We start from the raw sequence: 57,671 nt of genomic DNA on the forward strand, positions 1-57,671 counted from the left end.
TCTTCAAACTGCTCCCTGCCCCCCTGCCTCTTCAAACTGCCTCTGTTTCAAGTTTCCCCCCCAACTACCACATCCCGAATCCGCAGACTGGGGCCACCACAACCCACAGCTAAACCGTTCTGTCCACCTTTACCGCAACCACCAGACTCATCCCAATAAAAATCATCACCAACGGCTTCAATATCGGCCAGGGTTTGGAAAACATTGCCCGAAAGTGTGACATCTCTGACAGGTTCGGCTATTTCACCGTTTCTAATCATCCACGCTTCCCCAGCACTAAAGGTGAACATTTCCCCGTTTGTCATGCCACCTAGCCAGTTACGGGCATATACTCCTGATTTTATATCTGTGAATAAGTCGGCAACTGGTGTTTCACCTCGTTGAATCCAAGTATTTGTCATCCGGACAATGGGGTTAAAGTGATAATTTAGACAACGTGCATTACCAGTAGGGGCTTCGTTTAATTTGCCTGCGGTTTCGCGGGAATGTAAACGTCCTACTAAAATGCCATCTTGAATTAATTGGGTAGTACTACTGGGTGTGCCTTCGTCATCGTACAAATAGCTACCGCGATGACCTTCAGGGGCAGCCCCATCAAAAATTTGTAGTTCTTTTGACCCAAACCGCCGGCCAATGGTCATCACTTCCAAGAGATCGGGGTTTTCGTAAGCCATATCAGCTTCGGAAAGATGTCCAAAGGCTTCGTGAACAAATAAACCAGTAAGGATGGGGTCAATGACTACTGTGTAGGTATTGCCTTTGACAGATGGTAGAGTTAAGGCAGCGATCGCTCTTTCGGCTGCACTTTGAACTTGTTGATCCAAAGCGGTTAAATCTTCATAGCCTTTGCGAGAACCAGTGGTTTCCCTGCCTGTTTGCACAGTTTCACCATTTCTGGCGGTGGCGGCAAAACGCATTTCCATATCTACCCAAGATTGCTCGATGAAAGTTCCTTCTGAGGTAGCAATAATTACTTTTTGGGCGCTGTCACCGTAGCGGACTGAAGTGGTGGTGATGCGATGATCAAGACTTTTCAATATATCAGTATAGCGATCGCACAATTCTTTTTTCTGCTTCACCGGAATTTTGCGGGGATCAGTTCCTGTGAGGGGTAGTTGGCAAATTGCTTGTACTGGATCAATGGGGGCGAGGATAGTTTTTTCATCACCTACCATCCTAGCTGCGGCGATCGCTTCTTCAATGCGTTCTTTAATTGTCGCTAGTTGGTTAAAACTACTGAATCCCCAGCCACCTTTATAACAAGCGCGAATATGTCCCCCAATGGAAATGCCTTCACTGAGGGTTTCTAACTTGTCGCCACGTAATATAATATCTGTTCCTTCTGCTTGTTCTAGGCGGATGACTAGGTAATCTACACGGGGTGAGTAGCGGCGGATGAGGTCGGAGAGGATGTTTTGGGTGTCGGTGAGGGTGGTTAGCATTTGGGGGATTAAGAGGCAGGGGAGCAGGGAGCAGGGAGCAGGGGGGATTTAGTTAAAGAGGTGTTTTTCGGCTATTTTCCAATAACGGGAGAATCTTTTGAGGTCGATGTGACCGTCGTATTCCAGGAATGGTTCTGTTTCCCAGGTTTCTAGGGTTAAGGTTTTTTCTATTTGGTCGCAAATCTGATTAAATCTGGGACTGGGACTGGTGGATGTTACGACTAAATCAGCATGGTTTTCTTGGGCAAATGCTAAAACTTCTTGTGCCACATTACCACGGCGAATGATCACGGGTAATTCTAATAAGCATTCATAAATAAATGTGATGCGTTTGAGGCTGAGTTGCCATTCTGCAATTAAGGCTTCATCCCATACCCAGATGGCTGGGGCTTCGGGGTATTCTTGTAATGCGGGGTTGTAGGGACTCAGGGAGTCTCCATGTACCCAAACGATTGGTTTACTCATTTTTTACTTTTTTTGCCTCTTTGCCAGCTTTGACTATTGGGTTTCTTGGTAAATTCTCCTTGGGGAAATAGTCGTTGTTCTAATTCTTCGTAGCTACCTTCAAAATCACAATGACCGTAAAGGGGACATTGGCGACAATAAACTCCTTGGGTATAGCGTTCTAGGTTCTCACGATTGAAAAAATAAGGTTTATGGCTAAAAGTGCTGGCGACCCACTGCCATGACATATTATTACTTGCTGGGTCACCATCTAGCAGGTGTTCTAGAAACCATTTGGCTCCGGCTTGCCAACGAATGCGCCGCCAGTGGACAATGTAAGCGGCTAGCCACATCCGGATATGGTTGTGTAAGTAGCCAGTTTGACCTAATTCATGGCTAAAACTATCAATGCAAACCATTCCTGTAGTCCCGGCGGTGATATCTGCTGGTAGTTTGTCAGCGTAATCTGTTGGGGTGTACCCAGTTTTATATTCTTCTTGATCTTCCCAGATGCGATCGCCTAGTTTGACATATAATCTTTGCCAATAGTCACGCCAGCCCAATTCATTAATCAGTTTAGTAGCATCATTGGGGTGTTCTACTTTTTCCAGGACATGATCCCGTATTTCTCGCAAGCTTAAAACCCCATAACGAATATAGGGCGAAAGTCTCGTTACAGCGCCAGTTAAAGAATTACGTGTTTTTGCGTAATCCACAGGATTAACTTTTTGTAGTGCTTTCTCAGCCGCCTTACGTCCTCCCACAGTTTCACTAATATGATCATCCCTTTCTACCGCATTGGGGAATTGTTCCCGCAGGTAAGCTATCAATTCATCGCGGTTAGTAAAATCACGTCGCATATTTTTTAATTCATAATTCCTGATTGATGAAAATGCGCCTCATTAATTAGCCCACGTAGGTGGGCTTTGTGTGTATAGCCCCAGAATTCTATTCTGAGGGTAAAATATAGCGCAGCCTCACATAGAATTGGGATAAAACTATAGTTTTTCTGGATGGATATAGTCTACAAAGTAGAACTTAGGAATTAGCCGGAATTTCAGCCAAGAGTAAGCAGCCATACTTAAAGCAGCCGTAATTACCAAAGGTAAACCCAACTTAATTCTCAGTGCATCAGGAAGTAAAGCCACACCAGCAATAATACTTGTGCTGTAGATTAAAAGTCCCACCTGTAAGCGCTGTATAACCTTTAGCGCATTGCGACAACTACTACAATGCTGGGTATGTTGTGAATAACGATCCAGCAACACAGAACGGTTATCATTAATTTGCGGGCTGGGTGGAACAATAATTCCCACTTCTCTCCACGGTAGCTGACCGAAACAATGCTGATCAAACCAATTACGAAACTCAATTACCAAACGGTCTGCACTTGTCGGTAACTTGTAGATAGTTTTCCAGCTTTCAACTGCTTGTCTTTGTTGTAGAAACTTTTCTTGCTGATGTAAAACAATCATATCTCCATCCAGCACCAGATTACGGGTATTGATATGACTCCACCACCGGGGTGTCAACCTATGCAGTTTTTTAGCAAAGTTACGGGGAAATTGGGCAACAATTCTTGATTTACCTGGAGACACCGGAATGCAGTAAGTCACCAGTCCCATTTTTTTATCTCCAGAGTCGCCAAAGTTGATAGCATACTCTAACCGACAAGGAGGTTCAAAAGTGATAGTAGTTTTGAAGCGTCCAGCAGTCATGACCTCAATTAACTTTGGTGTTGATTGCACAACCTCCATAAGTATGGGTGTAGCATATTCTCTCTTACCCTGTACCCCGTGATGGGTAAAAGGTACATGACTAGGGTCTGCGACATTTTCTACTAAAGTTTGCCAGTCATATTCCAAATCGCGGACATAAGAAGACCAAACATATCCCTTATCAGCATCTACTTGAGGTGAAAGTGGTAACGGCGTATTGGCGGCTGCTTCTGCCGATTTAGCATCAGGCCAAACCCAAAGTAAATCATTAGCTTGGCGAACTGGTAGTGAAATTACACAGAATTTATCTTGATTTTTAGTAACAATTTCTGGATTCTCTCCTTGGGGAATGTGAGTACAAATCCCTTGAGAATCAAATTGCCAACCATGATAACTACACATTAAATTACCAGTTTTTTCGTCAACACGTCCTTCACTCAGAGGAGCGAGACGGTGGGGACATTGGTCTAAAAATACCTGGTAAGTCTCAGACGATTTAGGCTTCCAGATAACTAAACGAATTCCTAAAAGAGTGACTGAAGTTGGTCGTGTGGGGTCAATATCTTCTACAGGTGAGAGAGGATACCACTGTTGGAAAAAGTTAAATTCAGATGACATTTTAATCATGGCGAGGCTTAAATTTGGATGAAAATCTCACGCATTCGCCGTTAGGCGTTCTCGCAGAGTAGGCGCAAAGACGCAAAGTCAAGATATAAAAGTCAAGATATAAATAGTTTGACATGAGATCAAAAGATACGTCTCTTTCTCTGCGTACTCTGCGCCTTTGCGGTATGCGCTGCGCGAACGTTAAAAAAAATCTAGTCATCACAAGGTAAAATTTTGATGCCATCCCCATCTAACACCAATCATGAGTAACATTCCCGAAGCTGGACAAACCGCCCCTAATTTCCCCACACCAGACCAAAATAATCAGCCCATTAGCCTCAGTGATTTTAGCGGTCAGTGGGTTGTACTTTACTTTTATCCCAAAGATGACACCCCAGGCTGTACCACCGAAGCCAAAGACTTTACAGACTTGTCTCCCGACTTCAGCGCCCTGGGAGCAAAAATATTAGGTGTGAGTCCAGATTCCGAAAAAACCCATTGTAAATTTATTAACAAACATAATTTATCCATCACCCTGTTAAGTGACCCTGAACATCATCTCATAGAAGCCTATGGTGCTTGGCGCTTGAAAAAATTCATGGGTAAAGAATATATGGGTGTAGCCCGGTCAACATTTCTGATCTCACCTGATGGGATAATTGCTTACACTTGGCCAAATGTCAAAACTAAAGGTCATGCACAAGCAGTATTAATTAAATTACAAGAATTAGCAGCCACTTCAAATCCCCAGTGAGCCTAACAGCGCTATCATCGAATTAGGGTATAACACTTTTCGCCAGTTGCAATAAACATGGTTCAAGTTATTCCAGCACAAAATATCACCCTCGCTTACTTAAAAGAAAATTTTGCTTTAGAGAAATCTGAAGTTCAGCAATTTTTTACAGAGTGGTTTGACTCTTTACCTGAAATCTCCGAATTAGAAAAGCAATACTTAGATAGAGTTAAAAGTCACTATCTCAGCTTATTTGAAACTACTCCTCTTCTAGAAGAAGCAGTAAAAATGGTAGTCCTGTCTCCCTTACTAGATTTAGCTGGGTTTTATCGTTATCCTTTTCACATCGCCACAGAAGAATCTATAGAGATTAGTGAAACCATTATTATTAAGCTTGAAGAAGCAGTAGAAACATCTAAGGAAATTATTAAGGGTAAAATTGATGTATTAGTTATCCAAAATAAGTTATGGATATTGATTATAGAATCTAAACGCTCTAGTTTTTCTTTAGCGAAAGCAATACCTCAAGCACTTACTTACATGATAGCTGCGCCTACTTCTAATTATCCTGTATATTCGTTAATCATGAATGGGGAAGATTTCCAATTTATCAAAATAATTAAACAAAATAAAGCCGTAATATATGCCTTATCTGATAGATTTACTTTATATAGACGTGAAAATGAATTATATAAAGTTTTACAAATTTTAATGAAACTAGGTAAAATCTTTAGCTGATTGTTTGTTCTAATTAAGCCAATTATATAGTGTGAGAAAACTATGGTTCAATTTATTCAAGCGCAAAATGTTGGACTCGCCTATTTAGAAGAAAAATTTGGTCTGCAACAGGCTAAAAATGAGTCATTTTTTCCCGAATGGTTGGAAAATTTACCAGGAATTACAGATTTAGAAAAACAAGAGTTAGACAAAATAAAATCTCATTTTCTGCGTTTAGCAAAATATCCTCCTTTATCCGAAGAAACAGTAAAATTAGTTGTTTTATCACCTTTGCTGAATCTGGCTGGGTTTTATGACGAACCTTTTTTTATGAGAAGTGAACAATCAATTGAAATTTCGGCGGAGGATAAGGGAGAAATTATTCGAGGTAGAATTGATGTTCTGGTAATTCAAGAACAATTCTGGTTACTGGTAATTGAGTCTAAACGCTCTAGTTTTTCTCTTTTAGAAGCTATACCCCAAGCACTGACTTATATGTTAGCTAATCCTCATCCAGAAAAACCTGTGTTTGGATGTGTGACTAATGGTAGTGAGTTTATTTTTCTAAAGTTTATTCAAGAAAATATTCTCCAATATGCTCTGTCTGACCAATTTACCTTATTAAAAAGAAAAAATGAATTGTACGAAGTCCTAAGTATTTTAAAAAACTTCAGCAAAATTTTGAGTTAATTTATGTCTATTCGTCCTATATATCTCGATTGTCACGCTACTACGCCTGTAGATGAACGGGTATTAGCAGCAATGATTCCCTATTTTACAGAACACTTTGGTAATCCGTCTAGTATTGGTCATGTTTACGGTTGGGAAGCAGAAGCGGCTGTGAAACAATCACGGGAAATTTTAGCCGCAGCTATTAACGCGACACCTGAAGAAGTTGTATTTACAAGTGGTGCAACTGAGGCGAATAATTTAGCTATTAAAGGTGTAGCTGAAGCTTATTTTTCCAAAGGTCAGCATATTATTACTGTGGCGACAGAACATAGTGCAGTTCTTGACCCTTGTACTTATTTAAAATCTCTGGGATTTGAGATTACTGTTCTCCCAGTTCAGCCAGATGGAATTATTGATTTAACTGAGTTAAAAAAAGCTTTTCGTCCAGAAACCATTTTGGTTTCGGTGATGGCTGCAAATAATGAAATTGGTGTATTGCAACCGTTGGCAGAAATTGGGGAAATGTGTCGGGAAAACAATATAATTTTTCATACAGATGCAGCCCAAGCTATTGGTAAAATTCCCTTAGATGTACAGGCGATGAAAATCGACTTGATGTCGCTAACTGCACATAAAGTATATGGTCCCAAGGGTATCGGGGCTTTATACGTGCGTCGGCGTAACCCCAGAGTCCAAATTGCACCCCAGCAGCATGGCGGTGGACATGAACGAGGAATGCGTTCTGGGACTTTGTACACACCCCAAATTGTTGGTTTTGGAAAAGCTGTCGAAATCGCTTTGGTAGAACAAGAAACCGAAAATCAACGCCTCACTGAACTCAGACAAAGATTATGGGAACAACTTTCGCAGTTGTCAGGGGTTCACCTGAATGGACATCCTACCCAGCGACTAGCAGGAAACTTAAATATCAGTGTTGAGGGGGTAGATGGTGCTGCGTTATTATTAGGTTTGCAGCCAGTTATGGCAGTTTCTTCTGGTTCTGCTTGTTCTTCCACAACCACAGCACCGTCTCATGTGCTGACAGCCTTGGGACACTCGGAAAAACTCGCTTATGCTGCGGTGCGTTTTGGAATTGGGCGGTTTAATACTGCTGAAGAAATAGACACGGTAGCAAAGCAGTTAATTTCTACTGTTCAAAGTTTACAGTCCATCTTAAAAATCTAATGTAAATCCAAAAGCGGGCAAGATGCCCGCACCACAAAAGTGTAGAATAGTGTTTTCCAGTTCCTAATTAACAACAAGATTTCCGACTAAATCGGCATGATAACTGTTAACTGTTAACTGATTTAATAGGGGTCTGAATCGAATCGCCCCCGTTTGACGCTTCTGAGATAATAACCTCTGGTGGGTAAATCCTTTAAGTTGAAGGTATCACCACGGGGAACGCGCCAAATTTTGTAGTCGGAAAATGTCAGCGGAGTTTGGGGTTTGCATTCTTCTGGTGGATGGTCTCCTAAGACAAAATATGCTGCGCCTCTTCCCATGACTTTCGCCATACCGTATTTATCAACAACAACTGATGTTTCTTCGCTAATGGCTATCCCTAAAGCGCTTTTCGATACGCCATCCTGAATTTGACGGGCAATAAAAACCATAATTCGACCCATTCTTTTGCGTCTGTCACAATGGGTATCAATGATGGTTCCCGTTAAATGATTCCAGGGAAAAAAGTTATAAGTGAAAGTAATGTCTCGATAAGGATCTTCGAGGGCTTCTCTGGTTTCAATACCTTGTTCGGAAGAAGCACAAGCATCGTAGATGTAATCACTTTGAATCATTGCACCAGCACTGGTGCCGCCAATGCCACCGCCTTTGGTATAAACTGATTTAATGGCGGTTTCTAATTTGGTGTTTTTCCAACTGCGGATATATTCACATTGGTCGCCGCCAGCAAAGAAAATCACGCCAGCATTTTTGACTTTTTCCAGAATCTCCGGTTTGTTGGCATCTTGTCGATTACTAATGATAAGTGTTTCTACATAATTCACGCCCTGCATATTATAGATTAACCGATTGTAATCATCACTACCATAAGTGCGGATGACGACAACATTAACTTTGGTCGAGTAGCTATTAGTTCCCCTAACTTGATTAATCATCCACTGAATAGCTTCCTCTACATCGGGGCCGCCCCCACCTAAAAGATGCACAGGGCCGGCTAAGGGGCTAGCTAATGGGGGTCGTAAATCTAAAGTTTTGTCTTGGTAGTCGGGTTTTAGGAATGCGGTGAGACGGGATATGATTGAGGCTCCCATCTTTTTCCACATGGTTCCTATAGTCTTTAACCACTTTGCTATGTTTGGGAATACCTTTGTCATACTAAGCTGCTGGTGCAAACCACAATTATTGCTAACTCTCGCACCAGAAAGGGTGAAATTTCCAGCGTATAGGGATTGTACTGTTTTTTAACGCCAAATAATCTAGAGTAAACTTTAATTTTCAGCGTTATTCTGGAACCATTACCGTGTATGGACTGTGTTTTAAAGCCAAATAATTTGCGATCGCTCTTCCACGACTCGCTGATAAACTGTTTCTGTTTGCTGGGCTAATTTTGTCCAGTTGAAGCGTTGCGCTAAATCTTTGTAAGCATTATCAATCAACCATTGTCGATAACCAGGATGTTGCAAAACTTCTAAAATTCCCCAAGCGAGAGAATGAGGATTGTTTGTCCCTGTAACTATACCTGTTTGAGTGTGCTGCACTACTTCGGGAAATCCCCCTGTGTCTGAGACTACAACGGGAACACGAGAGGCAAAACTTTCTAACGCCACAATTCCAAAGGGTTCGTAAAGACTGGGAAATACGGCACAGTCAGCAATGGTTTGGAATTTATCTAAATATGTATCCGAGAGAAAGCCGGTAAAGTAACACTTGTGCCAAATTCCCAAAGCCCAGGCTTGATGCTGGAGAGCGTCAGTATTTCCACCACCAATTATCACAAATTTTACATCACCTGCCATTGATTTCAGGACTTGAGGTGCAGCATTAAGTAATACAGATACACCTTTCTCATAAGTCATGCGACCGACATAATAAACAATTTTTTCATGGTCTGCGGCAAATTGGCGGCGAAACTCTTGAGCATGAAAGTCTTCGCGGTGCTGTTTCTTTTCTGGTCGAATTCCGTTATAAATAACATCTATTTTGTTACCAGGGCTGTGTAACGCTTGTTGTATCTCTCGCCGCATATATTCTGTACAAACGATAATTCGCCAAGCGTTATAAGCGAGTAAATTCTCTTTATGATGAATATAACTTTGTATTTCTGTGTGAATACCGTTGTGCCGTCCGTATTCAGTAGCGTGGATGGTAGCAATGAGGGGAATTTTAAAGTTATGCTTTAAGGCGATCGCTGCATCTCCTACTAACCAATCATGAGCATGAATTAAATCAAAGGGGCCTTCCTCCAGAATTAACTTCCCTCCGTGATGTCCCATACTCTGGTTAAGATTGACTACCCAGTGGAAAAAGTCGTTACTATGTGACACTGGAACCCGATGCACTTTTATGCCCTCAACTATCTCATACATCGATGCTTGACCAAACTCTGAGGTAATTAGGTGAATTTCATGTCCTAGTTTCACCAGTTCCGGGTATAACTCCGCCACATGACGGGAAATTCCGCCAACGATCCTCGGCGGAAACTCCCAACTCAGCACCAGTATCTTCATTTACTAAACTCTCCAGTACCCTATAAATATCTAAAAATACAAAGATAGTAATTGTAGTGAGTATATTCACGACAATTTTTGGACAGAGATAATCAATCAAAATAACACAACCACAGAAAGAGGAGAAAAGACTTTCTGGTTTTTAGCATGGTTTTAATTTCATCACAGCAATATTTTTTTCACCTTGACTTCAAAGCTAAACACAGCCAGGAATGCGGTTGATTGATGTCTTGATCATCCTACCCCTGAATACCTTGCGGACAAGGAGACTACAGCCTGGTTATCTCTACATAACTGGTGAAAATTGTGATTAAAGAGCCAAAAAAATGAAACTGCTAAGTGACAGCTTTTCTGCCGATAGCATGATTCCCCTGAAATTTTCTTGTGAAGGCGCTGGTATTTCCCCCTCATTAAAGTGGGAAGATGTTCCCATTGAAACTCGCAGCTTTGCTTTGATTGTAGATGACCCAGATGCCCCAAATCGTACATTTGTGCATTGGGTTCTCTATGATTTACCTCTCCAGACTAGGAATTTACCAGAAGGAGTTCCCACAGAACCGATGCTAGAGGGAAGTGGTATCCACGGACAAAATGATGCCGACCAGTTCGGCTATACTCCTCCTTGTCCGCCGACTGGTATCCATCGTTATTTTTTTAAACTTTACGCCTTAGATGCGCCTTTAGGGCTGGATTTTGGTGCTTCCAAGGAACAATTAGAAGCAGCTATGGAAAATCATATTTTGGCTAAAGCAGAACTCATTGGACGTTACAAAAAGCAACGTTAACTGAAAAATCTTTAATCACCTCACCCCTTGGTAAGGCTACGGTGTACACAGAAGTCGGGAAATTCTTTTTTGTGTCATAAGACCCCACCCCTAGCCCCTCCCCGCAAGCGAGGAGGGGAACCGGATTTACAGTTAAATTCTGTTTTTAGGACTGGAAACTCTTTTTGGCTCAGGATGTGTGTACACGGTAGCTTGGTAAGGAGAGGGGAGATTTTGAGAATATAGCAACCGCCAAGGAGATTAGGACATTGTTTATTCAGGGCGGGCAAGATTTATCATATTAAGATGTGTACTTCATTTACTTGCAAAGTAGACAAAACCCTCTCCTTACCTTCGCATAGCGTCTCCCTTTGGGAGAAGGAGAGGGACAGGTTTTGCACAGTAAAACCAGGGTGAGGTTTTTCGGTAAATTAACTTTGATCTAAACGCAGCACAGCCATAAAAGCTTCCTGGGGTACATCCACTGTTCCCACAGATTTCATCCGCTTTTTACCTTTGGCTTGTTTCTGCAAAAGTTTCTTTTTCCGGCTGATGTCGCCACCATAGCACTTAGCTAGTACGTCTTTCCGCAAAGCCGGGATGTGTTCACTGGCAATGACTTTACTGCCAATTGATGCCTGAATTGGCACTTTAAATTGATGGCGCGGAATTAGTTCTTTGAGTTTTTCGGCCATTGACCGTCCCATGTTATAGGCTTTATCTCGGTGAACAATCATCGCCAAGGAATCAACGGGATCGCCGTTAATCATAATATCCAGCTTCACCAAGGGATTTTCACGGTAGCCGATAATATGATATTCCATACTGGCATAACCGCGCGATCGCGACTTCATCTGATCAAAAAAGTCGGTGACAACTTCCGCCAAAGGTAAATCGTAGGTCAGTGTGGTACGTCCTTGGGCGAGATATTTCATATCTTTGAAAACGCCTCGCCGATTTTGCGACAATTCCATCAAACTACCAACGTAGGTTTCCGGCGTAATCATTTCTACTTGGACATAGGGTTCCTCAATTTTCTGCCGTTCATTGGGACCCGGTAAGCGGCTGGGATTGTCTATATACAGTTCTTCCCCGGCGATCGTCACTACCCGGTAAACTACTGAAGGCGCTGTAATAATTAAATCTAGGTTATACTCTCGCTCTAAGCGTTCCTGGACAATTTCCATGTGCAGTAATCCCAAGAACCCACAACGAAAGCCAAAGCCCATCGCGCTGGAAGTTTCTGGTTCGTATTTGAGAGCTGCATCGTTGAGTTCCAGCTTTCCTAACGCTTCCCGTAAATCTTCAAACTGGTCAGCATCAATGGGAAACATCCCACAGAATACCATTGGTTTCGCTTCTGTATAACCCGGTAAGGGGGCGGCGGCTTTCGCTTTCGTTAAAGTGATTGTGTCTCCCACTCGTGCATCGGCTACGGCTTTAATGGCGGCGGCAAAATAGCCTACTTCCCCAGCGTGGAGTTCTTCAACTTCCATTTCTGTGGGAGAAAGCACGCCTAACTCGTCAATGACGTATTCTTTTTCGGAAGCCATCAAATAAACGCGATCGCCTTTTTTGATTTTGCCATCCATCACCCGGAAATAAACAATCACTCCTCGGTAGGTGTCGTAATAGCTATCAAAAATCAACGCCCGTAAGGGTGCATCTAGGGTGTCTTTAGGTGGTGTGATCCGCTCTACAACTGCTTCTAAAATTTCATTAATGCCAATTCCCTCTTTGGCAGAAGCCAGAATCGCACCACTACAATCTAAACCAATAATTTCTTCAATTTCGCTAATTACCCGGTCTGGTTCAGCCCCAGGTAAATCAATTTTGTTTAAAACCGGAATAATTTCCAGGTCGTGTTCTAAAGCCAAATACAAATTGGCTAAAGTTTGCGCCTCTACACCTTGAGAAGCATCTACCACTAACAGCGCTCCTTCACAAGCCACAAGACTCCGAGACACCTCATAAGAGAAATCCACGTGTCCGGGAGTATCAATTAAATTTAAGACATACTCCTGACCATCCTTGGCTTTATAATTCATCCGGGCAGCTTGCAGCTTAATTGTAATGCCGCGCTCCCGTTCAAGATCCATGTTGTCAAGGAACTGTTCCTTCATTTTGCGCTCATCTACAGTGCCAGTGGCTTGCAATAAGCGATCAGCGAGGGTAGATTTCCCGTGGTCAATGTGAGCAATAATACAAAAATTGCGAATGCGATCTGCGGGAACATCAGTCATATACTATCTTTGCTGAAGCAGCAACCAAGGTTAAACAAGAAATTTACTTCATATATTTTAATGCTTTCTTAGCAAAGAAGCTGTTTTACGAGAGTTAAACAATTTTGGATTTTAGATTTGGGATTTTAGATTGACCCCGACCACCAGGATCTGGGGAATTTGGGATTTTGGCTGATCTCAAATACTCGCACTCGCTGAGTACGCTACGCTAACGGTAATCTAAAATTGGCACGGTCAAACAATTTAAAATTTGAAATTGACTTTGCAAAATATATATAAAGTCTATTTTACATGATGGGATTGACCAATCAGGAGCGTACAATAAATATATGTAAGTAAATCATCTAGAGATCGTGGGCTGTTACACTCCGTAACTGCCTATAACTACTGATTTAGTCACACAAATTCTAGAGCCGTTGTCTAGCGAGTTTGATGACCTTGACCATTTAAAACCAAATGCTGTGAATTTGGTGGGTTTTTGGGGAACTATCTGACTGTGCAGTCAATTTGCACTTTAGCGGTAGTGAGTAAACTTACCTGAATGGTACATAATCACCGCGCGACAAAGCTTTAGAGGCAACAATCTCTGAGTATAGAAACTTATGAATATGAAAGAGAAACCTACCGGAGCGGAGCCAAAACGAGCCGACAAGGTAGAAATCGCTGTCCGCCTGGACTCGGAGTTAGTAGAGCAAATTCAGCACTTAACCAACGACCCCAGTAAAGTGATTGAAGTGGCGATTCGTCAATGGTTGCGCGGTGAGGTTCCCAGAGATGATGAACTGACACGCACCCCTCGTCGCATACCTGTGCCGCCACGGGGTGAATGGAATGATTGACATTAATAAACAAGCTGTAAATAGTAAATGAAAAAAAGGTAAAGTTTGTCAATCTAGATCCAATCAACGCCAAAATACCCAATGTAAGGATGCCAAAGCTGTAATAATTTACGCCAAATTTTTTTGAGCGGCTTTAGCACAACTGTTTTGAGTTGCCATTTGTCTATCCAACTCGATTAATGACTATTACTGCTAACTCCCAATTGCCGAACTTATTTCCCCAAAATCTGGACTACTCGACTAATAAAACCGATGGCTCCTTGCCAACTCTAGGTTCCGAGTTGGTGTACACGCAAGATGGGGCGGGGCGCTACCTGACATTTTATTGGCAGCATAGCGAACTGTTAGGATTAAATCCCAAGCAAATAGTTAATCAGTGCAAAGAGGACAAAGTTTTTGTTCCTGTAGACAATGGTGCTTATTTAGAACGGTTGCACCAGATTTTAAATACTTTGGTCCCGGAGAAGTTGCAATGCTGGTTTAGCTACCGCCAAGAATTGTTTGAGTTGGAGTTGGTAATTTCTCCGGTAATGCCGCCATTAGGAACCGTTGCCACTACAGTTTTAGTTATGGGACGGTTATTGCAATCTATACCCCACACACAAGAAGTTAAGGCGAAACCACAAGAACTTACACAGGTAGAATTGGCTTTAAGTTTACTGCGTCATGCGGGACGAACGCAGCAATATCAGAAATTGGTAAATAAAATTACCAGAAATATTCGGCGCACTTTGGATTTAGATGTTATTTGGCAAAAAACAGTTGACAGTTTGGGGAAAGCGCTACGGCTAGAGCGGTGCATTATCTGTCCTTACCAGCCTTCTAGTTCTAGAGTCCGGGTAATAGCAGAGTATCATCAGCCAGAGAGAGCTTCGATGCTTGGCTTAGAAATAGATGTCACTTCTGAGCCAGCCTTTGCTGAGGCATTGGAAACTCTAGAACCCATCGTTATGGAAGTGTCGGGGTATAATCTGTGTCACCAGCACAAAGTCTTAGTAGTGGCTACTTGCTATCAAGACCAAGCCAACGGATTGATTGCCATCAGTCTCAGGGATGAAATTGACCCGTTGACAGATGCAGAACTAGAACTAGCAAAAGAGTTTGCGGATCAGTTGGGTACAGCGATCGCTCATGCTACTTTATATAAAGAATTAGAAGCCGCCCGTCAAAAAGCCGAAGCCGCCTCCCGGCTCAAAAGCGAATTTTTAGCGAATGTATCCCATGAAATTCGCACTCCCCTCAACGGCATGATCGGATTTTTGAAGCTGATTTTGGAAGGTATGGCAGATGATCCTGAAGAACAACATCAGTTCATCTGGGAAGCCCATCATCTATCAATACATCTACTGAATATTATCAACGATATCTTAGATATAGCCAAAATCGAAGCCGGCAAAATGGAGCTAGTTTGCTCTCCAGTCAAGCTTGATGAGCTATTTGAAGATGTGGAAAATTTTCTGCGTCCCCTAGCCGAGTCCAGAAACCTCAGCTTTCGGATTGATAAGCTTCCCACCTCGGATGAAATTATTGTCCAAGGGAATTACCAGCGGTTGTTACAAGTTATGCTGAATTTGGCGAACAATGCGATCAAATTCACCCACGAAGGCGGCATCACCGTCAGCGCTGATTTAGTCTTAAAGAAGGCGCAATTTCAAGATCAGCAATTCCCAGGGATGGTGAGAGTCCGAGTCGCCGACACGGGTATCGGTGTTTCCCTGGACAAACAAGACAAACTATTTCAATTATTCTCTCAGGTAGATGGTTCCCGGACTCGGCAGTACGGCGGTACAGGTTTGGGACTGGCCATATCCCAGAAGCTGATAGAAGCTATGGGCGGTGAAGTACATTTTTACAGTCTCGGCGAAGGACTTGGTTCCACAGTCACATTCACAGTGCCTCTGTATCAACAACCAGTCTTAGTTTCTGCTAATGATCTTGATTGAAATTATTTATATATGAAGTTTAGTCTGGTACTATACCAGCAGACTTTGCCTTTTCAGTCATCAATGCATGACTATTAGCTTTTCAACTCCGGTTAATACACAATATAGGGACAATTGTATCTAAAATTAAGTTAACAAACTTTGAATATCAAAATTTTCTTACCCAAAGAGGACTCACACAATGGAATTGACAATTGAAAACGTCGAAACAGTCTTAGATGAAATGCGCCCTTACCTGATGTCTGATGGCGGTAACGTGGAACTTGTCGAACTTGATGGTCCGATTGTAAAACTGCGCTTACAAGGTGCTTGTGGTTCTTGCCCTAGTTCCGCAATGACCTTGAGAATGGGTATTGAACGTCGCCTCAAGGAACTTATTCCGGAAATCGCCGAAATTGAGCAAATAATCTAGCGGCTGCGGTGATGGGGTGATGGGCGATAACGCGAATAACCAAGGCCCCATTGCCGTTCGGACGTTCGGCGAAGCTGATGCCCATTTTCCCTGAATCAACATTCACTATGTCTCATCCATTACATATCGCCTTTATCTGGCATCAACACCAACCTCTGTACAAGTCCCCTAACAGAGGTGTTTCACTTTCTACTAGTCAGCATTACCAATTGCCTTGGGTACGATTGCATGGAACCAAGGATTATTTAGATTTAATATTAATTCTGGAAAAGTATCCGAAGTTACACCAGACCGTAAATTTAGTTCCGTCCCTGATATTACAACTGGAAGATTATATTGCCGGGACGGCTTTTGACCCGTATCTCACGGCTAGTTTGACACCAGATGCTCAAATAACTCAGGCACAAAAAGAATTTATTATCCAACACTTTTTTGATGCCAATCACCATACTTTGATTGATCCCCATCCCCGCTATGCCGAGTTGTATTACCAAAGACAGGAAAAAGGGCAGGCTTGGTGTTTGGCTAATTGGGAATTGCCAGATTACAGCGATTTACTGGCTTGGCACAATTTGGCGTGGATTGATCCTTTATTTTGGGATGACCCGGAAATTGCCGCTTGGTTAAAACAAGGTCGAAATTTTACTTTAAGCGATCGCCAGCGCATCTATTCCAAACAGCGCCAAATTCTGGGTCGCATTATTCCCCAACACCGGAAAATGCAAGCATCCGGGCAGCTAGAGGTTACCACCACGCCTTACACTCACCCGATTTTGCCCTTACTAGCTGATACCAACTCCGGGCAAATAGCAGTGCCTTCGATGACACTACCTCACCAGCGGTTTCAGTGGGTAGAAGACATTCCCCGTCACTTGCGTAAAGCTTGGGAATTATATACGGATCGTTTTGGGCAAGAACCACGGGGTTTATGGCCTTCAGAACAATCAGTCAGCCCGGAAATTCTGCCCTATATTATTAAACAAGGCTTTAAGTGGATTTGCTCAGATGAAGCGGTTTTGGGGTGGTCTTTGAAACACTTCTTTCATCGGGATGGGGCAGGGAACGTCGAGAAACCAGAATTATTATACAGACCCTATCGCTTAGAAACTCCCGCCGGTGATTTATCTATTGTCTTTCGTGACCACAGATTATCAGATTTGATTGGCTTTACCTACGGTGCAATGCCGGCCAAAGAGGCAGCAGCTGACTTAGTGGGACACCTGCAAGCGATCGCTAAAATGCAAAGAGAAAGCGACAGCGAACAACCTTGGCTAGTCACCATTGCCTTAGACGGCGAAAACTGCTGGGAGTATTATCCCCAAGACGGCAAACCCTTCTTAGAAGCGTTGTATCAAAGCTTAAGTAACGAACCCCATCTGAAACTCGTCACAGTTTCCGAATTTATTCAAGAATTTCCCGCCACTGCAACCATTCCCGGAGAACAGCTACATAGTGGTTCTTGGGTAGATGGTAGCTTCACCACCTGGATAGGAGATCCCGCCAAAAATCGCGCCTGGGACTACCTCACCCACGCCAGGGAAACACTAGCAAAACATCCCGAAGCCACCGAAGAAACTAACCCAGCCGCCTGGGAATCTTTATACGCCGCCGAGGGTTCCGATTGGTTCTGGTGGTTTGGTGAAGGACATTCTTCAAACCAGGATGCCATCTTCGACCAATTATTTAGGGAACATTTGTTAGGAATTTACCACGCCTTAAATGAACCCGCACCATCTTATCTCAGACAACCATTAGAAGTTCATGAATCACGAGCAAACCATCGGCCAGAAGGGTTTATTCATCCCGCCATTGATGGTAAGGGTGATGAACAGGACTGGGACAAAGCCGGACGCATAGAAATCGGCGGGGCGCGGGGAACCATGCATAATAGCAGCGTCATTCAGCGACTCTGGTATGGGGTAGATCACCTGAATTTCTATGTGCGGGTGGACTTTAAAAATGGTGTTGTCCCTGGACGAGATTTACCACAAGAGTTAAATTTGTTGTGGTTCTATCCCGATAGGACAATGCACAATAGCCCCATTCCCATCGCAGATGTGCCAGACATCGCGCCACTTAATTACCACTACCACCACCATCTAGAAATTAATTTACTCACGCAATCAATCCAGTTTCACGAAGCTGGAGAACATTATCAATGGCATTCCCGTGTTAGCCGCGCTCAAGTCGCTTTAAATAACTGTTTAGAAATTGCAGTCCCGTGGGCTGATTTGCAAATCTCGCCAGATTATCCCCTGCGTCTAGCTTTAGTTCTAGCGGATGAAGAACATTTCCGCGACTATTTGCCAGAAAACAGTTTGATTCCCATTGAAGTTCCTTAAATCTCAATCATCGCTGATTGCGAGGTGGGTACTGAGGAAGTTAGAAACCACAGATGAACACAGATTAATTAAAAGATTTCCCAGAAATCAATTATCCATATTGTGGGGAGGGCAAAGATGCCCTCTCTGATTAAGGAACGGGTGGGGACACCCATCCCACAATAAAATTTGAGTTTAATTAACGGACTTCTTTCAAACTATCAACTTGTTTAGTAAACATTTCGGTAAAGAGACTCATGACAGTACGTTCTTCCCGGACCTTAATATTAGCGACAATAGACATTCCTGACTGTAAGGAGATATTTCTGCCATTAATATCTAAATATTGTTCATCCAAACTAATTGTGGCGGGAAATCTATAAAATCGATATGTTTCGTCTGGTGGTAGAGCATCTGAGCCTATGCTAACTACTTGTCCTTTAATATCCCCAAACTGGCTGAAAGGAAAAGAATCAATTCTCACATCCGTATGCATTCCTTCCCGCACAAAACCAATATCTTGATTGGTAATAAAAACCTCAGCCATAAATTTATCATCAGGGACAATTTGTAAAACTATTTGACTAGCATTAGCGACAAAACCTGGGTTTTTGGCTTGTAAGTCAAAAATTGTTCCGGCTACAGGCGCGCGCAATTCTTGATATTCAAAGTTTAACTTGGCTTGAGAAATTTTACTATTTAAATCTGCCAAATTTTGTTCATTACTTAACACAATTCTCATGAATTGGCTATCAATTTCTGCAATCCGTTTTTTATTATCAGCTATTTTTTCTAAGACATTTTTACCAGAAGCAGCCACAGTATTTTTATGTTCCTGCTGTCCTTGCTCAATTCCAAACTGGAGACGTTGCTGTTCCTCATCTAATTGCGCTATTTCGGCTGTGAGGGTTTGCACTTGTTGTTGCTGATTGAGATATTGAAGCTGAGAAATACCACCTTCCTCGGCAAGAACTTTAATTTTGTCTAATATACCCTGCTGAATAGCTAGACTAGATTTAGTATTATTCTTTCTGACTTGTATTTGAGCAAGTTCTTTCTTAGTTTTCTCCACTTCTAACTGTCTTCCAGCCGAACGAGAATCAAATTCTCTTTGAGCAAATTGTAAACGTTTTTGTTCATCCACTCCTAAACCTGCAACTGTATTCACGTTGCTCAATTCAGCACGTAACAATTCATTTTCTTTAACTAGCGCTGTCCTACTTTTTAACAGAAATTCGGCATTTATTGGTAGTTTACCACCTGAAAATTCTACTTCAGATGCTGTTGTATAACTATTTGCCATTAATCGGCGATAAATTTGATTCTCTTCTAATAACGCCGTGCGAACATTATTTAAAGAATCTAATTCGGCAACGGTAGCAACGGTTTCAAAGGTTAGTAGCAAGTCTCCTGGCTTGACTTTTTCTCCATCTTTGACATGAACAGATTTTACGACTCCATTCACAGGAGCTTGAACTTCTTTGACTGTTCCTTCTGGTTTGAGTTGTCCTGTAGCAGGAACTACTTGTTCAATTTTGGCGAAGTTAGCCCAAATAATGCCAAAACAAGCTAGCCCTATTAAGGTCATCATAATTGTGCGTGACCAAATTGGAGATTGGCGTAACACAACTGATTGCTCAAAATTAGTATAGTCGGCATTGGCAAAAGGCTGATCAGGAGCCTTAGCTAAAGATGTGAGTACCCGCGCATCTGGTTTGACACCGTTTTTTGCCTTACCGTTGCCATTATGACCGTTGCTCTGTCCATTAAGTTGAGTCATACAATTTTGGATTTTGGATTTTAGATTTTAGATTTTGGAAGAAATTTGATTTTTTGGGGAAAAATGATTAATAGAGTTACAAATTCACTTCTTGTTGCTGATAAAGATAGAAATAATGACCTTTAGCAGCCATTAATTCTTGATGGCTTCCTTGTTCTATAACTCTGCCATTATCCATGACGACTATCATATCTGCATGGCTGACAGTGTTCAGGCGGTGGGTAATAAAGAAGACTGTGTTACCTTGAAAGGCTTTAGCTAAATTTAAACAAACTTGTCGCTCTGTGGGATAGTCGAGGGCGCTGGTGGCTTCGTCTAAAACTAATAGTTGTGGTCGTTGTAGAATAGATCGTGCGATCGCAATTCTTTGTCTTTGTCCTCCTGAAAGTCCCGCACCGCGTTCTCCGACGCGTGTATTGTAACCGTTGGGTAAGGACATAATAAAATCGTGCGCCACAGCAATGCGCGCAGCTGCAATAATTTCATCTGTTGTGGAATCAGGGTTCGTTAAAGCAATATTTTCCTGAACAGTTCCATCAAATAAGAGTGTTTCTTGGGGAACTACACCCACCTGTCGCCGCAGCGAGTAAAGTTCGACTTTGGAAATATCGTAATTATCAATTAAAATTCTGCCTGATTCCACTTCGTACAATCTCAGCAGTAATTTCATTAATGTACTTTTACCGGAACCACTTTGTCCGACAATCCCAATAAATTTGCCCGATGGAATTTCGAGATTAACGTTGGAAAGTTGTAAGGGTCCGCTAGTCGCAAATCGGAAGGAAACATTTTCAAATTTTACGCCTCCAGAAATTGCAGGTAAGGGAATATTGTCGCGGTCTTCTTCACCTTCTTGTGGTGTATCGACAATATCGCTTAAACGTTCCAGGGATAATGCAGTTTCTTGGAAACTTTGCCAGAGTTGAGCTAATCGTAATATGGGGCTGGTGACGTAACCTGAGATAATTCTAAAAGCGATTAATTCACCCAGGGTTAATTCTCCTTGGAGGACTAAATAAGAACCTAACCACAAAACTAGCAATGCACTCAGTTTATTCAGAAAACTACTGGTAGAATTAGCTAGTGTGGAAGTAATCACGGTTTTAAAACCAGCCGCTACATACTGAGCATAACGCTTTTGCCAGGAAAAACGCGATTGTAATTCAATATTTTGCGCTTTTACTGTTTGAATTCCTGACATTACCTCAACTAAATAGGATTGAGTATGGGCGTTGCGTTCAGCCTTTGTGCGTAGTTGTTTGCTAATTGTGGGGGAAGCAATTAATGTGAGAATAATAAATATCGGTATTGTTCCTAAACCTACCAAGGTTAACTGCCAACTATAAAACAGCATGACGACAATATAAATTATCGAAAATACGGCATCTAAGACCACTGTTAAGGCAGTACCAGTGAGAAATTGGCGAATGTTCTCTAGTTCGTTGATGCGAGTGGCTAGTTCACCTACTGGTCGGCGTTCAAAATAGCGCAGTGGTAGACGTAGTAAGTGGTCGATAATTTGTGACCCCAAACCCATATCAATGCGGTTGGTTGTATCGACAAATAAGTAGGTTCTTAATGTGGTCAATAAGGCTTCAAATATACCGACTACTAAGAGCAATACTCCTAAAACATTTAGGGTACTAATGCTATTTTGAACGATAACTTTGTCAATAATTAACTGAATGACGAGGGGATTAGCTAATTGGGCTAACTGGACAAAAAATGAAGCAATAAAAACTTCTATGAGAACTCGCCGATGCTTTGACAGAAAAGGAATAAACCATTGGATACCAAAGCGTTCTTGGGGTGTTTCTTTTGTAGCAGCTAGCAATAAAACTTTTACCTGGGGAGGTAAATTGTTTTCATCAATATCTAATTTGGCGACAAATTCAGCAGGTTTGCAACGGACAATTCCTTGAGATGGCACACCTGCAACAATAGTATTAGCTCCTGTTTCATATAAAACAGCATAACTATGATCATAATAAATGAGTGCTGGTGTGGGAATGCGCGTAATTGCGGCTATAGGTAGGTCTATTAACTGGGATTTGAGTCCGATTAATTCTGCTATGTAAGCACAAGCGGGAAAGGATATAGTCCCTTGGCGTTTGATTTGTTCAGTTAAGATGCGACGAATCACCTCCCGGCGAAAGGGAATCTGTAGGTGTTTCGAGAGCATTTGAAAACAGGCGGAGATGGTATTTAATTCGCCTTTACCTTTAAAGAATGGGTAACTTTGACGTTTTCGGGGCGCTTTGTCGGCAGATGGTTCTGGCTGGGGAATTTCTTGGTCTGAGGCGTAGGGAATCTCTAGGTCATCGGTGATAGTGGGTTGGGTATGTTTTACCGTCGTCTCCACTTGATGACTATCTAAAAATGATAAGTCTTTAGGAGATAAACCTATTAAACGTGCGCGATTTGGTTCTTTAATTTCCAGTGTGTCTGTTAATTCTAAGCGGGAACCTGGAGGAAAATTTTTGACTGAATTACCGCCACTGAGAAACCAGATATTTTCTCTATCTAGTTGGATGGCTGGGGTGATTCCTGGATTCAGGTAATATATTTTGGCTCTGGATAAGGCTTGTTCCGCGAGTTCTGTAAAATTTAGGACGGCGTTGGCTTGCTTTTCTACTTGTGAAGCCAGAACATCATATACTTCTATTAAATGACTGCGGTTTAAGCGTGTGTTGCTAAAGTCTGGGTAGGAAGTCAGGAGGCGCAAATATTCGGTTTTACTCAAGTTGAGACAGATGACTTCGGTGGATGCGATCGCAGTTTCACAGGCAACTTCCCGTAGTAGACTAATCTCACCGATGATTGCGCCTGGTTGCAATAATTTTAATGTTGTAGGTGTTTGCGTTTGGGGATGATATCCCAACAACCGAACTTTTCCTTCGTAAAGTATGGTAATTTGTTCGCTGAGTCTTTCTTTCCCGATGATTTTTTGTCCTATGCGGTAGCGCAAAGCTTGTAGTTGTGGGGAAAGATGAGTTATCTCTTCAGTCGGTAGATGCTCAAACCCTTCTAGGTTTGAAATGAATTCTTGGAAGGAATTTGTAATATAAGTCATTTCCTGATTAATATATATAGAAGTGTATGCATATTTGCTACCTAAAAATTAGGTTGAAATTGTCAATGTTGGGCTGTCATTTGTGCTTGTAGCCAACTATGAAAGCGTTCATTCAGTAAGCGTTGACGCAGTGAATTATCTAACTGTGCGAGCAACAATTTCTCTAGGCGGACTATGACTATCCAGTTTTCTAATTGAGTTGGTGGTAAGAGTTGCTTTGGCTGGCTACTAGCTAACATCTTTGCTAATGCTGGATGGATAGTTTGCAATTCTACGGGACCGATGAGACCATTTGTCTGTGCTTCGGTTCCTTGAGAATATTCTCGTGCTAGTTCGGCGAAAGTTTGTTCTCCGGCTTGGAGGCGAAAATAGATTTCTTGAGCAATCCCAATGTCATTTGTTCTGATTAGAGAATAGACGACTCGATCTAGTTGGGGTTTGCGCTGTGAATAATAGGATTCTATATCGTTTCCCCACGTCAGGTGCTTGAATTTTTCGATTTTAAATTGGCGGATGGCGATCGCATTGAACTGTTCTACACTCAGATTATTTTGCTCTAACCAACGCTGACGCGCATCATCGGAGGTGATTTGATAATGTTGGGCTAGCTTTTCACGGGCAATTTTCTCTTCGTCTGGTGTACATGAAATTTGTGCGATCGCTTGGTCTAGCACTACTTCTTTGATCAGCGCTGGCAACATTTGGTATTTTTCCAGCAATTGCAAGATTTCTGCGGTCGTTGACTGATTGAGATTAGTCGCTGCTTGTTGCCAGATATTGCCTGATTCTAGAACTGCTGTCATATTTTTCATTAACAATAGTCTTCAAAAGGATACTTGAAAAATGTTACCTATAGGTTATTTTTTGGTTAATTTTACCCACAATGCAGATATATCATACTCTTTGGGTCTACTACAAGTAAATATGTATAGATAAATACAGAGCATCTTTAGGGAATATAGGCACTCTTTTCGATGGTAAAGCGATGCACACAAGTCGGGAAATTCTTTTTCGTGTCATAACACCCCACCCCGCAAGCGAAGAGGGGAACTGGATTTTCGGTTAAAATCTGTTTTTAAAACTGGAAAATCTCTTTAGTTCAGGATGTGTGTACACCGTAGCGCAAGCGAGGAGGGAGCTATGATGTACCTCATTCCAGTGCATACCAAAGCAAAATTAAGTATTGTAGTGGCGTGGAAAGCTTAAAATAGTAGTCTTATATCTATATTTCTAGCCAGTTATATTTCTAAGTTGATTACTCTGTTTAAACGATTAGTTTCATATTTTGCTTCTTGAAGTAAATCATTCCAATCGTCTGGAGGATGACCACTTTCCAGCATTTTCTGAAAAACTCGATAAGCGTCTGTATTACTGCCATAGGCTCGCTTAGAGTTTTCATCGTTAACCCAAGCGAAGACGATAATTTTGCTCTCTTGGTGATATCGGAAAAACAGTCGGTACTGCTGAAAAAATTTAGCTCTAAACCAGTGCTTGTAATCATCTCCCAGTGTATTGCCTTGGCGATAATCAGTACGTGTGGGATCTTGAGGAATAACATCAAATGCCAAAGTTGCGATCGCAGCTAGACGTTTTGTGGCGTTTTTCTTCTTGTAGTCTTGAGGATGCTTTTGACGCAAATGCTCAACCTGCGTGAGAAGTTCTTCAAACTGCGTGAGGAATAGAGAATGGGCAAATATATTCCACCCATTAATTACCAGTGGCTGATCTACAGACAAACTTATTCATCCTCGTCCGATAGTGGTGCATCAAGATCAACATCAACTTCAGATACCAAGGACTGAACACGGTTGACTAAATCTGAGCTAATTGCTTTTAAGTGCTGAGGGTTATTTTCCATATCTCGTGCTAGAAAATTCAAAAACTTCCCCAATACAGGGTCGCTTTCCATCTGTTCAGCGCGAGAAATTACCACTTGTCCGTCAGACTGGATGGTGTAGCAGATTTTATCACGCTTTTTCAAACCAAGGACTTTACGAACGGCATCAGGGACTGTAGTTTGATAACGATCAGTAAGGGTAGATTCTGAGCATGGGGCTATTTTTACAGCCATAGCAAACCTCTAAACTTGTCGGCGAAACTCTATCTACAAGGTAATGCAAACGCATTGTCTTGTCAAGAATGGCTAATGCGATCGCTTAGGGGTTTCTCTGGAACATTGCCAGAACTTTAGCACTGCCTCAAGCCAAAATCCTGTAAAATAGGTGAAAGCTTAACCCTAAATCTGTACGTATTTATGAGTTCCCATCCCCTCTTGAAAGTTGACATTTCTGAACTCAGCGTTGCAGAACGTATCCAACTTGCTGAAGATTTATGGAATAGTATCTTAGAACAGCAAGAGGAATTTCCCCTGAGTGAAACCCAACGACAAGAACTAGATCGACGGTTAGAAAATTACCAGAAAAACCATGCAAATGGTTCTACTTGGGAAGAGGTTAAAAAACGCTTAGGCTTCTCTGAATGAACTATAATTTGATTATCCAACCAGAAGCAGAATACGATATTCAGGATGCTTTTGAGTGGTACGAATCCCAAAATCCAGGTTTGGGTTCTGAGTTTGTCCGTGCAGTCGATGCTTCTCTGTCGGGAATTGGAGTAAATCCCTTTGCTTACCAAGTCATCCACAAACAGGTAAGGCGAGTATTAATCCGACGATTTCCATACGTAATTCTCTATGTTTTTGACCAAGATACAGTTTTTGTACTTGCTTGCTTTCATGCAAAACGTGATCCAAAACAGTGGTTGGATAGAATTGAATAAAAAAGCCGATCCAATGAAGTTTTAGGCACACAGAGATTTATGGTTACTAGGTTTTGTGCTTTAACCCAAATTACGTGATTTGATTGCGCTCATGACTCTTCAATAATTGGGCTGCACTATAAAACGGCTCTCCTTCAAAATTTAAGGACTCTAATTTTTTCAGAAGTAAATCCTTCAAATCCAAGTTATTATGCTCAACAAGAACACATCGCAAATCATAGCCATCCATCAAAATGATAGATTTGTCTGGATTGTGCTTTAGTAATGGGCATACATTTTTTGACCAGCCATTAATTGACAAAAATAATCCTAATGTCTGCTTACCAGAGCGATTAATTTTCCCGTAAAGGCTATCTAGCTCTCGTATATCCGTGAGCTTTTGAGTCCATTTACATTCAACTAAGTAAAACCAGTTTTCAAACTTAAATGCACCGTCTATCTGTTCTCCACCTTCATTTCTCTTAAAGCTGTCTTTAGTTGGAATTTCATAAAGAGAAAAAATACGTCCTAGCAAAACTTCGAGTAAAAACCCTCGCTGTTTTTTATCTTCCAAATTTGTTAAACTTGCAAATCTATTAAATTCTAACAAGAGATCAGATCGAAGTAAAGAGAATTCTTCTTTCTTCCGAGAATCTTTGCACTTTTTTACGGCATCTCCTTTTAACCTTTCTGTAATATTTTGGCATTCATTAAATAAGCTCTCCTCTTCAGGGCTAATACTCTGTTGAGCTATTAACTTCTTTACCCTCCAGTATTCTAACAATTTTTCCAACAGTTCTCCTACTATAGGATTAGCCTCTTCTTTCCAAAATGCTCTTAATCGATTTGCTTTTGAACCACTTTGATAATTGTATTTTTCATCGTATATATCGATATTTTGATTTTCTAAGATAAATTCCTGAAACGTTCTGTTTCCAAAATCAAGGACATAACCACTGCCCATTTCGAGTATTTTCTCTAACTTAATTTTTTCAATACTTGTTAAATCTGACATTACAGGCAACTCCTGTCACAATATAAGGTATTGTATATAAAACCCATTTTTGGTATATTATATAGCATTTTTCCGTATATCCCTTGGTGTTATAAAGAATTTTCTGTATATAATTCTATGGAACAACTTCCCAAGAAACTACTAGAACAAGTACAGGATGTTATCCGACTTAAGCACTATTCTTACCAAACAAAGAAAACTTATATTTACTGGATTAGGCGATATATCCTTTCCAAAGTTTTTTATTCCGTCTGCTGTACCGTATTATTGTGGTGCTGGCGCTGGGCAACCTGAATCAATAATCGTAATGCGTCATTTACTGCTTCATCATTGGGAAAAGCTTGAGCAACATCGGGATCTAAAAGCACTAAGTTTGTCCCTGTACGATATCGCTCAACATACTTGCTCCTAATTCCTCCCTTCATTTGGGCGAAGCCGTACTCAGGACGTAATTCGTCTTCCATTTGATTCTCAACTGCCTTCTTCATAAAACTGCGGCAAATAAGCTCAAACTTAGGACTAGGGGCTTTCCTCCGTCCGCTCAAACGACGTGTTAGCCTGCGTAATAGAAGCAACAGTTTGGTTATCTCGCATAACTCTGATCAAAAATCGTAACGCTTCATTAACCGCTTCAGCACTAGGAAACATCTGTGCAACATCAGGTTCCAACCGTACAGTTGTGCCGCCAAAGGTGTTTCTTTCTGAGCCTAACTTTCTAACTCGCAAGCTCTTCAAATCATACTCTGTCCGAAGATCATCTTCCATTTCTGACTTCTCATTCTTCATAGGCTTCTCTCTCAGTTCGTGTAACTTCTCTGGCACTGATCAGGCGAATTGAATTACCTCTTTCAGTGTATGACACAATCAATAATCGTCTTTGCTTCGACTCCCCGACAATGAGGTATCGCTGTTCATCCTCAGAATGGTCTGGATCATAGAAGTCAATGTAGAGAGGATCATCAAAAACTGTTTTTGCTTCCTCAAATGAGACTCCATGCTTTGATAAATTGCTTGCCGCCTTATTCTTGTTCCACTCAAACTGCATGAAAATATTTTACCATCTATCATCTGAGAACTTTTTGGGGTTTTGTCGATGTGCAGGGAGCAATTCTAATTTTATAATTTTTGTCATAAATACAACAGATAAATCAATATAAATATAAAAAATCAGAGCCACACCATAATACTTGGTATTGACTCTAATTGTTGTTTATGCAGTGAAATCTAACTTAGCCAACAGTCAAATTAACGCGGACAATCATATCGTTAAAGTCTTTGTCACCATGTTGTAGATCCTCAAAGCCAAAGACGTTATTTCCTAACATGGTAATGTGGTCTACCTGTGTGGAATTAGCGCCTAAGAATGGGAAATAAACTTGCTGATCATTCATATTTGCCGGACTGCCATCAGCAATAATGAATGGTGCGAAGATATAACCAGGCTCTAAAGTCGCTGTGTAAGTTGTTGTCCGGCGGTTATTTGTCGTGAGGTCAATACCTGGAATACGTGCATTAACGGCGGCTTGGGCGTAACCTACTTCTCCAGGAAGAATATCTGCTATGCGATCGCCGTTGATGTCAATACCGCCATTTTCATCAGTTACCCGATAGAAGCTGACGTAGTTATTAAAGGTTGCATCTCTGTTAACCACAAATTCCGCTTGTACAGATTGCGTAATCCCTCGTAAATCAATCAACTCAGATTGTGAGCCACTTTGTAAACCTGTACCTAAAGGTAATGGTTGCTCAGTCGCTTGAATCTTCACCTCGAAATCCTGGTAGGTTGAGCTTCTCAACGGTTTAACCTTCCAAGCTAAGGAAAATTCATCGTTGCCCAAGTCAGTAACTCTTTGAGTTGCAGCATCAGCAAATAGTACATCTGTGATGGGGATAACTCCAGCTTGGACTTCATCCGTTGTCCCATTTGGCACTACATAGAATCTCAGATTATCGCCTGAGTTAAATTCTACTAAGCGGGTGATGTTGTCCCGACTAAAGCCAGTAGGTAATCTATGCACAGCCGAGAAAATTGCTTGCGCCCGTCCTAATGCAGCTTCGGCATAACCTGCGTCCCCTGGTGCAATACCGTTGATTCTACCTTCAGCATCATCCACTGTAAATACACCCAATTCATTCTCCTGAGTTGGTCTGGTTCTGGTGAGACTAACTTGGAGTTGTACTGTGTCACTGCTACCGCGAATCGTAAAGGTATCGCTGCCAGAATTATTTACCAGTGGCACAAAATCGTTGTCGGCAATGGTGACAGTGGCAGTGTTGATACCGAGAACGTATTCAGGTTGATCAACTAAGTTGAGGATGACAGTTTCATCACCTTCGACTAAATTATCATCGACTGGGATGACCGTCACATCCACGAAGGTTTGACCGGCGGCGATAGTCGCAACGCTAGTGAGGTTGTTGTAATCAACGCCATTCGTAGCAGTACCATCGATGGTGTAGTTAACCGTTAGGGATTTACTGGTGTTACCAACGCGGGAAATGCGGAATACTCCTGGTTGATTGCCTTGTTCTGCTGCATCGGGAACCTGGGCTACAATACTAACTACAGGAGTACCCAAATTTAGCGGCTTATCTAAACCTAAGAGAATGATTTCGTTGTTGTCTATAGCAGGTGGTCTGCCGACTGAGAAGGGATAATTATTATCGTTAGCTAGTAGAAGTGTGTTTTGATCAATTACTACTACAGCTTCAATCGTCACGAAGGGAAAGGTAAACTTCGTGTCACCGTCTCCATTTAAATCATTGGGGTCACTGATATTCAATAAATCAACGATTTCCTCTTTGGCTACAAAACCATTGGCATCTTGTTGAGATAAATCAATCTTGAATATCTTCTTAAACTGGGCAGATGCACCTTGATTATTGTCTCGTTCAATGACCAGAAATTCATTTTCATTGATCACCGTTAATGCACCGATGGCGTGATTGGGTTGTTCCATGCGGTAGTAGCCAGCTAAACCCTGGTACTGTTTCGATTCGACATCAAATTCATAGATGCGTAAGGAATTAGCCGGATCACCAATTACAGTACCTTCCAACATGGGATAGATGGTTTTCTTATCCAGGCTGATAGCCATGCCTTCAAATCCGCGTGAACCGCCCAAATTTGCGAAAACTGGATCACCGATGATTTGTTGTAGGACTAAGCTACCTGTACCGGGGAAGTCAGAGAAGAAACCATCAACGCCTAAGTCTATGAACTGTTGATATTCTAGTTTGGGGTCGCCGTTGTAGTCTGGTGCGAGGAAGATGTCTTCGTTGCGGAAGGTGTAGGGGTGTAACAGCAAACCGACTGCATGGGCATCTTCTACCAAAGTTGTAGGTGCTTGGAGGACACCACCTGCACCAGTCGGGACAATCAGCCGCTTGTTGGGGCCAATACCGCTTGCGTAGGTAGCAATGATCGCTAATTCTGTGGGCTGGGTCAAGTCGCCGTAGGTGCGGGAGTCGCCACTGACTATAAAGTCATAAGGTCTAGCATTAGCACCACCCAGCAGTTGAACTAGGGGGATGTCAATGCCGGCGGCTGGCATGATGGATTGTTTCAGTTCCAGGAGATTGCCGACCTCGAAGGACTGAATAAATGTCCGGCTGGGGTCAGTGAAGTTTTCGGCTACTAAGGTGTCAACAATCATCTGACCTAGATTCATGTTGATGGCTGAACCATCTAAAAGTGTGCCTTCCGAAGCAAAGAAGGTGGGGTGCTTGGTTTCCGGATAAATGCCAATTTTGCGCCCGGTTTCCGCTTCTACCTGCTTCACCAAATCAATGATTTCTTGCAGGGTGGGAACTTTCAGCCCATCACCATCGAAATTGGTTCCCCGTAAGTCTGGCAGACGTTCAATGGAATTGAGGGTTTTGATTTCTGCTAGGGTGAAGTCTTCGCTAAACCAACCCCTGATTGTGCGACCATCAATAACTTTGGTAGTGAAGCGATCGCTAAATTCTGGACGTTCGTTAACATCAGTACTGGTGTCAGTTCTATTCACTGAACCATCATCATTGAGGATGGCTAAGGCATTTTCATGACGGGCGATTAGGTATCCGTCTTTGGTGGCTACTAGGTCAGGTTCAATGAAATCCGCCCCATCAGCGATCGCTAATTTATATGCTTCTAGGGTATGTTCTGGACGGGAACCACTAGCGCCCCGGTGTCCAATCACCAAAGGTGCAGAACCATCTAAGGTGGCAAACTCAGGGGGGATCAGCGCAGGGTTATCAGGAGAGATGACAAACTGCCCAGTTAATTGATCACGGACTTGGTTACCTGTGCCAGGAAAGTCTGTAAAGTAGCCATCAACACCTAAATTAATGAAATCTATGTATTCTAAAACTGGATTGCCGTTGTAGTCGGCAGCTAGGAAACGTCCTTCGTTGCGGAAGGTATAAGGATGTACCAGCAAACCTGCGGTGTGGGCATCTTGCACCAGTGTTGTGGGTGCGGTAAGGGTTTTATCAGCATCGTTAACAACGCCATCACCATTGACATCATCGGCTTGACCATCACCATCGGCATCAACACCTTGCACAGATTGAATCATCCGTTTCGAGGGGCCAATACCAGATGCATAGGTGGCAATTTCTGTTAAACCTGCTGGTGTCCGCAGGTCGGCATAGGTGCGGTCGTCGTCACTAACTACGAAATCATAGGGTCTAGTTTCAATCAGCGAACCATCAAGATTGATACCACCCGCACCGAATAACTGAACCAAAGGTATATTAGTTAACTGACTCAGTTCCTTGAGATTGCTGACTTCAAAGGATTGGATATAAATCCGACTGGGGTCAGTGAAACCAGTGGCTTCTAGAGTTGCTAGCAGGGGTTCTTCCAGTGACAAACCGAGGTCATCGTGGAAAGTGGGATGCTTGGTTTCTGGGTAAATGCCGATTTTCTTACCTGTATCAGCTTCTATTTGCTGAACTAACTCAATGATTTCCGCTAAAGTAGGAATTTCGTACAGACCGTTAAACACTTGAGTCCGGAAACCTTGGGGCATAATCGCCCGTAGTGTCTTGATTTCCGCCAAAGTGAAGTCAGAAACAAAGAAACCTTCTTCAGCCACCCCATCGACCATTTTCGTGGTGAAGCGATCGCTAAATTCTGGACGAGAGGCGACATCAGTGGTATTAATAATATTCGGTTCGTGACGGGCAATCAACACTCCATCCTTAGTAGCAACTAAATCAGGTTCGATGAAGTCTGCACCACGTTCAATTGCCAGTTTGTAAGCGCCCAAGGTATGCTCTGGTAGTTCACCGCTTGCGCCCCGATGTCCAATTACAATGGGTGGTTGACCATCAAGAGTATTTAAACTGACATAATTTGGTGTATCAATGGGAGCCTCTATCAGCTTACCAGTGGCATCGAAATGTAACAGATAAGGGCCAAATTCCTCGCCAATCCAGAAAGTACCATCGGCTGCAACGACCAGAGATTCAGGATCGAAATCTGAACCGGTTAATAAACGCTCAGTTGTATTCTCATTGATAATCTCGAAGGGAATTTTATTGTCAGGGTCGGATAGTTGCACAAAGTCCAAAACATTGACGCTACCATCACCACTCTCTGCACCCCGGAAACTGGGGTCAACGCGATAAATCCGCAGCAAGTAATCAGGACTATTAGCCTTGTTCCCAAACCCATTATCAGACAGGAACCAGAAGGAATTATCATCGGCAACCTGGACGGAACTAAATCCTTGAATCGGCTGCTGGGCAAAGGGTACATCACGGCCATTGGTATTACCTGTAATGGCATTTCCCGATGCTGGCCCTTCAGCAAAGGTATCAGCCGGGAGAGAAGCAAAACCGACCAGTGTAACTTGGGGTGTACTTGTCAAGTTATTGGGTAACTCCAGAATGCCCAGTCTTGCAGGAGTAGGTCCAGCCACACCAAAATCATTATCGTTCAATAAAGCTAGAGTATTGGGTGCTACCAATGCCAGACCTTCTAATTTTTCCACCCCGGTGTAACCCAACTGCGCTGCATTGGCAATTAAAGCTTTAGTTACAGGGGTAATATTGGCAGCAGCTAATTCAGCCGGGGATAGTTGTTCAATGGTCTTACCATCTGGCAAATTCAAGTTAGCCGAGTTATTAATGTTGGTGGCGGCGGCTAAATCAATCTCGTAAATCAGTTTATTAGCATCTGCACCAGACCGATCATCTCGTTCAACGACCGCAAACTTGCCATTACCTAATGAAACAGCATCGCCAATTTTGTCTGTTCTGGTGTTACCACTGCCTGTAATATCATCAAGCAGATACAAATACTCGCCCGTGACAGTTTTGGAGATGACATCAAATTCCAAAATTCTTAAATTCCGAGAATTTCTGGATGTAGCATCATTGGTGACATCAGGGTTATCAATGGCACTTTGAATAAAGGCGTAAAGTTTATTACCTTCCAGTGCCACAGCTTCAAAACCCCGGTTATTGCGGCGTTGGGCATAAACTTCTGGTAATACCTCAGTCCCAAAAGTGCCGACTGCTTGATCTGGGTCGGTTGCCGTGGCAGTGCCTTGGGGAATAAAGCGATCAATCAGTTTACCGTTGCTGTCAAAGTGGTAAATTGCCGGACGGTATTCATCCACCATCCAATAGTCACCATTGGGGGCGACGACAATTCCCTCTAAGTCAGCACCCAAAGGATCATTAGCTAGGGGATTATTGTCTAAATCCACACCAATTTCATCGGTGTACGCCAGACCACCAGCCCCACCTTGTAAGTTAGGCAATCCAGTTAATGGAGTTGTACCATCTTGGCGAAATAACCCAGTGCGTTTGGTAATGGTAATTTCCCCTGTGGATTGATTCAGTTCAAAGCTGACGATTTCTGGTTGGAAATCGGGTAATAAAAATGGTCTGTTGAAACCGGTGGGTTCGCCATTGGGGCCACGGTCTGTATGGGTGACAAACTTCAGGTTGCCATTGGCTGCCTTTCCTTGGAAGTATAATCCTGAGAAACCACCAAGGAGAATATCTTCTCCGGCGCTAGTTGTGCCTAATGTCGGTAGGTCTTGAAAGTCGTAGTTGGTTAGCTTGGGTTGTGCCATAGGATTACGCGGGTCGTAAGCGGTGGTATCAATGTTGAGTGGATTGGGGAAAGCATAAGCAATGTTTTCCCAAGGGACAAACTTAAAGTTGGCGTTGACGTTTTCTAGTTCGCCGTCATCTTCAACAAGTTTGCTTGGGTCGTTATTACCATCTTGGGTAACAAATAGACCATAGGGGAAGTTAGCACCCAAGGAGACATTAATCACATCTGCGCCGTCTGACTCTTGCACGCTGTCAATTGCGCCATTGTTACCAACGGCAAAGCGTCCTAAGTATTCGTTATTCCCTTGGCGGTTATAGACGGCAAAGGTGTTATCTCCTTGACTGGATGCGAGTAGGTAGCCTGTACCGTTAGCACCGTAGTAGATAGTCAGTCCTTCTACATCGGCGATGAGATTGCTACCACCTAATTCTTTAACCTGATCGATGAGTTTGCCAGTTGTACCGCCGTCGGGTTCGGCTTGGAACTTCCAGATGCCGACATTTTCCTGACCGATGTAGAGGAAGCCTGTTTCTTGGTCTGCCACCATACCTTCAGTTTGGGGGTCAAGTCCGGCTGTGGTGGGTATGGTGAACTGCCGGACTCGTTCCACCCCAATTTTGCCGTTACCTGTGTCAATCAGTTTGTACTGGGCAACATCTCCAGTGTCAGCACGATTGGCGAAGACATAGTAATCATTGGTGATGAGACTACGGTACATGGCTAGTCCGTAAGCGCTGCTTTCGTCGGCGGAATAAGGTGGGGCAAAGGGTGCGGATTGGAAGAGAGTGCCAATACTGCTGTCGGTAATGTCTTCTAAGTATTCACCTTCAGCGTTACCATTGGGGTTGATTTTGAAGAATACTAGTGTATCGTTTTGGCGATCGCTTGCAACAGCAATATCAACAGATTCCCCACCTAAATTAAAGCTGTATTGCAAATCAATGTTGTTGTAACGAATCCCACCAGGGTTAACTGTCTGCAATAAATTACCAGACAAGTCATAAACCCGCAGTCCAGCATCTTTGACTGCGGTCAATACCAAACTATCAGCCGAGTTGGTAGCATTCACATAAATTGCTGGGTCATCAGCATCAGCATTTTGATCGACAACAGACTGGGCTGGATCTTCATCGTTAAACAGGTCTGGACGGGTTTCAACTCTGGGTGCAGCAGTGGGGATGAGGTCTGCACTTAAAGTCAAAATTTGGGTGAATTGAGTCGCATTAAAGTTATTATCACTCACTAACACAATGGACTGACGGCCATCTGCGAGTGTGGGGCCAAAGGCTAAACCTTCAACGTTATCTAGTCCAGTGTCTAAATTTAAATCATCGAGATTTAACAGCAAACGCTTTTGGGCGGGTTGAATAGCTGCAAATTGTTCAGTACTTAAATCATTAAGAGAATCGTAGAAGCTAATATCAGTTGCACCTTGGAGGCTGATTTCGTAGATTTTAATCGTGTTACCGACACCCACAGCAAAAGAGCGTTCTAATGCAAGTAAAGTGCCACGATTATTGATCGCCAGTAAATCCACTAAACCATTGTCACTGAAGCCTGTTTCCGGTACTGGTGGTACAGCTACTGGGTCAGTGATATAGAGATATTCCTTTTCTGGCTGTCCAGAAAATAGGTTGTATTGCAAAATCCGGGAAGGACTACTACTGAAAACTGAAGCCCTTTCACCGTCTTGAATCAGGGCGTTTTCTGTGGCGGTGTATAAAGTCTTTTGGTCTGGTGTAATAGTCAGACTTTCAAAAGCTAAATTATTCCGCACCCCAGAGATTTGGGTATCACCAGCATTAATTATCCCATCGCCGTTGGTATCTGCGACGACTGGTAAAAACTTACTCGGTACAGGTAAAGAACGCAATTCTTCCCCAGTTAAGGAAAACTCTTTAATAAAGGGGTCACTAACACGACCGGCATTAATATTAGCTTCACCTTCAGAGGAAACAAAAATCGTCCCATCTTCAGTCAGGGCAATACCTTCAGGGTCAACAGTGAGGGCGGCAAAGAAATTACCGTTAATATCTTTCAGGGGAGTGACATTAGTAAAGGTTACCGCAGATGTCGCCGGATCAAGTGTGAAAGTATAGAAACGCGCCGGGCCATTTTGCGAGCGATCGTCTGAGATAGAGTAATAAAGATTATTTGTGCGATCGTAGGTAACACCTGACAAGCCTCCCATTGGGATAGTGACACCGTTCACCGTTCCCGCTTCACCAGGGGGAATAAAGCCTGTGGTAAAAGTAGTTTGTCCTTCAAACGTGACTTCCGCGAGGGTTTTACCTGCTTCCGTTGCGCCAGTCTGCACATCTACCCACACTAAACGATGGTCGGAACTAGGGAAAGGAAAAGTCCCGACTAAGGAGAAATTTGGGTCTGTATTCAGAGGCCAAAAAACTTCAGAATTAACAATTTGCAAATCAGCCGAAGGTAGCACATAGTCAGCACGCAGATTACCAGGATTTCCATCGGCAAAGTCTGCGGTATCAAAAGCCGAGTTACCTCCGTGATTGAGGTTAGCACCACCTTGTAAATCTGACTGTTGGATAGCACCAACACTGCTGGGAATGGAATTAGTATTGATAGCAGGGTTCTGCAATAGTTGGAGGATGGCACGATCAAAACTGTCCCCATCAACAGGATCGGCGTTTTGGTCACCCATAATTACAAAGCGGGAACCAGGATTTAAACCACCCAATTGACCCTGATCATCATAGATGTAATTGCCTTTTCCAGGGCTGATATAGTCTGACCACAGGCGAATTTCGTCATGGTTGCGTTTACCGTTGCGGTCTTCCGTCCCATCAAATACAGGGGGTGTGGGATGACTGGCGAGGACGTGAATGATTTCGCCGTTGACTTGAATTGGGATATCCCAATGACTCTTGGAAGAGAGACGCAAAACTTCTTGTTCCTCGGCTGAGTACCAAGGAGTGTCAGAATCAGGAAGAGCGATCGTAGATAGTAAAGAATCCGGCATATCCTTCCAGAGAAAGTTTTGGAAGGTGCGGACATTGGCAGTATCAATGGGATATTTGGATAACAACAACATCCCGAACTGACCAGGGTAATTTCCAAAGCCAAAGGCATCATCACCATATCCCGGTGCGCCTGGAGTGGTAACTACTGTGCCGTTGTTATCTAAATCAAAGCCAGAAGAAACACCTGTGTTGGAGGGTGCTATATAAAAGTAGGGATATTCAACGGGAGTTGCACCGTTTTGACTGACAGCGAGATAATTTTGCAGAAATTGTTCAACAGCTGCTGTGGGATTCCCTTCAAAGTAATCAAATTCATTAATCAGCAGCACATCTGGCTGATTGCGCTGTATTATTTCGGCAACCGCTTGGGCTTGAGGATTATTAGGGGTAGATAAATCGCTGACTAATTGACCATCAGCGTTGCGGTTCAGGGAAGCATTGAACTGAGAGAAGCGGATTGTACTGGTAGATACCATGATGTTACTCCTGAAGTCGATAAGTCGTAATTATGAGTAAACGAACCACAGAGGCGCAGAGTACACAGAGGAATAAGGGTTTGATAGAGTTTTTGCGTAAGTCCTGCTTTCTTTCCTTTGCGCCTTTGCGCCTTTGCGTGAAATAAATTCATATCCTTTAGGACTTACGCAAAAATTACCCAGGGTTGCAGGTAATATCTAAAACACAAAATTTTAGATATTATTAGTGAAAACTGAGGTGATATTGCCAAAATTAATCCCAGGTGGGAAAACTGGATCACCGCTTAAAGGGTCGGCGTTAAGTTCTAAAACATTACTGTTAGGATTACTACCTTGGATTAACGGCATATAACCATCCGTGTTGGCGAAGCTGACGGTCGGTTCGGCATTCCTATTGCTGTTATTAATCAATGGGTTGTTAATTACTCCAAATCTGATTATTGGTGTGCGATTGATACCCCCAATTACGTTGTTGACTAGATTAGCGATGAGATTTCTGATCCCAGGAAGGACGGTAGGAGGAGGAGGAGTAATCACATCATCGACGGTGTTCAAATTCAACCCGATAATCACCGGGTCATGGTCGGAGGAACGGAAGGCATTAGGATTGTATAAACTATCCACTTGTGCTGCTGATTTGAAATTGGTGTTGTAGTCGAGGACATTTGGTTCATCGGCGTTGATGTGCCACTTGGCAGCACCAGTAACTTGTGCTGTTAAACTGCCATTAGCTAAGACATGATCTAAGGAACCCCACTGTCCATTAAAGACAAAGGAGTAACTGCTATTGGATATCTGGTTTTGATATCCGGCGGTTTCCAAAGCTTTGATTGGATCTTCTTGGGCATAGGCGTTAATGTCACCCATAATTAAGTAATCAGGGTCATTGATACTTGTAGGATTAGTGGCTAACCAAGCGGTTAAATCTTGGGAAGCACGAGTCCTTGTACCATTGGAAAAACCTTGTCCATCGCCGATGTCGGCATCACCAGCACCCCCAGCACTGGAACCTTTGGATTTGAAGTGATTCACCACTGCGGTAAATTTTTCACTACTGGAGTTTTCTTGGAAGGTTTGGGCTAGGGGTTTACGGTTATTGTTGTCAAATGCCCCTTGACCAAAGCCATCGGGGACTGTGGCTGCTATACCCACAGGAGTCACACTACCGGGTTTGTAGATGAAGCCTACAGCGATTTCATCTGTACCCAATTGGGGCAGACCTGGGTCTATCAGGGCATAAGTACCAGCGCCTGCAACAGCATTCAAGCCGTTGACTAAATCTTGAATCGCACTATTAGCCCCATAGCCATCATTTTCTATTTCGATTAACCCCAAAACATCTGCGTCTATACCGAGGATGGCTTGGATGATTTTGTCACGTTGCCGATTGAACTCAACTAAATTCTCAGCGCCTCTGGATGTGGGGAAACCTCCACCTAGACCATCGCCGTTGAAGTAGTTTAGAACGTTGAAGCTGGCAACTTTGAGCCTACCACCCACTTCTGGGGCTGTTTCTGGGCGCAAATTAGAAGGTATAAATTCGGCGGGATCTACGGGCTGAATCCGATAGTCGCCAAAGCGGGCATCTAAGATACCGGATAATCCTACAACTGTGTCACCACCGCGCAGGGTATTGTCAGCACTCAAAGGTTCACCACCGCGACCGTGAATAATCGAATCAGGGTTTTGAATACCTTGTCCATCGTCGAGGATAATTCGACGTAAGGCAATCTCTTGTTGGTAAGCGGCGTTGCCACTAATACTAGGGGCGTTGAATTGGGTATATTGTTCTAATCTGCCATCAGTACCGGGCTGGTTAGTCGCACCGTCTGAGGACAGGACAACTTCCCCAAATCGCCCCAATTGGAAATGTTCAGTTACGGTCAATGTTTGGGGTATAGTTACCCGCATCCCTTCCACGGCTTCTAGGTCATTAATATTCATCAAGGGGAAGCTGAGAACTGTGGCTGTAGGTAGGGGATTATCGGCACTAACCACAGTCACATCGGTGAGGTTTCTTAATAGGGTGAGGCTGCTAGTCATGCCATTACCACTGCCAGTAAATTCGCTTACTTGACCAGTAATGCGTACTAGGTCGCCGACTTTCACATCTACCCCGAAGTTGTCATCAAAGACAAAGATACCTTCTGAGGTGAAAGGATTATTATCAGCATCGGCATTTTCTTCTTGGACGTAGAAGCCGCGCAGGTTTTGAGTGTTACCTACAGCCTGGAAGTCGCCGACGACGATGCCTTCTATGGTTTGGAAACTGTCGAGGAAATTTGCGATCGCACCATTCCCCTGAATTTCATGAATCTTGGTAATCTCAGTTACAAGATCATTGTCTGTAATGGTGGCAATGATTGAGGCAATATTTATCTGGTTGTAACTAGGATCATTGCTAGTTGCTAGATGGCTAATGTTACTAAAATGTGTTCCTTCTACAACATTGTCATCTACGGCAATTACTGTAACTGTTTGCGGTGTATTCCAGTTTTGCTGTGTAAAGATGAGTGTATTGGGGCTAGATGTAGATTGAGCATCTGTGTTAATAGTAACTGCTACATCTGCTGAGGGTTGAGTATTCAATACTAAGGTGTAAGTATCTGTTGCACCCCCTTCTGTAACATTGGTACTCCCATCAGACTCAATTAAGGTGACACCAGGTAAGGCTGCGGTGGAAACTTGCAAATTATCAATTGCTAACCCATGATCATTTCCAACATCATTAATATCTGTCCAACGCAACCAGATTTCTTCACCGGGTGCTAAAGATAAGCCTGTGAGGGTATCAGAAATTCCCACTCGGTTAGGGGTGTTATTGCCATTTAAAGCCCCACCTGTGCTGGTAGCAATTGGCCCCAAGAAGTCGAGGGAATCAACATCAGTCCATGTCCCAGAAGTTAACTCAGTAGCCCCAATTTGGTAGGCAAAATCTAGTTTCTGCTGGGTTGTATTCCCGCCATTACGCCATTGTTCGCCAATGTAACTAACTCCCAAAGTGGTGATGGTGTCGTTAGTATCGTTAAAGAACCGCGCCCCAAAGTAAATAGTCTCAGTACCACCAGAAGCTACTGAACCCAATGCTCTATCTGTGTCTGCTACTGTACCAAAGCTGTAGAGATTACCAGCATTGCTACTACCAGTTCCAGCCACGATTGTCGGACGAGTTGCGTACCAACCAGGGATAGTTTCAGTATCTACCCAAGGTGAGTTACCGGAATTAATTAAGGTATCGAAGTCTTGGAAGTAAGGGTTACTCAGGGAAATTGCCCCGGCTGGGATGGTACTAAATTCTGACCCTAAAGTAATGACATCGCTGCGGAATTTCTGGAAGTTGTCTTGAGAAAGGTCTTTGGAGGCTGTGCCGTTTTCGTACCAGACAGTATCACCGTTATCTATTAACACCTGAATTTGGCTAGTACCAGTCAGGACATCAGGCACTTCCACAATGGTTTCAAAACTACCCCCAGTATTTAATGCTGTCAAATCTGCTGCCCTGAGTACAGGGGCATCGGCGGCATTACCATTCCAGGTGTAGAGACGGAAGTCATTGGGCGGGATTCCTGTGTCCCCACCTGTTGGCCCGGCAATAATAATGTACTGGTTATTACTATTACGCTCAATACTGCGAATGGCTCGACCGCCTAAGTCTAGGAATATGGGAGCGTCGAAGGTTGCAGATCCAGTAGTACCGCCTGTGTTATTCAGAATGCTAGTAAAATTAGTTACTGGAATAATTAGGGCTTGGTTCCGGTCGGGGATGGGGAGAATGGGCGCACGAAAGGCAAGGTAGGCTGTGTTACCATCGGGGGCAACTGTCAAGCCTTCTATGTTAAAACCGTTAGCAGCGGTGGGGGAAACACCATTGGCCGCACTGGCAGCTATTCCCAGAAAGCCAGCACCTAAACCATGACCATTACTGTTATCCCAAGCAATCAGGTCATCTTCTAAAAATCTGTAGTATCCCTGGAAAGTCAGGGTAGCATCGGCTCCTGTGCCAGAAATCTCTGTGGCAAAAATGCGCTCGCGGTTGGGAGCATCCTGGTTGCTTGTATTGTTACCGTGGGAACCTATCCAGTAAATGATGTCGCCAATTCTGGTAGAACCTTCAATGTCGATTTCGCTGGAACCGGATAAACCCAACATTGAGGTGAAGTCAAAGGCGGCTAATGGTAAACCGGAGTTATGGCGATCGTAGAGGCGGATGGTTTGGTCTTCATCGTCGGCGACGAACATATAATTGGTATCAATGGCGATCGCAGTTGATGCGTCACTCGTCCCTGTCAGGTAGCGGGTGGTGGGAGTTACAGAACCGGCGGAAGCGGCGTAGTTAATGATGTAGGAATTGCTGAGTGTACCGTCACTCACGGTAAGTGTGATATTTGCCAAACCAACACCAGCCGGGTCAATCTTCAGATTCCGTTCTGCACCTATACCAGAAAGGGTGAGGTTGGCATTGGGGACAACTGCCTGATTACTGCTGGTGACAGTGACAGTCAGGTCGCCAATTGGTGTGTCGGAGTCACTGAGAGTAAAGTCAATACCTAGTGTCTTGGCTGGGTCTGTAGGATCATTAATTACACCACTAATCGCACCAGCACCTGTGAGTGGTAGAGAAACGGCTAAGTTTTCCCCGTCGAGGAAATCAGTTGTGCTGGGATTAACTTCAATTCTGGGTGCGCCAACAGTCTCTACAGGATTGGGAATGTAAATCCCTGGGTTCCCAATAGCGCCATCTATTGATTGGGAGGAATTTTGACCATCGTTAATCGCTGAAAGCTGCCAATCGGTATTGATTTCAAAGGGTGCGAGATTTTCTAAGGTTGTCCAGCCGCTAATCCCCTGGGTGCGAATTGTGCCGGGAAAGGTTTCGTCTCCGTATGTAAGACGATCAATCAGTTGGTTGTTGTTGTCGTAGAGGTTAATCTCATCGGCGCGTCCTAAACCTGGGCTGGAGTTACCGATGATTTTCACGGAGTCGCTGAGGTTCCATGATGTGCGGAAGTCTGCGGCTGGGGCTTCCGTTAAGATGACTGATTCCCCTGGCTGAACAATACCAAATCCACTGAGATTGAATAAACCAGCAGTGCGCGCGTTGTCAGCAAAACTCCAACCAGTAAAGTCTACTGCTGTCGTGCCGAGGTTGGTAAATTCGACAAATTCCCCATTACCACCAGCATACATATACTCGGTGATTTGGATGTTGACGTTGGTATTGGCGGGTGCATCGTTGTCGGTAATATTTACAGTGATATTTGCGATCGCCACCCCATTATAATTAGCATCGCTACTGCTGACATTATGAGCGATCGCACCTGTGTGTGTACCCTCAATTAAAGCATCATCCACAGCAGCCACTGTCACAGTTTGGGCTACATTCCAGTTAGCGGGAGTGAAAACCAAAGTTGGTGAATTGGTTGTCACCTGATCATCAACAGTGATCTCGATGGTGACATCTGCTGTGGGCTGAGTCTTTAAAACTATGGTGTAGCTATCTGTAGCACCACCTTCACTTACATCGGTGCTATCACCAGATTGAGTAATGGCTATCCCAGGTATGGGTGTGATGTTGACGTTATAAAAGCCTGGATTACCAATATCACCACCAGTAGAAGCTAAAGAGTTTTGAGCATCACCGACAGTAGAAAGTATCCAATCAGAATTAATATTGATAGCATCTAGATTCCCTGGGTCAGTCCAACCACTGAGAGCCTGGGTGCGAATTGTCCCCGGAAAGGTTTGATCTCCATAGGTGAGACGGTCGATAAGTTCACCGTTTTGATCGTAAAGATTAATTTCATCAGTCCGCCCGATGTTTCGGGTTAATTCGCCAATCACCTTGACTGAAGCAGACAATCCCCAGGCTGCACGAAAATCAGCTTCAGTAGCTTCTGTGAGGATAACTGATTCTCCAGGTTGCACAATCCCGAAAGCACTCAAATCAACAGTACCAGGCGTGCGACCACTATCATCGTAACTCCAGCCAGTAAAGTCTACTGCGGTAGTCCCCAGGTTGGTAAACTCCATAAATTCACCGTTAGCACCAGAGTACATATACTCGGTGATTTGGATATTGGGGGCTGAATTACTATCGCTAGCAACAGTTAAAGCCGTGATCCAGTTTGATGAATCCAAAGGTCCAGTATCATTTCTGATCCAATTCTCTGTATTAGATATCTCTGCTAATAATTCTGCCTTACTTCCGGTTGTCGGGCCGTTGTAATAACCATTATCGAAATTCCCTGCATAAAACGCCGTCCCGTCTTCTACAGCCAGACCAGGAGGAATATTACTGGTATTGGTACTATTGCTACCACTTTCTAACCAGTTGGTTCCAGTGGCAAAATGTGCGCCGTAAATGAATGTCGGATCTGCTGTTGTACCTGTAAAAATAAATATCTGATCGCCACCTGCGGCTAAATTCAAAGCAGATCCGCTAGCAGCACCTAAACTCCAAGTATTAGCAACTGAACCATTCCAGCGAATCACTGTTCCAGCAGCAACAGTTTCCGTGTGAGTCCAAGTTAAAGGTCCACCACCAGCCGCATCCAAGTGTTCAGTTAAACGGAAACCATTATCCTGCCAAGATGAATCTGTAAAATTAATCAGAGTATCAGCAGGAATATCAACCAAAGTTACCCAAGCAAAATCATCATTTCCATCAGCATTATAAGCCGCGATCGCAATATCACCCTGTATCAAAGCCATAAATTCCTTCCCAGTTGTATTTAGAAAAAATCAGAAAACATTCACAAAACTGACCCAAAAAGATAAAATCCCCAAACTACATTTCCTTACAGCATCAGAAGTCTGAGGAGTAGTTCCGGCAGCATCTCTGCCACCTTCAAAGTCCGAGGCGTGAAGAATTTGGAGTGTAAATGTCATGTTTCTGGGATGTAAAACAACTTCAACTGCCAATATCTATTTGATAGTCGGAAACAATGAGCAATTTAAGTATGCAATTTTCAAGAAAGCATACTTTATGATCAGTATTAATTTGGCTACAATGCTCTCAATTTAGATTGCTGAGATTAAGAAATTGCTAGCATCAGGTTAAATCCCCAAATATTTGCAGATAAATTACTCATCCGTGTACATCTGGGTTTAATTAACTCTTCTATCGGACTCCTATTTGATGTTTGAACAATTTCAGTACAATTAGGACTTACGCAATAACTCTGTGAAACCCTCTTTACTCCGTGTACTTCTCCCAAAGGGAGAGGCTAGCGCCAATGTGGTTCGTTTTTTCATAATTTTGCGTAAGTCCTGACAATATAAAAAGGCTCTTCCCCACTCCCCACTCCCCACTCCCGACTCCCCACTCGGCACTTTTGATCGGCTTTATCCGTTAGAAGACACAGATCAAACTCACTGAGGTTGTAATTAATTATGCTGAATTATCTTTCCTATGGTTGATGTTTCTGATGAAGAGATTTTGGACAATTTATACAGAATAGGTTCGCTTAGGGATGGAAAACAATGCGTACAATTAATATTGGTTTGACAGAAGAACAGCGTCAAGGTGTGATGAATCTGTTGAATCAAGATTTAGCAGATGCCTACGTTTTGCTCGTAAAAACCAAAAAGTACCATTGGGATGTTGTCGGCCCCCAGTTCCGCAGTTTGCATGAACTTTGGGAAGAACATTATGAAAAGCTGACTGAAAATATTGATGCTTTAGCCGAACGGATTCGGGCTTTGGGCGGTTTTCCCGTGGGTTCAATGGAGGGATTTCTCAAGATTGCTACCCTCAAAGAACATAGTGGTGATGTCCCCTTAGCAACCGGGATGGTAGCTAATTTGGGGCAAGATCATGAGCAGGTGATTCGGAATTTGCGCGATCATGTGGATCAGTGCAGTGAGCAGTTTCATGATGAGGGAACTTCTGACTTTTTAACTGGACTGATGGAAGAGCATGAAGAGATGGCTTGGATGTTGCGATCATTCATTGAAGGACAAGCGTTAGAACCAAGCGGTGTACAACCAGCAACAGAAACTAAAACCCCTGTGGGTGTCTAGAACGAAGCGAGGGAGGATTGATTCTTTTGTGTGGAAGTATCAGAATCAATCTTCCTATATCTGTGGAATTAATCTATTACAAAAATAAGTTTTAAGGAGTATTCTAGTGCCGGAAGTTTATCAAGCGGAACGTACCATATCAGCTGTATTTAAAGAACAAAAGCAAATTGATCAGGTGATTCGACGTTTACTAGACAGGGGTGTGCCTAGAGATAATATTTCGATCATGGGCAAAGATTTCCAGTCCCAAACGCGAATTTCTGGTTTTATTACCAAGAAAGATGTGATTCTGGGAGGCTTGAGAACAGGAGCAATTTTTGGTTCTTTGTTCGGTTCTTTTCTCAGCTTACTGACTGGTGTGGGTGTACTGTTCGTTCCCTTTGTGGGTCCAATTGTGGCAGCTGGCCCCATTGGTGCGTTGTTGCTAGGTGCTGCTAGTGGTGCGATCGCTGGTAGCGCTGGCGCTGGACTAGTATCGGCTTTGACCGCTTGGGGAATGCCGGAAGACAAAGCCGCAGTCTATCAAACACGCTTACAAGCTGGCGAGTTTATCTTAATGGCAGAAGTCCCAAGCGATCGCCTGGGAGAATTTCAATTGCTGATCGAAAGTAGTGGTGGTGAAGAAATTCACACAACTGATAAAACATTGACTCATTCTTGTACTGGGCCATGTAACAGTCCAGAGGATTTGTCTGTGGAAGTTCGCTCTCATCTTTCTCCAGAAGCTCAACGGACATTCATGGATCGCTATAATGCCGTCTTAGATCAAACAAGTGACGAGTTCACCGCTGAACAAGCGGCTTGGGAAACTATTCATGAACAGTTTGATGAAGACGAAAGCGGTGTTTGGTCAAAGTCCAAGGTGAATGTTTAGCTGATTAACAGCTTGATTGATCGCGGTGCGTTACGCCCTGTAACGCACTATAATTGTCAGGCAAATATTGGTTAATGCCTACACCAGGATGTATCCAATGATAGATAGAGCAACTAAATCTTTAGTGGTATACTATGAAATAGTAAATCATTAAAAAACACATATGAGTATTGAAAAAAGAGTAGAAGCCACTGCCAAAAATATTGAAGGCAAGCTACAAGAAGTAGTCGGTGAAGTCACAGGTAACCCAGAAGATAAGACCGAAGGCCAAGCTAAACAGGCTGAATCCCAAGTTATTCACACCATAGAAAATATTAAAGATGAAGTGAAAAAACTGATAGACTAGTACCGCTGTGCGGAAGTCAAAGAGCCTTTTAAAATAGTATGCCTATTTACGCCGTGCTGTAATAGTTTATTACATTTCTAGCCCAGAATTTTGGGTTGATCTATAAAATTATCTATTATTGGTTTATGACTCCACTCTTGTTAAGAAAGTGGAGTATTTCATGTTTACTCCTAATAAATGGGCTTTCACCATCAGCATTCTTTCTATCCTACTAATGGCTGGTACTACCAGTTAGCAAACCCCATAAAAAGATGGCAACTATTGCACCAAGGATGGCGACAATTATACCAGGAATACTGAGAGTTGCCGCAGTGAATTGTAATGTTCCGGTTTCTAAGAGAGTAACAATAGTTCCCCCGATTACAGCACCAACAATACCCAAAACCATAGTTGTAATGATTCCGCCACCCTGACGACCAGGATAAATAGCTTTAGCAATAGCTCCAGCAATCAAACCCAGAATGATCCAAGCAATGATGTTCATAGTTTAAATTATCAAAAGCTTTATTAATAATTTATTAATTACCATCGAGTTTTCCTTCTACCAGAAGAGATATAGCCATCCTATCTCAGTTGTAAAAATCGAGGGTTCGCGAATGCGAATGCGTTTCCCCTGCTACCAAGCTAGAAGCGTCCCGGAGGAAAGGAGAAGAGCGCTAAGAACAGAAAATTTCAAAATTAATTGAGGGTTTTGTTCATGAAGTAAATTACCCGGACATTCTGGACTAATCAGACAAACTAGAAAATATCCTCTCAGTTTCCTGTATGAATTTTTAAAAGTAGGTAATATTTATAATTTTTTTAAATGAAATCCTTGATACTTTTTTATTGATAAACAAGCATTTATGATGTACCACTAGTCATTAAATAATTTCTGTTTGATTTGGCTAGCTTTTTCCAAATCAGGCCTGTTGGTATATAATACTAACAAAATCATGACATTTTTTAAAACAATCCGGGCATAAGTATTATGAATCAACAAGTCAAAGTCGTAAAACTAAGTGGAATTGTCAATACTACAAGCTCACAAGAACGGGAACAACATATTACTCAACTACTAGAAAGTGGGGCAAAAATAGTTTTAGTTGATTGTCAAGATGTGTCATTTATGGATAGTTCTGCCTTGGGGTCTTTGGTATTAGCTTTCAAAACTTTACGGGAAGCAGGTACCAGGCTAGTTCTTTGTTCTATTAATGAACAAGTCAGAATATTATTTGATATAACGGGTATGGATAAGGTATTTGAGATATTTTTAAATCAAGATGAGTTTAATCAGGCTGTACTTTCTCAAAAATAATTAATCGAAATTAATTTGTAGGATTGATAAATCATCATCAAAAGCCTCTTTGGAGTTCAAAGCAATCAGATAATTCAATACCTGATCGAGTTGGCGATCAATGGTGTGTTGTAAGCTCACAAGTATTTGAATGAAAGCATCCAAACTCCAAAGTGTGCCATCCAATTTTGTAATTTCGTAAGCACCATCACTAAAAATATATAGACTACTAAATTTATCAATATGGCAACACGCATCAACATATTGGGCTTCGGGAAACATCCCAACTGGCATTCCAGGTGTTCTCAGTAGTTGAATAGCAGAGTTTTTAGGAGATGTGCCTGATACTAATATTGCTGGTGGATGACCTGCGCTTGCATAGATTAATTCCCGATTAACTCGGTTATAAACTCCATACCAAATAGTAAAATACTTGTCATTTTGGTAATTCATTTGGAAGGTTTGATTTAAAGCCTTGAGTACAGCACTCGGTTGATAGTAATTCAACCCTTTTAAGGCACGGGAACGTAACAGATTTAGTACGGAAATTGAAGGAAGGGCAGCTTTGAGTCCATGTCCGGCTGCATCTAGCAGGTATATAGCTAGACAGTCAGAATCTAGCCAGTAGTAATCGAAACAATCGCCGCCGAGTTGTCGGGAAGGAATGAATCGAGAATTGATCCTGAAGGGTTCGGTGGCTGGTAAAGGTAAAAGCGATCGCACATATTCTGCGGCTTCGGCTAGTTCTGTTTCTAAGAGCAGCTTTTGGGTGTGTAAATCCTGACTTAACTGATGCAAGCGCAATCCGGCTCTGACTCTGGCTTTCAGTTCATTTTGCTCAATAGGTTTAGCGATAAAATCATCAGCCCCAGCATCTAGCCCCTTGACACGATCAGCGATGGAATCCAAAGATGTTAAAAAAATAAAGAAAGTAGTGGATAAATTCGGGTCTGTTTTCATGCGCTTACAGACTTCTAATCCATTCAATCCCGGCATAATCCAATCACAAATAACCAGGGCGGGATGGTAAGCGATCGCCAAGGCAATTCCTTCTTCTCCATTACTAGCAGCAACTACCTTATAGCCCTGTTTTTCTAACATCCTTTTCAGGAGTGTTTGGATAGAAATATCATCATCAATTACCAGGATTTGAAACATAGAAAATGCTAATTTTAAAATTAATAAAAAATAAAAATATGCTCAATTTTCCGGCTGAGGATTCTGAATTGATCATCCTATAGCAGTTTTCGCCTGGTAGAGACGCGATGCATGGCGTTTGTCCAAATCCCAAGAATTAATTAACCACAGATAAACACAGATAAATTCTTACCTAGCAGATGCAGAAATGATCATCAAATATTATGGAGGTGACAACGGATTTATCCATAAGAGAATGGCGCGTTTGAGCTGGTTCAAATCTCGGTAAACTTCTTGTCTAAACCATTGCCCTAAAGCGTCTAAGGGAGTAAATGATGCTCCTGGTTGCCATTTGATATCTTGACCTAAAGGTGTAGTGTGACTACCTGGTAAGGTTTGTGCTGTGACCATTTCCGCAAAGCGGGCCTGTAAGATTTTGGTTAAAGGTGTGGATTGGTCAATGGTATCATTGGTAAATTTTATTAATAAATTCCGCCGAATATTGTAGCTTTCCTGGATCATCTGGTTCGTTTCTAGTGGCGAGGGAGTAAACTCAACTCGGAAAGTAGAATTTATCTGTTCTACTAAGGGGATAGCCTCTTTGGCGGCGTAGTTGTTGAAGGAAATTAAAATATTCCCGGCACGTTCTACGTCTAGCAGACTCCCAATCAGTAAGTGAAGTTTACAACCCATGCTATGCCCTAGTCCATAAGTAGGCAGATAAAGCTGGCGTAATGCCCCAGACTCTTGTAATCTTTCTCTGGTGCGTTCAAAGTTCAGCAATGCAGTGTTAGCGATCGCAATATGATCCAATGTATTTACAAAGGGTGTAGCAATAATAACATAGCCTTGCTCCGCCAGTTGTTCTAGTAACCAGCGATAAGTCAGATGGGGAGCAGTAGCCACAAAAGCACCTCCCAGAAAATGGATGATCCCGATGGGTTTTTGGGGAATCAGTACCCAGTTACCTCTAATTTCTTTCCAGTCCATACCTATAGGCGATCGCTAAATTCACACCTCTTTATGTTAGACCGTTGATTGCAGTCCTGGGGGGCTTGACGAAAAAAGCCATGATCTGCAACGATTTATGAGTTTTAACTGAGGGTTTGCAGCCTTTTCATTTCAATTTGCACATCTAAGGCAATTTGCAAAGCTTCATTGAGCAACCTACCATGCTCGCTAGCTTCTTCTGTAACTTGCATTGCCGTTAAAGTAGCTAAATTATTGGCAAATAGCTCTGTATTCCTAATAATAAAACTCTTGTTTTCTCTTAAAATTGTTTCTGTCTTCAAAGCCCGAATTAAATCATTTCTGGTGAGTCTCAGGGCTTCGATCACTCTTTCTCTTTCCTGAAGAACTACTCCTGGGTTACCAGCAGCTTCAATTTGATCATTGATATCTATGGCTTTGATCACCGCATTATATCTATCAACATCATTTAAAAGGATGTCTAAAGAATTTGTCATGTGATCTTCAACTATTTTCCGCTTTTTCCACCATAATAAATACAAAACAATTTGGGTGACACCTCCACCCCAGAAAGATAATATTATTAACAACAACCAAGATGGAATTGTCATCCATGTAGCAAACACTCTAATAACGATGTCAAACAGCAAATAACTAAAAACAAATATAGAACAACTAATAAAAACTACAGTAGCTCCCTCAGAACCCTTAACTTTAGCTATCATCCTTTTGCCAATTCTTTTTAAAGGATTGCTAATAATAATTAATTCATCTTTAACAGGTAAATTAGTCAACTTCCGCAATTCTTTCTGACTAATATCTAAGCCATGTAAATCATTACGCACAGCTTTCCCCATCCTCACCAAATTACTTATTTAGTACAATATAGCAATCAAATTTATTCATGGCTCGTTAAATTGTCATTTTCGCCATTATTTTTAATTGAACTAATTGCTACAGAAAAATATTTGAAGTACAATTTGATACTTTTTTTATGTGATAATTAGTTATATTCTCAGAATAAACCTTGTTTGTAAATGATGAGATATAGCTGATAAAAAGCCGATTATAGCATTTTTATGTTTTAGCACAGTCACCTCTAATTTGACACTCTCCTTAAAGTATCGGTTTATCGAACATCAACACAGAAAGAAAAAAGTCCATCATAAAAATTAATACCCAAGTACTAACAACTGCTGTTGTTGCTGATTCTCCAACTTCTTTCGCGCCTCCTTTGGTAGTTAGTCCCCAACTACAGCCATTGATCCCAACTATAGCTCCAAAAACCACTCCCTTTACTAAAACCATAAGTAAATCTGATAGTTCTAAAAAAGTTCTCACAGACTCCAAAAAAGCTTCAGGATCAATATTGTAAAATTGTGATGCAGCAAAAACACCGCCAGTGATGCCCATAACTAAAGCAAAAATCATCATAATTGGCATCATTAAAATGCAAGCAATGACTCTAGGAAGCACTAAGTAATCAATCGGATTTGTTCTCAGCATATAAAGTGCATCAATTTGCTCTGTAACTCGCATAGCACCTATTTCTGCGGCAAAAGCCGAACCGACTTGTCCGGCAATAATACTAGCGGTCAAAAGTGGCGCTAATTCTCTGCAAAAAGCCACAGCAAAAGCACCCCCTACCGCATCTAATGCCCCAAATCTGGTTAATTCTCTAGCAGTTTGAATAGTAAAAATCATCCCCGAAAACCCACTGACCAGGATAACCGGGGACACCGAAGCCGGCCCGGCGGTTACCATGTGTTGCAAAATTTTCCGGTAGTAAGTTTTTCCTTGGAGTAAATGCAGCAGTACTTGACCAAAGAGTAGCAATGCGGCAAAACAGCGTACAATCCATAATTGGTCTAATTTTTTTTTGGTTTGCATTACCGCCCTTAAGACTGAATTTTTGTCGCTACATTAGGATGTGATACAAATTGGCACGAATTTGGTGCTTGTCCTCAGAGTTCAGTAAGTATAAACTGAGCCTCGTCATTAGCTTACCGGAAATTGTGTATTGTATCAAAATATTTTGCCACTAGAGAACCCAGAAAATTGTGTAGTGAATGACATCACAAAATTAAGTCGGTTAAATCAGTCCATAGCAATTCTCAATCATTCGTAAGAATTAATATCCAGGTTTCTTCAATAAACTGGTTTGGGGATATTTGGTAATTGTGAGCAATTAAATATAATTGCTATATATAGTATTGACAGAATATAGTATTTACCGAGAAGCTCAAATACCCGAATTCTACCGGCTATTAAAACCTCAAAAATAAGTCCTACTGGAGCTAAGATAATTGAACTAAATAAAAACACTATCTGAATTTGCTGGTAATTTTTGGATAATAATATTTTTTAATTGTAGTCAACTATCCAGAGGAAGATAAATAAAATAACAGTTTGACCTTAAGCTAGTTGTGTAATTGAGTTAAATCTGAGATTATTTACGGTATCTTGAGGGAAAATCATTTCTTTTTAATACTATTTGGATACCATACTGGATCAGTTTAGTGGTATTAGCCTTATTCAGTTATTTTGGCAAAATGGCGATTAAATGCCTCAGATTATGCTAATTTGCCACTATCAAAGAAATGACAAATTTATCGGGGTGTTTTATGAGCAAATGATCATGTCTTCAAAAGTTCTAACTCTCAATAATTTAAATCCTGCCTTCCTACTGGGAATATTGAGATCAACCAAAAACTCGTGTGTCTACCCTTGTCTACTCAGACTTATATACAATAATTTGGAAATTTTTTAGGAGGATATTTTCATGATTAATTTCTGGCGTTACTCATCAGTAAGTACAACTTTGTTGGCGTTGAGTATAACATTTGCCACAATCAATCCCATGATAGTTTCGGCTCAAATGAGCGTTCCGAGTACTCCCTCGCCTGGTTCAGCGGCTAACTTGTCTGACATTAGTTCAGATTATTGGGCAAGTCCATTTATTCAGGCTTTAGCTCAAAGAAATATCATCTCTGGGTTTCCTGATGGCACTTTTCGACCAAATCAACCTGTGAGTCGGGCAGAATTTGCAGCGATGATTCAAAAAGCTTTTAATCAAGACCCTGTGCGGCAAATAACTCCAGAGGGTTTTACAGATATTAGTCCTGGCTTCTGGGCAAATTCAGCAATTCAGGAAGCCTACCAAACTGGATTTATGTCAGGTTATCCGGGAAACTTATTTCTGCCAAATCAGCAAATACGCAAAGTTGAGGCCATAGTTGCTTTAACAACTGGTTTGGGTTTGCAAACAAGCGACAATCCATTAGGTGTAGTGAGTACTTACTACACAGATGCTTCAGCAATCCCCAACTACGCATTGAATAATATCGCAGCAGCCACAGAAGCCAATCTGGTTGTCAATTATCCCAATGTCAACCAACTCAACCCGCTAGATCCTTTAACTCGTGCGGAAGCATCGGCGATTTTGTATCAAGCTTTAGTGAGACAGGGACAAATGCAAGCCCTGACTCCCAATGTTGGAGCGACTAACTATATAGTTGGGGCGGCGAAACAGTCTCAAACTGCTCAAGATATTGTTTCTATTGCAGCATCGAGTCAACTTTTTAGCAGCTTGACTTCTTTATTGCAGACAGCAGGTTTAGCCGATATTCTGCAACAACCAGGCCCTTATACAGTTTTTGCTCCCACGGATGAGGCTTTTGCAGCTTTACCTGCGGGGACTCTAGAGGAGTTACAGCAACCGGAAAACCGGGAATTATTGATTAATATTTTGAGATATCATGTGGTTCCTGGGGAGGTAACTGCTAATCAACTTTCAGACGGAGAATTGAGAACTTTTGAGGATGTACCGATCAATATTAAGGTGGATAGAGCCACCAATCAAATTGCGGTCAACAATGCGAATGTGATTCAGCCCAATGTGGAAGCCAGCAATGGTGTCATCCATGTAATTAATGAAGTCCTCATCCCACCTAACCTGGGAGTAACTCAGCAGCCACCAGCCGAAACTACTCCTGATATAGACCCTGGTGCAACTACTCGTGGTGGTTCTAGTTATGTGGGAGTTGCTGGTAACATTGGCATCAGTGGCAATGCTACTCTCAGCGAAAGTAACTATGCAGTGATCAGCAAAATTGGGCTGACAAATACGATCTCGGTGCGCCCATCGGTGATATTTGGGGGTGATACACTAGTTTTGGTGCCGGTAACTTTAGATTTTTCTCCACGTTCAGCAGATCCCTTGATTGGACAACAGTTATCCATATCTCCTTTCTTAGGTGCTGGTGTAGCTATTGAAGCTGGGGGTGATTCTGATCTTGGTTTCTTGTTAACTGGTGGTGTGGATTTGCCTTTAGGCGATCGCTTTACCGCCACAGGGACTGTGAATGCTGCATTTTTGGAGCAGACTGATGTCGGTTTGTTTCTGGGAATCGGCTATAATTTCTAAATTAGCGGTAAATGAGAATGAAAAATGAATAGCCGCACATTGTAAACACGAAGGCGATCGCCACAGAAAAAATAACAACATCCCGGACAATAAATAAAATCCAATCTTTTCTGAGTTCCTGTCTAAACTTGAGTTCCCGCAGATGGCGTTCCAGTTCCGCGTCTGCTGGCGATTGTAAATTGACTGGTGATATAACTGCTTTTTTATCTGCGTCCATATTTCTCCAAAAGCAACTTTGATTGAATATTTCCGTTTTTGCAACCTCACCCATGGGGCAAGATTGATTTATCTGTTCGCTCAGTGTTGTGCTTGAACTGCAACACTGAACACGACAGAGATGAAAATGCTTCCAAGAATATAGAAATCGTCGGCATGGGGCATCGGCACGACCTTAAACGGACGAGGAGCGACTATCAGACTACTCCGGTAGCAAGTTGCAGTGAGTCGTCAAGAATCACCGCACTTTAAGGGCGGTGAGTATGTCAATTCAATGTCAAGCACATTATCCAAGTGGGAAATGCTGTGATTTTAGGTTTGAGATATTAGTATGCTACGGAATCAGAGCTAGAAGTCTTATTTAGTTGGGAGAAAAGGGTTTCCCAGTGAATTACAGGTGGTCTTGTGCCTTTGTTGACTAAATTAAAGGCTTGATTTGCAGTTGATGGGTGAAAAATAGATTCTACACACGCAGCAGCTACGTCAATGCGGCTAGCATCTCCTGCAAGTTGGTCGCCTGTCTCTACTATTACACCCTGCTTTCCGCCTGTCTTGGCCTTGAGTAAGGTGTTGAGGTCGTAGGATGTGTAAGGGCCATCAATTAAGCGTCCTGGACGGATAATCGTATAGGGTATTCCGGAATTGATGATGGCTTGTTCACCTTTTTCTTTGGCATCAAGGACACCAAAGGCGTTGAGAATATTAAATGGTGGTTGGTCTTTACGGTGAACTCCCACAGAAGAGACGAAAACGAAGCGTTTGAGATGGGGAGGTGCGACTGATACTAAGTTGCTGACACCTTCCGCATCTACTTTTGGGGGGTTATTCTTGGCTGTGCGATCGCGATATTCTGAATCAATTAAAATTTTTCCCCATTCTAATAAGTTGGGTTTGGGTTCAAATTCCCATCTTTCAGAAGGAAAGGCCGTAGTCCCAGTACAACAGATAATGTAGTTGATATCCTGCATGGCTGGGGCAAGTGTGCTGATATCGCGGATGTCACCCACAGCAATTTCTACTTTTTCATTAAACATTTTTGCAGCTTTGGCGACGTTGCGGGTGAGGATACGTACTCTCATCCCCTTTTCTAGCAAGTTGGCCGTGACAAGTTGACCTACGCCACCAGTAGCACCAGCAATTAGCACTAAGTCTTCAACTGAGGCTGTTACATTAGTCATAAACTGATTTTAAGATAGTTAATGCTAATCTAGCCAATCCCTTGAGTGTAATGCTTCTGCCTAGAGAAAGCGATGGCGCAAGCGCCCGTCGCAGGTATCGCACACAAAAACCAAAAACCCGGTCATAATGACCGGGCTTCTGATGAACGAGGTGGGGATAAGTTCCCCGAAGGGTTATAGAAGTTCTGTATAAATCGCCGTACTGATAAGTAATACCACCACAGCAAAGACAATTCCGGAAAACTAGAAAAATTTTTCAGGATCTTATAGCAACCGCCAAGACTTTTGACTTTTGACTTCCGCGTAGCGGTAATACCCATTACCCTGGAAAATATACTAAAATCAATGACTTGAGTTATAAAGAGAGCAATCATGGCATCCATCCGCGAGTTGCACAAACAACTAATTACAAAAGAATGTTCTGCTGTTGAGATTACCCAAGAAGCTTTAGACCGTATTCAAGCCTTAGAACCGAAATTACACAGTTTCTTACACGTAACGACAGAGAAGGCATTAGACCAGGCTCGTGCTGTGGATGCCAAAATCGCTGCTGGTGAAGAAATTGGAATGCTGGCGGGGATTCCCATTGGTATTAAAGATAATTTGTGTACTCAGGGGATTCCGACTACTTGCGCTTCTCGAATTTTAGAAAATTTTGTGCCGCCTTATGAATCAACTGTGACACAAAAATTGATTGATGCCGGGGCTGTGATCATCGGCAAAACCAATCTAGATGAATTTGGTATGGGTAGTTCCACAGAAAATTCTGCCTACCAAATTACGAATAATCCTTGGGATTTATCACGGGTTCCCGGTGGTTCTTCTGGAGGTTCGGCGGCGGCGGTGGCGGCGAAAGAATGTGTTGTGTCCCTGGGTACTGATACTGGCGGTTCTATTCGACAACCTGCGGCTTTTTGTGGTGTGGTGGGGATGAAACCAACTTACGGGCTGGTGTCTCGCTATGGTTTAATCGCTTATGCTTCATCTTTGGATCAAGTTGGACCATTTGGACGCACAGTAGAAGATGCAGCTATAGTATTGAATGCGATCGCAGGTTACGATCCCAAAGACTCTACCAGCCTGAAAGTAGAAATCCCCAACTACGTCGCCAGCTTAAAACCAGACCTGAGAGCCAGAGGAAAGCTGCGAATTGGGGTGATTAAAGAAACTTTTGGCAATGGATTGGACTCTGTAGTCGAACAAGCTGTGACTAAAGCCATAGAACAATTACAAAGTTTGGGAGCCGAAGTTCATGTCATCTCCTGTCCCAATTTCCGCTATGGCGTACCTAGCTACTACATCATTGCGCCATCAGAAGCATCAGCCAATCTGGCTCGTTACGATGGGGTAAAATACGGCTTCCGTGCTGATGATGCCGATAATTTGTTATCTATGTATACTCGTACCCGTTCCACTGGTTTTGGGACAGAAGTTAAACGCCGGATTATGATTGGCACTTACGCCCTTTCGGCTGGTTATTATGACGCATACTATTTGAAAGCACAAAAAATCCGCACTCTGATTAAACAA

44 protein-coding genes (1 of these 44 running past the window's edge) are annotated in these 57,671 nt (G+C 42.6%); 19 read left to right on the forward strand and 25 right to left on the reverse strand.

The window, feature by feature from the left end; all coding sequences use genetic code 11:
• Positions 1-47 precede the first annotated feature (47 nt).
• The 4 genes from AACX33_RS12075 to AACX33_RS12090 all read right to left on the reverse strand — a co-directional run bounded on the left by AACX33_RS12075 (position 48) and on the right by AACX33_RS12090 (position 4,222).
• Positions 48-1,442 carry a TldD/PmbA family protein gene (locus tag AACX33_RS12075; RefSeq protein WP_194000529.1) on the reverse strand — a complete coding sequence of 465 codons (1,395 nt, stop codon included), beginning with the start codon at positions 1,440-1,442 and terminating at the stop codon, positions 48-50.
• 48 nt (positions 1,443-1,490) lie between these two features.
• Entirely contained in the window at positions 1,491-1,907 is a 417-nt protein-coding gene (locus tag AACX33_RS12080; protein WP_194000527.1) for a hypothetical protein, read from the reverse strand.
• Positions 1,904-2,746, reverse strand: coding sequence for an FAD-binding domain-containing protein (locus AACX33_RS12085; protein WP_194000525.1), 843 nt, complete (start codon positions 2,744-2,746; stop codon positions 1,904-1,906). The genes AACX33_RS12080 and AACX33_RS12085 overlap by 4 nt, the downstream gene beginning before the upstream one ends.
• Before the next feature lie 138 nt (positions 2,747-2,884).
• A complete protein-coding gene (locus tag AACX33_RS12090) occupies positions 2,885-4,222 on the reverse strand; it encodes an aromatic ring-hydroxylating dioxygenase subunit alpha (RefSeq protein ID WP_194000523.1) in 1,338 nt (445 codons plus the stop codon).
• 250 nt (positions 4,223-4,472) lie between these two features.
• Here AACX33_RS12090 and bcp point away from each other — a divergent pair, with 250 nt between their 5' ends.
• Genes bcp through AACX33_RS12110 form a run of 4 tightly spaced genes read left to right on the forward strand, consistent with a single transcriptional unit; the run spans position 4,473 to position 7,517 of the window.
• Positions 4,473-4,964 (forward strand): thioredoxin-dependent thiol peroxidase, encoded by a 492-nt coding sequence (gene bcp, locus AACX33_RS12095; RefSeq protein WP_194000521.1) that lies wholly within the window; start codon positions 4,473-4,475, stop codon positions 4,962-4,964.
• A 57-nt stretch (positions 4,965-5,021) separates the two neighbouring features.
• Positions 5,022-5,681: a type I restriction endonuclease gene (locus AACX33_RS12100; RefSeq protein WP_194000519.1), complete on the forward strand. Its 660-nt coding sequence runs from the start codon at positions 5,022-5,024 to the stop codon at positions 5,679-5,681.
• Between the two features lie 42 nt (positions 5,682-5,723).
• Positions 5,724-6,350 carry a type I restriction endonuclease gene (locus AACX33_RS12105; protein ID WP_194000517.1) on the forward strand — a complete coding sequence of 209 codons (627 nt, stop codon included), beginning with the start codon at positions 5,724-5,726 and terminating at the stop codon, positions 6,348-6,350.
• Positions 6,351-6,353: 3 nt separating this feature from the next.
• Positions 6,354-7,517, forward strand: coding sequence for a cysteine desulfurase family protein (locus AACX33_RS12110; RefSeq protein WP_194000515.1), 1,164 nt, complete (start codon positions 6,354-6,356; stop codon positions 7,515-7,517).
• Between the two features lie 122 nt (positions 7,518-7,639).
• Here the strand turns inward: AACX33_RS12110 and AACX33_RS12115 are convergent, their stop codons facing one another.
• A complete protein-coding gene (locus AACX33_RS12115; RefSeq protein WP_194000513.1) occupies positions 7,640-8,671 on the reverse strand; it encodes a cyanophycinase in 1,032 nt (343 codons plus the stop codon).
• A gap of 162 nt (positions 8,672-8,833) precedes the next feature.
• Complete coding sequence (locus AACX33_RS12120) at positions 8,834-10,024, reverse strand: glycosyltransferase family 4 protein (RefSeq protein ID WP_194000511.1); 1,191 nt, start codon at positions 10,022-10,024, stop codon at positions 8,834-8,836.
• 326 nt (positions 10,025-10,350) lie between these two features.
• On the opposite strand from AACX33_RS12120, the gene AACX33_RS12125 reads away from it, so the two are divergent.
• Positions 10,351-10,809, forward strand: a complete 459-nt coding sequence (locus tag AACX33_RS12125) for a YbhB/YbcL family Raf kinase inhibitor-like protein (RefSeq protein WP_194000509.1) — start codon at positions 10,351-10,353, stop codon at positions 10,807-10,809.
• A 410-nt stretch (positions 10,810-11,219) separates the two neighbouring features.
• On the opposite strand, the gene lepA is transcribed toward AACX33_RS12125, so the two are convergent.
• Complete coding sequence (gene lepA, locus AACX33_RS12130) at positions 11,220-13,031, reverse strand: translation elongation factor 4 (protein WP_194000507.1); 1,812 nt, start codon at positions 13,029-13,031, stop codon at positions 11,220-11,222.
• A gap of 602 nt (positions 13,032-13,633) precedes the next feature.
• Here lepA and AACX33_RS12135 point away from each other — a divergent pair.
• From AACX33_RS12135 to AACX33_RS12150, 4 genes are all read left to right on the forward strand, one after another.
• Positions 13,634-13,870, forward strand: coding sequence for a hypothetical protein (locus AACX33_RS12135; protein ID WP_194000505.1), 237 nt, complete (start codon positions 13,634-13,636; stop codon positions 13,868-13,870).
• A 179-nt stretch (positions 13,871-14,049) separates the two neighbouring features.
• A complete protein-coding gene (locus tag AACX33_RS12140; protein ID WP_194000503.1) occupies positions 14,050-15,813 on the forward strand; it encodes a sensor histidine kinase in 1,764 nt (587 codons plus the stop codon).
• 181 nt (positions 15,814-15,994) lie between these two features.
• Positions 15,995-16,225, forward strand: a complete 231-nt coding sequence (locus tag AACX33_RS12145) for a NifU family protein (RefSeq protein ID WP_194000501.1) — start codon at positions 15,995-15,997, stop codon at positions 16,223-16,225.
• A 107-nt stretch (positions 16,226-16,332) separates the two neighbouring features.
• Entirely contained in the window at positions 16,333-18,567 is a 2,235-nt protein-coding gene (locus AACX33_RS12150; RefSeq protein ID WP_194000499.1) for a glycoside hydrolase, read from the forward strand.
• Positions 18,568-18,745: 178 nt separating this feature from the next.
• Here the strand turns inward: AACX33_RS12150 and AACX33_RS12155 are convergent, their stop codons facing one another.
• The 5 genes from AACX33_RS12155 to AACX33_RS12175 form a co-directional block, all read right to left on the reverse strand.
• A complete protein-coding gene (locus AACX33_RS12155) occupies positions 18,746-20,326 on the reverse strand; it encodes an HlyD family efflux transporter periplasmic adaptor subunit (protein WP_194000497.1) in 1,581 nt (526 codons plus the stop codon).
• 76 nt (positions 20,327-20,402) lie between these two features.
• Positions 20,403-23,399 carry a peptidase domain-containing ABC transporter gene (locus tag AACX33_RS12160; protein WP_194000495.1) on the reverse strand — a complete coding sequence of 999 codons (2,997 nt, stop codon included), beginning with the start codon at positions 23,397-23,399 and terminating at the stop codon, positions 20,403-20,405.
• Positions 23,400-23,461: 62 nt separating this feature from the next.
• Positions 23,462-24,202: a peptidylprolyl isomerase gene (locus AACX33_RS12165; protein ID WP_194000493.1), complete on the reverse strand. Its 741-nt coding sequence runs from the start codon at positions 24,200-24,202 to the stop codon at positions 23,462-23,464.
• Between the two features lie 435 nt (positions 24,203-24,637).
• A complete protein-coding gene (locus AACX33_RS12170; RefSeq protein ID WP_194000491.1) occupies positions 24,638-25,135 on the reverse strand; it encodes a type II toxin-antitoxin system YhaV family toxin in 498 nt (165 codons plus the stop codon).
• Positions 25,136-25,137: 2 nt separating this feature from the next.
• Positions 25,138-25,470: a type II toxin-antitoxin system PrlF family antitoxin gene (locus tag AACX33_RS12175; protein ID WP_194000489.1), complete on the reverse strand. Its 333-nt coding sequence runs from the start codon at positions 25,468-25,470 to the stop codon at positions 25,138-25,140.
• 183 nt (positions 25,471-25,653) lie between these two features.
• Between AACX33_RS12175 and AACX33_RS12180 the strand changes: the two genes are divergently transcribed.
• Both AACX33_RS12180 and AACX33_RS12185 read left to right on the forward strand, forming a co-directional pair.
• Entirely contained in the window at positions 25,654-25,881 is a 228-nt protein-coding gene (locus tag AACX33_RS12180) for an addiction module protein (RefSeq protein ID WP_194000487.1), read from the forward strand.
• Positions 25,878-26,177, forward strand: coding sequence for a type II toxin-antitoxin system RelE/ParE family toxin (locus tag AACX33_RS12185; RefSeq protein ID WP_194000485.1), 300 nt, complete (start codon positions 25,878-25,880; stop codon positions 26,175-26,177). Before AACX33_RS12180 ends, AACX33_RS12185 begins: the two co-directional genes overlap by 4 nt.
• Positions 26,178-26,247: 70 nt before the next feature.
• Here AACX33_RS12185 and AACX33_RS12190 read toward each other — a convergent pair whose 3' ends face one another.
• Positions 26,248-27,171 (reverse strand): hypothetical protein, encoded by a 924-nt coding sequence (locus AACX33_RS12190; protein ID WP_194000483.1) that lies wholly within the window; start codon positions 27,169-27,171, stop codon positions 26,248-26,250.
• A gap of 117 nt (positions 27,172-27,288) precedes the next feature.
• Between AACX33_RS12190 and AACX33_RS26505 the strand changes: the two genes are divergently transcribed.
• Positions 27,289-27,465 (forward strand): phage integrase N-terminal SAM-like domain-containing protein, encoded by a 177-nt coding sequence (locus tag AACX33_RS26505; protein ID WP_416209818.1) that lies wholly within the window; start codon positions 27,289-27,291, stop codon positions 27,463-27,465.
• Here AACX33_RS26505 and AACX33_RS12195 read toward each other — a convergent pair.
• From AACX33_RS12195 to AACX33_RS12215, 5 genes are all read right to left on the reverse strand, one after another.
• Positions 27,414-27,659: a hypothetical protein gene (locus AACX33_RS12195; protein WP_194000481.1), complete on the reverse strand. Its 246-nt coding sequence runs from the start codon at positions 27,657-27,659 to the stop codon at positions 27,414-27,416. The genes AACX33_RS26505 and AACX33_RS12195 overlap by 52 nt on opposite strands.
• 31 nt (positions 27,660-27,690) lie before the next feature.
• The gene (locus AACX33_RS12200; RefSeq protein ID WP_194000479.1) at positions 27,691-27,957 is read right to left on the reverse strand and encodes a hypothetical protein; all 267 of its coding nucleotides are present in this window, start codon (positions 27,955-27,957) and stop codon (positions 27,691-27,693) included.
• Positions 27,947-28,216, reverse strand: a complete 270-nt coding sequence (locus tag AACX33_RS12205; protein WP_194000477.1) for a BrnT family toxin — start codon at positions 28,214-28,216, stop codon at positions 27,947-27,949. Before AACX33_RS12205 ends, AACX33_RS12200 begins: the two co-directional genes overlap by 11 nt.
• Before the next feature lie 184 nt (positions 28,217-28,400).
• Complete coding sequence (locus AACX33_RS12210; RefSeq protein ID WP_194000475.1) at positions 28,401-37,697, reverse strand: phytase; 9,297 nt, start codon at positions 37,695-37,697, stop codon at positions 28,401-28,403.
• Between the two features lie 213 nt (positions 37,698-37,910).
• Positions 37,911-44,408 (reverse strand): ExeM/NucH family extracellular endonuclease, encoded by a 6,498-nt coding sequence (locus AACX33_RS12215; protein WP_194000473.1) that lies wholly within the window; start codon positions 44,406-44,408, stop codon positions 37,911-37,913.
• Positions 44,409-45,179: 771 nt separating this feature from the next.
• Here AACX33_RS12215 and AACX33_RS12220 point away from each other — a divergent pair.
• The 3 genes from AACX33_RS12220 to AACX33_RS12230 all read left to right on the forward strand — a co-directional run bounded on the left by AACX33_RS12220 (position 45,180) and on the right by AACX33_RS12230 (position 46,939).
• Positions 45,180-45,719: a Dps family protein gene (locus AACX33_RS12220; protein ID WP_194000471.1), complete on the forward strand. Its 540-nt coding sequence runs from the start codon at positions 45,180-45,182 to the stop codon at positions 45,717-45,719.
• Positions 45,720-45,825: 106 nt separating this feature from the next.
• A complete protein-coding gene (locus AACX33_RS12225) occupies positions 45,826-46,593 on the forward strand; it encodes a ChaB family protein (protein WP_194000469.1) in 768 nt (255 codons plus the stop codon).
• 163 nt (positions 46,594-46,756) lie between these two features.
• Positions 46,757-46,939, forward strand: a complete 183-nt coding sequence (locus AACX33_RS12230) for a CsbD family protein (protein ID WP_194000467.1) — start codon at positions 46,757-46,759, stop codon at positions 46,937-46,939.
• Between the two features lie 211 nt (positions 46,940-47,150).
• Here the strand turns inward: AACX33_RS12230 and AACX33_RS12235 are convergent, their stop codons facing one another.
• Complete coding sequence (locus AACX33_RS12235; RefSeq protein WP_194000465.1) at positions 47,151-47,423, reverse strand: GlsB/YeaQ/YmgE family stress response membrane protein; 273 nt, start codon at positions 47,421-47,423, stop codon at positions 47,151-47,153.
• Between the two features lie 486 nt (positions 47,424-47,909).
• Here AACX33_RS12235 and AACX33_RS12240 point away from each other — a divergent pair, with 486 nt between their 5' ends.
• On the forward strand, positions 47,910-48,236 hold the full coding sequence (locus tag AACX33_RS12240; RefSeq protein ID WP_194000463.1) for an STAS domain-containing protein: 327 nt from the start codon (positions 47,910-47,912) through the stop codon (positions 48,234-48,236).
• Here the strand turns inward: AACX33_RS12240 and AACX33_RS12245 are convergent, their stop codons facing one another.
• The 4 genes from AACX33_RS12245 to AACX33_RS12260 all read right to left on the reverse strand — a co-directional run bounded on the left by AACX33_RS12245 (position 48,237) and on the right by AACX33_RS12260 (position 52,211).
• Positions 48,237-49,373 (reverse strand): PP2C family protein-serine/threonine phosphatase, encoded by a 1,137-nt coding sequence (locus AACX33_RS12245; protein ID WP_194000461.1) that lies wholly within the window; start codon positions 49,371-49,373, stop codon positions 48,237-48,239.
• Positions 49,374-49,574: 201 nt separating this feature from the next.
• Positions 49,575-50,342, reverse strand: a complete 768-nt coding sequence (locus AACX33_RS12250; RefSeq protein WP_194000459.1) for a DUF1350 family protein — start codon at positions 50,340-50,342, stop codon at positions 49,575-49,577.
• Positions 50,343-50,446: 104 nt separating this feature from the next.
• Positions 50,447-51,178: a hypothetical protein gene (locus AACX33_RS12255; RefSeq protein WP_194000457.1), complete on the reverse strand. Its 732-nt coding sequence runs from the start codon at positions 51,176-51,178 to the stop codon at positions 50,447-50,449.
• 259 nt (positions 51,179-51,437) lie between these two features.
• Positions 51,438-52,211, reverse strand: a complete 774-nt coding sequence (locus tag AACX33_RS12260) for an MlaE family ABC transporter permease (RefSeq protein WP_194000455.1) — start codon at positions 52,209-52,211, stop codon at positions 51,438-51,440.
• 892 nt (positions 52,212-53,103) lie between these two features.
• On the opposite strand from AACX33_RS12260, the gene AACX33_RS12265 reads away from it, so the two are divergent.
• Complete coding sequence (locus AACX33_RS12265) at positions 53,104-54,747, forward strand: fasciclin domain-containing protein (RefSeq protein ID WP_194000453.1); 1,644 nt, start codon at positions 53,104-53,106, stop codon at positions 54,745-54,747.
• Position 54,748: 1 nt separating this feature from the next.
• Here the strand turns inward: AACX33_RS12265 and AACX33_RS12270 are convergent, their stop codons facing one another.
• Positions 54,749-54,964 (reverse strand): hypothetical protein, encoded by a 216-nt coding sequence (locus AACX33_RS12270; RefSeq protein ID WP_194000451.1) that lies wholly within the window; start codon positions 54,962-54,964, stop codon positions 54,749-54,751.
• A 38-nt stretch (positions 54,965-55,002) separates the two neighbouring features.
• On the opposite strand from AACX33_RS12270, the gene AACX33_RS26510 reads away from it, so the two are divergent.
• Positions 55,003-55,215 carry a zinc ribbon domain-containing protein gene (locus AACX33_RS26510; protein ID WP_445253327.1) on the forward strand — a complete coding sequence of 71 codons (213 nt, stop codon included), beginning with the start codon at positions 55,003-55,005 and terminating at the stop codon, positions 55,213-55,215.
• Positions 55,216-55,289: 74 nt separating this feature from the next.
• On the opposite strand, the gene AACX33_RS12275 is transcribed toward AACX33_RS26510, so the two are convergent.
• Positions 55,290-56,141: an SDR family oxidoreductase gene (locus tag AACX33_RS12275; RefSeq protein ID WP_194000449.1), complete on the reverse strand. Its 852-nt coding sequence runs from the start codon at positions 56,139-56,141 to the stop codon at positions 55,290-55,292.
• A gap of 372 nt (positions 56,142-56,513) precedes the next feature.
• On the opposite strand from AACX33_RS12275, the gene gatA reads away from it, so the two are divergent.
• A protein-coding gene (gatA, locus tag AACX33_RS12280; RefSeq protein ID WP_194000447.1) for an Asp-tRNA(Asn)/Glu-tRNA(Gln) amidotransferase subunit GatA crosses the window boundary here: on the forward strand, positions 56,514-57,671 show its 5' portion. The gene runs 300 nt beyond the window's last position; the window shows 1,158 of its 1,458 coding nt (coding positions 1-1,158); it begins with the start codon at positions 56,514-56,516; its stop codon lies off the right edge, out of view.

Source organism: Nodularia sp. LEGE 04288 (genome assembly GCF_963896525.1).
In the GTDB taxonomy this organism is placed as follows: Bacteria; Cyanobacteriota; Cyanobacteriia; order Cyanobacteriales; family Nostocaceae; genus Nodularia.

Bases quoted from the DNA above. Each gene is read 5' to 3' on its own strand.
- AACX33_RS12205 (WP_194000477.1), bottom strand. From the start codon at position 28,216: ATGCAGTTTGAGTGGAACAAGAATAAGGCGGCAAGCAATTTATCAAAG.
- AACX33_RS12145 (WP_194000501.1), top strand. From the start codon at position 15,995: ATGGAATTGACAATTGAAAACGTCGAAACAGTCTTAGATGAAATGCGC.
- AACX33_RS12190 (WP_194000483.1), bottom strand. From the start codon at position 27,171: ATGTCAGATTTAACAAGTATTGAAAAAATTAAGTTAGAGAAAATACTC.
- bcp (WP_194000521.1), top strand. From the start codon at position 4,473: ATGAGTAACATTCCCGAAGCTGGACAAACCGCCCCTAATTTCCCCACA.
- AACX33_RS12150 (WP_194000499.1), top strand. From the start codon at position 16,333: ATGTCTCATCCATTACATATCGCCTTTATCTGGCATCAACACCAACCT.
- AACX33_RS12140 (WP_194000503.1), top strand. From the start codon at position 14,050: ATGACTATTACTGCTAACTCCCAATTGCCGAACTTATTTCCCCAAAAT.
- AACX33_RS12270 (WP_194000451.1), bottom strand. From the start codon at position 54,964: ATGGACGCAGATAAAAAAGCAGTTATATCACCAGTCAATTTACAATCG.
- AACX33_RS12180 (WP_194000487.1), top strand. From the start codon at position 25,654: ATGAGTTCCCATCCCCTCTTGAAAGTTGACATTTCTGAACTCAGCGTT.
- AACX33_RS12210 (WP_194000475.1), bottom strand. From the start codon at position 37,697: ATGGTATCTACCAGTACAATCCGCTTCTCTCAGTTCAATGCTTCCCTG.
- AACX33_RS12220 (WP_194000471.1), top strand. From the start codon at position 45,180: ATGCGTACAATTAATATTGGTTTGACAGAAGAACAGCGTCAAGGTGTG.
- AACX33_RS12245 (WP_194000461.1), bottom strand. From the start codon at position 49,373: ATGTTTCAAATCCTGGTAATTGATGATGATATTTCTATCCAAACACTC.
- AACX33_RS12200 (WP_194000479.1), bottom strand. From the start codon at position 27,957: ATGAAGAATGAGAAGTCAGAAATGGAAGATGATCTTCGGACAGAGTAT.
- AACX33_RS12195 (WP_194000481.1), bottom strand. From the start codon at position 27,659: ATGAAGAAGGCAGTTGAGAATCAAATGGAAGACGAATTACGTCCTGAG.
- AACX33_RS12175 (WP_194000489.1), bottom strand. From the start codon at position 25,470: ATGGCTGTAAAAATAGCCCCATGCTCAGAATCTACCCTTACTGATCGT.
- AACX33_RS12100 (WP_194000519.1), top strand. From the start codon at position 5,022: ATGGTTCAAGTTATTCCAGCACAAAATATCACCCTCGCTTACTTAAAA.
- AACX33_RS12240 (WP_194000463.1), top strand. From the start codon at position 47,910: ATGAATCAACAAGTCAAAGTCGTAAAACTAAGTGGAATTGTCAATACT.
- AACX33_RS12155 (WP_194000497.1), bottom strand. From the start codon at position 20,326: ATGACTCAACTTAATGGACAGAGCAACGGTCATAATGGCAACGGTAAG.
- AACX33_RS12185 (WP_194000485.1), top strand. From the start codon at position 25,878: ATGAACTATAATTTGATTATCCAACCAGAAGCAGAATACGATATTCAG.
- AACX33_RS12255 (WP_194000457.1), bottom strand. From the start codon at position 51,178: ATGGGGAAAGCTGTGCGTAATGATTTACATGGCTTAGATATTAGTCAG.
- AACX33_RS12215 (WP_194000473.1), bottom strand. From the start codon at position 44,408: ATGGCTTTGATACAGGGTGATATTGCGATCGCGGCTTATAATGCTGAT.
- AACX33_RS12165 (WP_194000493.1), bottom strand. From the start codon at position 24,202: ATGACAGCAGTTCTAGAATCAGGCAATATCTGGCAACAAGCAGCGACT.
- AACX33_RS12160 (WP_194000495.1), bottom strand. From the start codon at position 23,399: ATGACTTATATTACAAATTCCTTCCAAGAATTCATTTCAAACCTAGAA.
- AACX33_RS12115 (WP_194000513.1), bottom strand. From the start codon at position 8,671: ATGACAAAGGTATTCCCAAACATAGCAAAGTGGTTAAAGACTATAGGA.
- AACX33_RS12105 (WP_194000517.1), top strand. From the start codon at position 5,724: ATGGTTCAATTTATTCAAGCGCAAAATGTTGGACTCGCCTATTTAGAA.
- AACX33_RS26505 (WP_416209818.1), top strand. From the start codon at position 27,289: ATGGAACAACTTCCCAAGAAACTACTAGAACAAGTACAGGATGTTATC.
- AACX33_RS12235 (WP_194000465.1), bottom strand. From the start codon at position 47,423: ATGAACATCATTGCTTGGATCATTCTGGGTTTGATTGCTGGAGCTATT.
- AACX33_RS12090 (WP_194000523.1), bottom strand. From the start codon at position 4,222: ATGTCATCTGAATTTAACTTTTTCCAACAGTGGTATCCTCTCTCACCT.
- lepA (WP_194000507.1), bottom strand. From the start codon at position 13,031: ATGACTGATGTTCCCGCAGATCGCATTCGCAATTTTTGTATTATTGCT.
- AACX33_RS12080 (WP_194000527.1), bottom strand. From the start codon at position 1,907: ATGAGTAAACCAATCGTTTGGGTACATGGAGACTCCCTGAGTCCCTAC.
- AACX33_RS12110 (WP_194000515.1), top strand. From the start codon at position 6,354: ATGTCTATTCGTCCTATATATCTCGATTGTCACGCTACTACGCCTGTA.
- AACX33_RS12250 (WP_194000459.1), bottom strand. From the start codon at position 50,342: ATGGACTGGAAAGAAATTAGAGGTAACTGGGTACTGATTCCCCAAAAA.
- AACX33_RS12260 (WP_194000455.1), bottom strand. From the start codon at position 52,211: ATGCAAACCAAAAAAAAATTAGACCAATTATGGATTGTACGCTGTTTT.
- AACX33_RS12275 (WP_194000449.1), bottom strand. From the start codon at position 56,141: ATGACTAATGTAACAGCCTCAGTTGAAGACTTAGTGCTAATTGCTGGT.
- AACX33_RS12120 (WP_194000511.1), bottom strand. From the start codon at position 10,024: ATGAAGATACTGGTGCTGAGTTGGGAGTTTCCGCCGAGGATCGTTGGC.
- AACX33_RS12230 (WP_194000467.1), top strand. From the start codon at position 46,757: ATGAGTATTGAAAAAAGAGTAGAAGCCACTGCCAAAAATATTGAAGGC.
- AACX33_RS12085 (WP_194000525.1), bottom strand. From the start codon at position 2,746: ATGCGACGTGATTTTACTAACCGCGATGAATTGATAGCTTACCTGCGG.
- AACX33_RS12265 (WP_194000453.1), top strand. From the start codon at position 53,104: ATGATTAATTTCTGGCGTTACTCATCAGTAAGTACAACTTTGTTGGCG.
- AACX33_RS12125 (WP_194000509.1), top strand. From the start codon at position 10,351: ATGAAACTGCTAAGTGACAGCTTTTCTGCCGATAGCATGATTCCCCTG.
- AACX33_RS12075 (WP_194000529.1), bottom strand. From the start codon at position 1,442: ATGCTAACCACCCTCACCGACACCCAAAACATCCTCTCCGACCTCATC.
- AACX33_RS12135 (WP_194000505.1), top strand. From the start codon at position 13,634: ATGAATATGAAAGAGAAACCTACCGGAGCGGAGCCAAAACGAGCCGAC.